This window comes from Pseudosulfitobacter pseudonitzschiae, assembly GCF_002222635.1.
Lineage (GTDB): Bacteria > Pseudomonadota > Alphaproteobacteria > Rhodobacterales > Rhodobacteraceae > Pseudosulfitobacter > Pseudosulfitobacter pseudonitzschiae_A.
Genome location: NZ_CP022419.1, coordinates 56,774 through 113,643, shown reverse-complemented (window position 1 = coordinate 113,643; position 56,870 = coordinate 56,774). Strand labels below are relative to the sequence as shown.

Annotated in this window: 52 protein-coding genes (2 of these 52 running past the window's edge); 34 read left to right on the top strand and 18 right to left on the bottom strand. The window is 57.8% G+C overall.

The features are described 5' to 3' along the window. The 3 genes in view from SULPSESMR1_RS22775 to SULPSESMR1_RS22765 are tightly spaced (at most 46 nt apart) and all read left to right on the top strand, a layout consistent with a single transcriptional unit that may run on beyond the window. Positions 1–657, top strand: the 3' portion of a protein-coding gene (locus SULPSESMR1_RS22775) for an enoyl-CoA hydratase/isomerase family protein (protein WP_089423355.1). The gene continues 126 nt to the left of window position 1, outside the view; only the last 657 of its 783 coding nucleotides appear in the window; its start codon lies off the left edge, out of view; it ends in the stop codon at positions 655–657. A gap of 46 nt (positions 658–703) precedes the next feature. Next, positions 704–1,462, top strand: coding sequence for an electron transfer flavoprotein subunit beta/FixA family protein (locus SULPSESMR1_RS22770; RefSeq protein WP_089423354.1), 759 nt, complete (start codon positions 704–706; stop codon positions 1,460–1,462). Further along, positions 1,462–2,388, top strand: a complete 927-nt coding sequence (locus SULPSESMR1_RS22765) for an electron transfer flavoprotein subunit alpha/FixB family protein (RefSeq protein WP_089423353.1) — start codon at positions 1,462–1,464, stop codon at positions 2,386–2,388. Before SULPSESMR1_RS22770 ends, SULPSESMR1_RS22765 begins: the two co-directional genes overlap by 1 nt. 83 nt (positions 2,389–2,471) lie before the next feature. Here SULPSESMR1_RS22765 and SULPSESMR1_RS22760 read toward each other — a convergent pair whose 3' ends face one another. Continuing rightward, complete coding sequence (locus tag SULPSESMR1_RS22760; protein WP_089423352.1) at positions 2,472–3,638, bottom strand: CaiB/BaiF CoA transferase family protein; 1,167 nt, start codon at positions 3,636–3,638, stop codon at positions 2,472–2,474. Positions 3,639–3,738: 100 nt separating this feature from the next. On the opposite strand from SULPSESMR1_RS22760, the gene SULPSESMR1_RS22755 reads away from it, so the two are divergent. The 10 genes from SULPSESMR1_RS22755 to SULPSESMR1_RS22710 all read left to right on the top strand — a co-directional run bounded on the left by SULPSESMR1_RS22755 (position 3,739) and on the right by SULPSESMR1_RS22710 (position 12,863). Continuing rightward, positions 3,739–4,116, top strand: coding sequence for a Zn-ribbon domain-containing OB-fold protein (locus SULPSESMR1_RS22755; protein ID WP_089423351.1), 378 nt, complete (start codon positions 3,739–3,741; stop codon positions 4,114–4,116). 3 nt (positions 4,117–4,119) lie between these two features. Further along, positions 4,120–5,271 carry a thiolase gene (locus tag SULPSESMR1_RS22750; protein ID WP_089423350.1) on the top strand — a complete coding sequence of 384 codons (1,152 nt, stop codon included), beginning with the start codon at positions 4,120–4,122 and terminating at the stop codon, positions 5,269–5,271. A 22-nt stretch (positions 5,272–5,293) separates the two neighbouring features. Further along, the gene (locus SULPSESMR1_RS22745) at positions 5,294–6,151 is read left to right on the top strand and encodes a MaoC/PaaZ C-terminal domain-containing protein (protein WP_198362924.1); all 858 of its coding nucleotides are present in this window, start codon (positions 5,294–5,296) and stop codon (positions 6,149–6,151) included. A gap of 12 nt (positions 6,152–6,163) precedes the next feature. Continuing rightward, positions 6,164–7,282, top strand: a complete 1,119-nt coding sequence (locus SULPSESMR1_RS22740) for a CaiB/BaiF CoA transferase family protein (RefSeq protein ID WP_089423349.1) — start codon at positions 6,164–6,166, stop codon at positions 7,280–7,282. 102 nt (positions 7,283–7,384) lie between these two features. Further along, entirely contained in the window at positions 7,385–8,107 is a 723-nt protein-coding gene (locus SULPSESMR1_RS22735; protein ID WP_089423348.1) for a transglutaminase-like domain-containing protein, read from the top strand. Further along, on the top strand, positions 8,104–8,553 hold the full coding sequence (locus SULPSESMR1_RS22730) for a MaoC family dehydratase (RefSeq protein ID WP_089423347.1): 450 nt from the start codon (positions 8,104–8,106) through the stop codon (positions 8,551–8,553). Before SULPSESMR1_RS22735 ends, SULPSESMR1_RS22730 begins: the two co-directional genes overlap by 4 nt. Further along, entirely contained in the window at positions 8,550–9,659 is a 1,110-nt protein-coding gene (locus SULPSESMR1_RS22725) for an acyl-CoA dehydrogenase family protein (protein ID WP_089423346.1), read from the top strand. The genes SULPSESMR1_RS22730 and SULPSESMR1_RS22725 overlap by 4 nt, the downstream gene beginning before the upstream one ends. Continuing rightward, positions 9,656–10,801, top strand: coding sequence for an acyl-CoA dehydrogenase family protein (locus SULPSESMR1_RS22720; RefSeq protein ID WP_089423345.1), 1,146 nt, complete (start codon positions 9,656–9,658; stop codon positions 10,799–10,801). The genes SULPSESMR1_RS22725 and SULPSESMR1_RS22720 overlap by 4 nt, the downstream gene beginning before the upstream one ends. Positions 10,802–10,830: 29 nt before the next feature. Next, positions 10,831–11,640: an enoyl-CoA hydratase/isomerase family protein gene (locus SULPSESMR1_RS22715; protein WP_089423344.1), complete on the top strand. Its 810-nt coding sequence runs from the start codon at positions 10,831–10,833 to the stop codon at positions 11,638–11,640. A gap of 26 nt (positions 11,641–11,666) precedes the next feature. Continuing rightward, positions 11,667–12,863 carry a phenylacetate--CoA ligase family protein gene (locus tag SULPSESMR1_RS22710; RefSeq protein WP_198362927.1) on the top strand — a complete coding sequence of 399 codons (1,197 nt, stop codon included), beginning with the start codon at positions 11,667–11,669 and terminating at the stop codon, positions 12,861–12,863. A gap of 28 nt (positions 12,864–12,891) precedes the next feature. Here the strand turns inward: SULPSESMR1_RS22710 and SULPSESMR1_RS22705 are convergent, their stop codons facing one another. The 5 genes from SULPSESMR1_RS22705 to SULPSESMR1_RS22685 all read right to left on the bottom strand — a co-directional run bounded on the left by SULPSESMR1_RS22705 (position 12,892) and on the right by SULPSESMR1_RS22685 (position 18,082). Then, positions 12,892–13,695 carry an IclR family transcriptional regulator gene (locus SULPSESMR1_RS22705; RefSeq protein WP_089423343.1) on the bottom strand — a complete coding sequence of 268 codons (804 nt, stop codon included), beginning with the start codon at positions 13,693–13,695 and terminating at the stop codon, positions 12,892–12,894. An 89-nt stretch (positions 13,696–13,784) separates the two neighbouring features. Then, the gene (locus SULPSESMR1_RS22700; protein ID WP_089423342.1) at positions 13,785–14,948 is read right to left on the bottom strand and encodes an acyl-CoA dehydrogenase family protein; all 1,164 of its coding nucleotides are present in this window, start codon (positions 14,946–14,948) and stop codon (positions 13,785–13,787) included. After that, the gene (locus tag SULPSESMR1_RS22695) at positions 14,945–15,946 is read right to left on the bottom strand and encodes an acyl-CoA dehydrogenase family protein (protein ID WP_162791859.1); all 1,002 of its coding nucleotides are present in this window, start codon (positions 15,944–15,946) and stop codon (positions 14,945–14,947) included. The genes SULPSESMR1_RS22700 and SULPSESMR1_RS22695 overlap by 4 nt, the downstream gene beginning before the upstream one ends. Before the next feature lie 108 nt (positions 15,947–16,054). Next, complete coding sequence (locus tag SULPSESMR1_RS22690) at positions 16,055–16,972, bottom strand: SDR family NAD(P)-dependent oxidoreductase (RefSeq protein ID WP_089423340.1); 918 nt, start codon at positions 16,970–16,972, stop codon at positions 16,055–16,057. A 225-nt stretch (positions 16,973–17,197) separates the two neighbouring features. Then, entirely contained in the window at positions 17,198–18,082 is an 885-nt protein-coding gene (locus SULPSESMR1_RS22685) for a helix-turn-helix domain-containing protein (protein WP_157729104.1), read from the bottom strand. Positions 18,083–18,856: 774 nt separating this feature from the next. Between SULPSESMR1_RS22685 and SULPSESMR1_RS22680 the strand changes: the two genes are divergently transcribed. From SULPSESMR1_RS22680 to SULPSESMR1_RS22640, 9 genes are all read left to right on the top strand, one after another. Beyond that, the gene (locus SULPSESMR1_RS22680) at positions 18,857–19,651 is read left to right on the top strand and encodes a citryl-CoA lyase (RefSeq protein WP_089423338.1); all 795 of its coding nucleotides are present in this window, start codon (positions 18,857–18,859) and stop codon (positions 19,649–19,651) included. After that, positions 19,651–20,406 carry a CoA transferase gene (locus SULPSESMR1_RS22675; RefSeq protein WP_089423337.1) on the top strand — a complete coding sequence of 252 codons (756 nt, stop codon included), beginning with the start codon at positions 19,651–19,653 and terminating at the stop codon, positions 20,404–20,406. Before SULPSESMR1_RS22680 ends, SULPSESMR1_RS22675 begins: the two co-directional genes overlap by 1 nt. A 5-nt stretch (positions 20,407–20,411) precedes the next feature. Then, positions 20,412–21,575: an acyl-CoA dehydrogenase family protein gene (locus SULPSESMR1_RS22670; RefSeq protein ID WP_089423336.1), complete on the top strand. Its 1,164-nt coding sequence runs from the start codon at positions 20,412–20,414 to the stop codon at positions 21,573–21,575. Between the two features lie 9 nt (positions 21,576–21,584). Next, positions 21,585–22,442 carry an FAS1-like dehydratase domain-containing protein gene (locus SULPSESMR1_RS22665; RefSeq protein WP_089423436.1) on the top strand — a complete coding sequence of 286 codons (858 nt, stop codon included), beginning with the start codon at positions 21,585–21,587 and terminating at the stop codon, positions 22,440–22,442. Positions 22,443–22,478: 36 nt separating this feature from the next. Further along, positions 22,479–23,927, top strand: a complete 1,449-nt coding sequence (locus SULPSESMR1_RS22660) for an NAD-dependent succinate-semialdehyde dehydrogenase (RefSeq protein WP_089423335.1) — start codon at positions 22,479–22,481, stop codon at positions 23,925–23,927. Between the two features lie 14 nt (positions 23,928–23,941). After that, positions 23,942–24,994 (top strand): alcohol dehydrogenase, encoded by a 1,053-nt coding sequence (locus SULPSESMR1_RS22655; RefSeq protein WP_089423334.1) that lies wholly within the window; start codon positions 23,942–23,944, stop codon positions 24,992–24,994. Between the two features lie 370 nt (positions 24,995–25,364). Further along, positions 25,365–26,264: an alpha/beta hydrolase gene (locus tag SULPSESMR1_RS22650; protein ID WP_089423333.1), complete on the top strand. Its 900-nt coding sequence runs from the start codon at positions 25,365–25,367 to the stop codon at positions 26,262–26,264. Between the two features lie 136 nt (positions 26,265–26,400). After that, entirely contained in the window at positions 26,401–28,041 is a 1,641-nt protein-coding gene (locus SULPSESMR1_RS22645) for a flavin-containing monooxygenase (protein WP_089423332.1), read from the top strand. 98 nt (positions 28,042–28,139) lie between these two features. Then, positions 28,140–28,892, top strand: a complete 753-nt coding sequence (locus SULPSESMR1_RS22640; RefSeq protein ID WP_089423331.1) for an SDR family NAD(P)-dependent oxidoreductase — start codon at positions 28,140–28,142, stop codon at positions 28,890–28,892. 79 nt (positions 28,893–28,971) lie between these two features. On the opposite strand, the gene SULPSESMR1_RS22635 is transcribed toward SULPSESMR1_RS22640, so the two are convergent. From SULPSESMR1_RS22635 to SULPSESMR1_RS22600, 8 genes are read right to left on the bottom strand one after another with little or no spacing between them, the layout of a single operon-like run. Further along, on the bottom strand, positions 28,972–29,877 hold the full coding sequence (locus SULPSESMR1_RS22635; protein WP_089423435.1) for an SDR family NAD(P)-dependent oxidoreductase: 906 nt from the start codon (positions 29,875–29,877) through the stop codon (positions 28,972–28,974). 19 nt (positions 29,878–29,896) lie between these two features. Next, positions 29,897–30,856 (bottom strand): hydroxymethylglutaryl-CoA lyase, encoded by a 960-nt coding sequence (locus SULPSESMR1_RS22630; RefSeq protein ID WP_089423330.1) that lies wholly within the window; start codon positions 30,854–30,856, stop codon positions 29,897–29,899. Next, positions 30,853–32,874 (bottom strand): acetyl/propionyl/methylcrotonyl-CoA carboxylase subunit alpha, encoded by a 2,022-nt coding sequence (locus SULPSESMR1_RS22625; protein WP_089423329.1) that lies wholly within the window; start codon positions 32,872–32,874, stop codon positions 30,853–30,855. The genes SULPSESMR1_RS22630 and SULPSESMR1_RS22625 overlap by 4 nt, the downstream gene beginning before the upstream one ends. Before the next feature lie 10 nt (positions 32,875–32,884). Next, positions 32,885–34,492, bottom strand: a complete 1,608-nt coding sequence (locus SULPSESMR1_RS22620; RefSeq protein WP_089423328.1) for an acyl-CoA carboxylase subunit beta — start codon at positions 34,490–34,492, stop codon at positions 32,885–32,887. Further along, positions 34,489–35,880: a phenylacetate--CoA ligase family protein gene (locus tag SULPSESMR1_RS22615; RefSeq protein ID WP_089423434.1), complete on the bottom strand. Its 1,392-nt coding sequence runs from the start codon at positions 35,878–35,880 to the stop codon at positions 34,489–34,491. Before SULPSESMR1_RS22615 ends, SULPSESMR1_RS22620 begins: the two co-directional genes overlap by 4 nt. A 30-nt stretch (positions 35,881–35,910) precedes the next feature. Next, positions 35,911–37,071, bottom strand: coding sequence for an acyl-CoA dehydrogenase family protein (locus SULPSESMR1_RS22610; protein WP_089423327.1), 1,161 nt, complete (start codon positions 37,069–37,071; stop codon positions 35,911–35,913). Between the two features lie 16 nt (positions 37,072–37,087). Further along, on the bottom strand, positions 37,088–37,867 hold the full coding sequence (locus SULPSESMR1_RS22605; RefSeq protein WP_089423326.1) for an enoyl-CoA hydratase/isomerase family protein: 780 nt from the start codon (positions 37,865–37,867) through the stop codon (positions 37,088–37,090). After that, the gene (locus tag SULPSESMR1_RS22600; RefSeq protein ID WP_089423325.1) at positions 37,864–39,045 is read right to left on the bottom strand and encodes an acyl-CoA dehydrogenase family protein; all 1,182 of its coding nucleotides are present in this window, start codon (positions 39,043–39,045) and stop codon (positions 37,864–37,866) included. The genes SULPSESMR1_RS22605 and SULPSESMR1_RS22600 overlap by 4 nt, the downstream gene beginning before the upstream one ends. 91 nt (positions 39,046–39,136) lie before the next feature. On the opposite strand from SULPSESMR1_RS22600, the gene SULPSESMR1_RS22595 reads away from it, so the two are divergent. Further along, positions 39,137–41,176, top strand: coding sequence for an NADPH-dependent 2,4-dienoyl-CoA reductase (locus SULPSESMR1_RS22595; RefSeq protein WP_089423324.1), 2,040 nt, complete (start codon positions 39,137–39,139; stop codon positions 41,174–41,176). Between the two features lie 18 nt (positions 41,177–41,194). Here the strand turns inward: SULPSESMR1_RS22595 and SULPSESMR1_RS22590 are convergent, their stop codons facing one another. From SULPSESMR1_RS22590 to SULPSESMR1_RS22580, 3 genes are all read right to left on the bottom strand, one after another. Continuing rightward, complete coding sequence (locus SULPSESMR1_RS22590; RefSeq protein ID WP_089423323.1) at positions 41,195–42,049, bottom strand: SDR family oxidoreductase; 855 nt, start codon at positions 42,047–42,049, stop codon at positions 41,195–41,197. Then, entirely contained in the window at positions 42,046–43,983 is a 1,938-nt protein-coding gene (locus SULPSESMR1_RS22585) for an AMP-binding protein (protein ID WP_089423322.1), read from the bottom strand. The genes SULPSESMR1_RS22590 and SULPSESMR1_RS22585 overlap by 4 nt, the downstream gene beginning before the upstream one ends. Before the next feature lie 98 nt (positions 43,984–44,081). Then, positions 44,082–44,843 carry a glucose 1-dehydrogenase gene (locus SULPSESMR1_RS22580; RefSeq protein ID WP_089423321.1) on the bottom strand — a complete coding sequence of 254 codons (762 nt, stop codon included), beginning with the start codon at positions 44,841–44,843 and terminating at the stop codon, positions 44,082–44,084. Positions 44,844–44,949: 106 nt separating this feature from the next. Here SULPSESMR1_RS22580 and SULPSESMR1_RS22575 point away from each other — a divergent pair, with 106 nt between their 5' ends. The 9 genes from SULPSESMR1_RS22575 (at position 44,950) to SULPSESMR1_RS22535 (ending at position 54,148) form a co-directional block, all read left to right on the top strand. Then, positions 44,950–46,251, top strand: coding sequence for a TetR/AcrR family transcriptional regulator (locus SULPSESMR1_RS22575; RefSeq protein ID WP_240311204.1), 1,302 nt, complete (start codon positions 44,950–44,952; stop codon positions 46,249–46,251). Positions 46,252–46,436: 185 nt separating this feature from the next. Beyond that, positions 46,437–47,000 carry a hypothetical protein gene (locus tag SULPSESMR1_RS22570; protein ID WP_157729103.1) on the top strand — a complete coding sequence of 188 codons (564 nt, stop codon included), beginning with the start codon at positions 46,437–46,439 and terminating at the stop codon, positions 46,998–47,000. Further along, positions 46,997–47,422 (top strand): PaaI family thioesterase, encoded by a 426-nt coding sequence (locus SULPSESMR1_RS22565; protein ID WP_089423432.1) that lies wholly within the window; start codon positions 46,997–46,999, stop codon positions 47,420–47,422. Before SULPSESMR1_RS22570 ends, SULPSESMR1_RS22565 begins: the two co-directional genes overlap by 4 nt. Before the next feature lie 28 nt (positions 47,423–47,450). Then, positions 47,451–47,831, top strand: coding sequence for a Zn-ribbon domain-containing OB-fold protein (locus SULPSESMR1_RS22560; RefSeq protein WP_205387935.1), 381 nt, complete (start codon positions 47,451–47,453; stop codon positions 47,829–47,831). Then, on the top strand, positions 47,828–48,982 hold the full coding sequence (locus SULPSESMR1_RS22555) for a thiolase (protein ID WP_089423319.1): 1,155 nt from the start codon (positions 47,828–47,830) through the stop codon (positions 48,980–48,982). The genes SULPSESMR1_RS22560 and SULPSESMR1_RS22555 overlap by 4 nt, the downstream gene beginning before the upstream one ends. After that, positions 48,979–51,084: an acetate--CoA ligase family protein gene (locus tag SULPSESMR1_RS22550; protein WP_089423318.1), complete on the top strand. Its 2,106-nt coding sequence runs from the start codon at positions 48,979–48,981 to the stop codon at positions 51,082–51,084. Before SULPSESMR1_RS22555 ends, SULPSESMR1_RS22550 begins: the two co-directional genes overlap by 4 nt. Before the next feature lies 1 nt (position 51,085). Further along, a complete protein-coding gene (locus SULPSESMR1_RS22545) occupies positions 51,086–51,946 on the top strand; it encodes a MaoC/PaaZ C-terminal domain-containing protein (protein ID WP_089423317.1) in 861 nt (286 codons plus the stop codon). Further along, the gene (locus SULPSESMR1_RS22540; RefSeq protein WP_089423316.1) at positions 51,946–52,707 is read left to right on the top strand and encodes an enoyl-CoA hydratase/isomerase family protein; all 762 of its coding nucleotides are present in this window, start codon (positions 51,946–51,948) and stop codon (positions 52,705–52,707) included. The genes SULPSESMR1_RS22545 and SULPSESMR1_RS22540 overlap by 1 nt, the downstream gene beginning before the upstream one ends. A 7-nt stretch (positions 52,708–52,714) precedes the next feature. Then, on the top strand, positions 52,715–54,148 hold the full coding sequence (locus tag SULPSESMR1_RS22535; RefSeq protein ID WP_089423315.1) for a hypothetical protein: 1,434 nt from the start codon (positions 52,715–52,717) through the stop codon (positions 54,146–54,148). Positions 54,149–54,226: 78 nt separating this feature from the next. On the opposite strand, the gene SULPSESMR1_RS22530 is transcribed toward SULPSESMR1_RS22535, so the two are convergent. After that, the gene (locus SULPSESMR1_RS22530; protein WP_089423314.1) at positions 54,227–55,147 is read right to left on the bottom strand and encodes a LysR family transcriptional regulator; all 921 of its coding nucleotides are present in this window, start codon (positions 55,145–55,147) and stop codon (positions 54,227–54,229) included. Between the two features lie 198 nt (positions 55,148–55,345). On the opposite strand from SULPSESMR1_RS22530, the gene SULPSESMR1_RS22525 reads away from it, so the two are divergent. Both SULPSESMR1_RS22525 and SULPSESMR1_RS22520 read left to right on the top strand, forming a co-directional pair. After that, positions 55,346–56,473 carry a TAXI family TRAP transporter solute-binding subunit gene (locus SULPSESMR1_RS22525; RefSeq protein ID WP_089423313.1) on the top strand — a complete coding sequence of 376 codons (1,128 nt, stop codon included), beginning with the start codon at positions 55,346–55,348 and terminating at the stop codon, positions 56,471–56,473. 169 nt (positions 56,474–56,642) lie between these two features. Then, on the top strand, positions 56,643–56,870 hold the beginning of the coding sequence (locus tag SULPSESMR1_RS22520; RefSeq protein ID WP_089423430.1) for a TRAP transporter permease. The gene runs 1,626 nt beyond the window's last position; 228 of the gene's 1,854 nt are visible here — the first part of the coding sequence; its start codon is at positions 56,643–56,645; its stop codon lies beyond the right edge, outside the window.

Sequence of the window (56,870 nt, the reverse complement as noted above, 5' to 3'; positions counted from 1 at the left end):
CAAAGGGATGATGCGGTGCGTGCCGTTGTGATGACTGGCGGCGATTATTTTTCAAGTGGTGGCGATCTTGTCGGGTTTCGGTCCGAGATCGCGAAAGGCGCGCGTGCAACCTATGAGATGGTTGACAAGGTGCATAGTGGCGCGCGCGCGGCATACGGGTTCAACAAGCCGCTGATTGCTGCCGTGAATGGCGTCGCCTATGGCGCAGGAATGAGTTTGGCGCTGTGTGCCGACGTGATTGTCGCCGCTGAAGATGCGCGGTTCTGCCAAGTTTTTTCAAAAGTGGGTGGCTGCCCCGACACGGGATCGAGCTGGCTTTTGCAACAGCGCATGGGGTCAGGCGCGGCACGCCTTCTGGTGCTGACCGGGCGTGAGATTTCCGGCAAGACGGCCCATCAGATGCGGGCAGTAGAAGAATGTGTGCCCGCTGACGAAACCGAAGCTGCCGCGATCGCAATCGCGACCGAGATGGCAGCAAACCCGATGTTTGGAATGCATTGCAGCAAACGCGTGATGCGTGAGGCCGCGGAGTGCTCTTTCGAGGAAGCTTTGGACATTGAGTGCCGCGCGCAGACCATTCTGCTTGGCGCGCATGATTTTCCCGAAGCAATGAATGCTTTCACAGAGAAACGAAAGCCGAGATTCCGAGACTGCTGAGTAAAGAGATTCAAAATATACTAACCTCAAGAGGAGATTATCGCCCATGAAGGTACTTGTACCTGTAAAGCGCTTGATTGACTACAACGTGAAAGTGCGCGTCAAAGCGGACGGATCGGGTGTTGATCTTGCTAATGTAAAAATGTCGATGAATCCGTTTGACGAAATTTCCGTCGAACAGGCGATCCGTCTAAAAGAAGCCGGTCAGGTCGAAGAGGTCGTGGTTGTTTCCATCGGCGTCAAGCAGGCTCAGGAAACATTGCGGACGGCTTTGGCAATGGGCGCTGACCGGGCAATTCTGGTTGTCGCCACTGACGATGTTCATAACGACATCGAACCGCTGGCCGTTGCCAAGATCCTCAAAGCGATTGTGGATGAAGAGCAGCCCGGTCTGGTGATGTGCGGCAAGCAGGCCATCGACAATGACATGAACGCGACCGGCCAGATGCTGGCAGCGTTGATGGGGTGGTCGCAGGCGACATTTGCATCCGAAGTGAAAATTGCAGGCGACAAAGCCAAAGTCACACGCGAAGTGGACGGCGGTTTGCAGACCATCGAAGTTTCGATGCCCACGGTCATCACCGTTGATTTGCGCTTGAACGAGCCACGGTATGCGTCCCTGCCCAACATCATGAAGGCAAAGAAAAAGCCGATGGATGAAAAGACACCGGCAGATTACGGCGTTGATGTTTCCAACCGCCTGGAGATCGTGAAAACCGTTGAACCAGCAGAGCGCGCAGCCGGTATCATGGTTGCATCCGTGGATGAACTGGTAGCGAAACTTAAAGAAGCGGGGGCCGTGTAATGGCTGTTCTACTCCTTGCAGAAATAACCGATGGCGAATTGGCGATGGATGCCACGGCCAAGGCCGTGACTGCCGCCAAAGCATTGGGCGATATCACCATACTGGCCTGTGGCGGCTCAGCTGCTGCGGCAGGTGAAGCGGCGTCAAAAATCGACGGGGTTTCCAAGGTGCTTGTCGCCGAGGATGCCACGCTGGGTCACCGCCTCGCGGAATCCACGGCAGCGCTTATCGTGTCGATGGCGGGCGATTACGATCACATCGTTGCCCCTGCCACGACAGACGCAAAGAACGTGATGCCACGGGTTGCGGCACTGCTGGATGTGATGATCATCTCTGACGCCTCCGGCGTGATTGATGCCGATACGTTTGAGCGGCCGATCTATGCGGGCAATGCGGTTCAAACGGTTAAATCTTCTGACGCGAAGAAAGTCATCACTTTCCGCACGTCGACATTTGATGCTGCTGGCGACGGCGGGTCTGCCTCGGTCGAGACGATCTCGGCGGTTGAAGATCCCGGTCTGTCGTCCTGGGTCGAAGACCACGTGGCGGCAAGCGACCGCCCCGAGCTCACATCGGCCGGTGTCGTCGTTTCCGGTGGTCGCGGTGTCGGGTCGGAAGACGACTTTGCGTTGATCGAAAAGCTGGCAGACAAGCTGGGTGCCGCCGTGGGCGCGTCCCGCGCTGCGGTCGATTCAGGCTACGCACCAAATGACTGGCAGGTCGGCCAAACAGGTAAGGTTGTGGCCCCTAGCCTCTATGTAGCAGTCGGTATATCCGGCGCGATCCAGCACCTGGCCGGGATGAAAGACAGCAAGATTATCGTCGCGATCAACAAAGATGAAGAAGCGCCGATCTTTCAGGTTGCCGATTACGGGCTGGTTGCAGATCTGTTCGAGGCCGTGCCCGAGTTGATCGGAAAGCTCTGATACATGGTCGCCAAATTTCCGACCTTACGATACCCTAAAGGCCCGCCGGTTAGGCGGGCCTTTTCCCGGTTTGGGGCGGCTGATCACTTGGGCTTGGGCCGTTTCAGGATGTCAGGGTTGTGCTCACCCAGTGCAGGCGGCGGAGTGATGTCGTGGCGCGCAGGTGTGGCAGAGAATTTGATGGGCGGTTTGGTGGTCCAGACGGCCCCTTCAGTGGGATGGTCGATGGTTTGGAAAAATCCTGTCGCGGCCAGATGGGGGTCTTGCGGCAGATCTGACAGCATCCGCACGGGCATGGCCGGAATGTCGGCTTGTTCGGTCAGTTCAATCCACTGGGCGGTGGTGCGTGTCGTCGCTATTTGCGCCACCATGTCATAGATCCCTCCGATATTCCGGCTGCGTTCGTCCATATTGGTGACCCATGGATGATTAAGCATGTCGTCGCGCCCCACGGCTTTGAAAAACCGTGCCCATTGCGCATTCGAGTAGGGCAGGATGGTAATATAGCCATCTGCGGTCTTTACTGGGCGCCGATGCGGGACCAGCATCCGTTGGTATCCGAAGCTTTGCGGTTCGGATTCAAATGTTGCCTCGGCCATATGTTCGACCAGTAGGAAGGAGGCCAGTGTTTCGAACATCGGAACCTCGACATGTTGGGCCTGCCCGGTCCGTTCGCGGTGATACAGCGCGGCCATGATCGCATAGGCAGCAGTGACCCCGCCAAGCTTGTCGGCGATAATCGTGGGAGCATAGGCAGGTGGGTTGTCGGGGTTACACATCGTGGCCAGTCCGGCCATGCCGGAGACAGACTGGACGCTGTCGTCATAGGCGGGCTTGTTGCGATACGGCCCGTCCGAGCCGAACCCGACTGCGGCCACGGTAATCAGCTTGGGATTGCGTTTGCGCAGGGTCTCGGGGGAAAGGGACAACCGCGCCAGCGCAGCGGGGCGGACGCTGGATACAAATACATCCGCATCATCCAGCAGGTCAAGCAAAGCGGTGCGGTCCTTTTGGGTTTTCAGATCAAGGGTAATGCTGCGCTTGTTGCGATTTGTGCCCAGAAATGCCGCACCCATACCAGGCGTCCGGGCAGGTTGCACCTGACGCAGCATGTCGCCTTCGGGGCTTTCGACCTTGATGACATCGGCACCCAGATCACCAAGCATTTGCGTGGCAAGGGGGCCGAATACAACCGACGTCATGTCGATGACCCTGGCGCCTGCAAGCATGCCGTCTTTACTGATGCTCATGGTTAGAACCCGCTTTTATTGAGGTGGAGAGTTGCATTAAATCTAACAGATGTTAGAATTGAAAACAACTTAGATTCGATCTATCGAAGGAGCAGGCGAAATGCAGGAAAATCAGGGGCCGGATAAAACCTTCCGGGACGGATTGGCAAAGGGCCAGATCAACTTGCAGCAATGTAATGATTGCAAAAAGTTCATTTTTTTCCCGCGCGTTTTGTGCCCACATTGCAAAGGGCAGTCCTTGACATGGCACCCGGCATCCTGCGGCGGTATCGTTCACACCACGACCACCGTGCGGCGAAAGCCTGAGCGTGGGGGTGACTATAACGTTTGCATGGTTGAACTGGCTGAGGGGGTGCGGATGATGAGCCGGGTCGATGAAATCTCTCCTGCCGAGGTGACGATCGGGTTGCCGGTCACGGCCTTTGTCGGTGAAATTGACGGTGTTCCTGCCGTGCTGTGTAAGCCGGTGGAGGAATGAACCATGGTTGATCAATTGCGCGGAAAATCCGCGATCGTCGGCGTGGGGCATGCAGGTTTTGGCGAGGCACCGGGGTTTTCGGCCTATGACATTATGGCGCAATCAGCACTCGCGGCGCTGGACGATGCCGGACTGAAGCTGAGCGATGTCGATGGTCTGTTCTGCACCATGATGGAAGATGCCATGCCGGTCCTCATGGCGGCCGAATATCTGGGGATTCAGCCGCGCTATATCGATGGCACGATGACGGGCGGTTCGTCGTTTGTGAACTATCTGACCTCGGCGACACTGGCGTTGCAGGCTGGGCTTTGTGATGTGGCGCTGATCTGTTACGGATCCAATCAGCGTACGGCGTCAGGGCGGCTTGTGACCGCGTCAAAGCTGCCGCCCTATGAAGGGCTGTATAACCCGCGCTATCCGATCTCGGCATATGCGATGGCTGCGGCGCGGCATATGTATGAATATGGCACGACACGCGAACAACTGGCCGACGTAGCCGTTGCGGCACGCGCCTGGGCCCGGCACAATCCCGAAGCCTTTGAGCGCGGCGCGTTGACCCGCGAAGATGTACTGGGTGCGCGTATGGTGGGCGATCCGCTGACCACGCGCGATTGTTGCCTGGTAACCGATGGCGGTGGTGCAATCGTGATGGTGCGGGCCGATCGGGCGCGGGATTTTCCCAAGGCACCAGTCTATGTCCTGGGGTCTGCGGCGGCCAGCAGCCACCGGCAAATCTCGCAAATGCAGGATTTCACGGTTACGGCGGCGCGCGACTCCGGCAAACGTGCCTTTGCGATGGCCGGGGTGACGCCGGGCGATATCGATGTCGTTGAGCTGTATGATGCGTTTACCATCAACACCATCCTGTTTCTCGAAGATCTCGGGTTCTGCGCCAAGGGCGAAGGCGGCGGATTTGTCGCCGATGGCCGGATCGCGCCGGGCGGAGCGTTGCCAGTCAACACCAATGGCGGTGGGCTGTCATGTGTGCACCCCGGAATGTACGGCATCTTCACGGTGATCGAGGCCGCGCGCCAAATCAGAGGTGATGCGCCGGGGTTGCAACAGGATAACGTGGAGCTGGCGCTGGCGCATGGCAATGGTGGGGTACTGTCTAGCCAAGTTACGGCCATTCTCGGCGCGGCCAGCACCGTTTGATTTAAGCAAGGGGAAACCGGAAATGCCTTTGGATATTGATTCGCTGAACGCTTGGGAATTCAAAGACCTGGAGCACAGCTATACTAAGCGGGACACGATGCTTTATGCCCTTGGTCTGGGGTTCGGAGAGGACCCGAACGATGAAAAAGAACTTGCCTATGTCTATGAAGACGGTCTGCTGGCCGCGCCAAGCATGGCCGTCATTCTGGGATATCCCGGTTTCTGGCTGAGCGACCCGCGCACAGGGGTCGATTGGAAAAAGGTCCTGCACGGTGAACAATGGTTGGATGTGTTCAAGCCCCTGCCTGTCGAGGGTAAGGTGATTGGGCGCACCCGGATTGATCATATTTCTGACAAGGGCGTAGGCAAGGGCGCGGTGCTTTATATCAGCCGCGATATCATTGACGCGGCCAGTAATGAAACGCTGGCGCGGGTTTCGATGTCGACCTTTGCGCGTGGTGATGGCGGCTTCGGTGGTGAGAAGATTGCTGGGCCTATTCCGGCTACGTTGCCGGATCGGGCACCGGACCATATTTGCGAAATGACCACACTGCCGCGCCAAGCGCTGATTTACCGACTGAGCGGTGATCACAACCCACTTCATGCCGACCCGGCGGTTGCGAGATCGGTGGGGTTTGACCGTCCGATCCTTCATGGTCTGGCAACCTATGGTCTGGGCTGCCGAGCGATCTTGAAGACGATCTGCGACTATGATGCAAGCCGCCTGACCGGTTTGGATGTGCGTTTTTCCGCGCCGGTTTACCCCGGTGAAACTGTGCGGTTCGAAATCTGGCGGGACGGCACAGAGGTTCGGTTTCGAGCAGTGGTACCCGAACGTAACGTGGTGGTGCTGAACAATGGCGCTGCAAGGCTTGCCTGAGGAGAGAGACATTTGACACAACCGCTTGACGATATTCTGGTGCTGGATTTCAGCACACTTCTGCCCGGTCCGATGGCCACGCTGATGCTGGCCGAAGCCGGGGCCGAGGTCATCAAACTGGAGCGTCCGGGCTCCGGCGAAGACATGCGCCTGACAGAGCCAATGATCGAGGGCCGCAGTCTGGGCTATGCTATCCTGAACCGGGGCAAGAAAAGCATCGCGCTGGACCTCAAGGCGGAAGGGGCTGTGGCCAGTTTGCGGTCGCTAATCGAAAAGGCCGATGTTATCGTCGAGCAATTCCGTCCTGGCGTCATGGAACGGTTGGGACTGGGGTATGATGCGGTCAGGACGCTTAACTCCAAAATCATCTATTGTTCAATAACAGGGTACGGCCAGAGCGGCCCGAAACGAGACGTTGCCGGGCATGACATGAACTATGTTGGGGATGCGGGTGTCCTGTCGCTTAGTTCAGGTTCGGTTGACAGTCCGACCGCACCGTTTGGTCTGATCGCTGATATCGGCGGGGGAACCTATCCGGCAATCATGAATATCCTGCTTGCGCTGCGCCAGCGCGACAAGACCGAGCAAGGCGTCCATCTGGATATCGCCATGTCCGAGGGCGCGTTTGCCTTCGCCTATTGGGCGCACGCCAAGGGGGTCATCGCGGGCGAGCCTATTGAAAATGGCGGTGACAGGCTGACTGGGGGCAGGGCACGTTACAGGCTCTATTCGGCATCAGACGGCCGACAGGTTGCGGTCGGGGCGCTGGAGCAGAAATTCTGGGACGCATTTTGCAATGTCATCGACCTGCCGCGGCACCTGCGCGATGACCTTGCCGATCCAGCGGCGACAAAGGCCGAGGTCGCGCGCCGGATTGTGGTCAAACCATCTGCTCATTGGGCACCATTGCTGGAAGCGGCGGATTGCTGCTGCACAATTGTCAAGACACCGGCCGAGGCCGCAGCCGATCCGCATTTCACAGCGCGCGACACGTTCGGGCGGGTGGTTTCGGTTGGGGGCGAGCAAGTTCCGGCACTGCCTTTGCCGATTGCACCAGAATTTCGCGGGGCAGTCGCCGACAGTCGCGCCGCGCCCGATCTGGGTGAGCAAAATACCGAGTTTGGGTTGTAAATAGTGGTCGCTGAGGCGTCAGAATAGGTTGACGGCTGACGCTGTTTGGAATAATCTAACAAATGTTAGAAATTTGTTTGAATTCCTTTGGGAGGGGTTACAATGTCTGAGCCGATGTCGGAACGTTCCGCTGAAGCGGAACGATTTGTCTCTCCTGCGCACTATGTCGATAGCGATAGCAGGGAGGTGCAGGCCTTTGTGATGCGGGCGCTGCGCAACATGGCACCGGATGCATCCAAAAAGGACATGGCGGTGCGCCTGTTTCAGGCTGTGCGCGACGATTTGCGGTATGATCCCTATACGTTTTCTCTGACCGCTGAGGATTATAGAGCAAGTGTTATCGCGGACATGGACTCGGCGTTTTGCGTGCCCAAGGCGATCCTCTTGGCTGCATGCCTGCGGGCCGTTGGCATTCCGGCGGCGCTTGGCTTTGCCGATGTTCGCAACCACTTGAATACGCCCAAACTGGCCGAGCTGATGGGCACCGACCTGTTCATCTACCACGGCTATGTTCAGCTTTGGCTGGGTGAATCATCTTTCAAGGTGACCCCGGCCTTCAACATGGAATTGTGCCAGCGTTTTGGCGTCAAGCCGCTGGAATTTGACGGAGAGCAGGACGCGCTGTTTCACGAATTTGACGATACAAACCGCCGCCATATGGAATACGTCAATGATCGGGGCTTGTTTGTGGATGCGCCGATGCAGGAGTTCCTGACCGCATTTGGTGAGACATATCCGAAGCTGAAGGAATTCAACCGGCGCAGGATTTCCGGTGAGTTCTTTGATGCGGGTTTTGCTAGTCCCGAAGGCTCACCTGCAAAATGAAGTATTTGGAAGATTTCAGTGTTGGTCAGGTTTTCGAATTTCGCTCTGCGCCGTTGACCAAACAGCAGATCAAGGAGTTTGCTCAGGAATGGGACCCTCAGCGTCTGCATACGGATGAAGCCTATGCTGAAGGTATCCACGGCGGGTTGATCGCCTCTGGTTTCCAGACACTTCTGACCGTGTTCAAACCTATCATGCAAGACTTGATGGTCGACGTCGCCAACATTGGTGGTATCGGGTTTGACCAGCTGCGCTGGCTGCGACCAGTGCGCCCAGAAGAACCACTGAATATCCGGATCGAAGTTCAGTCTTTGGTCCCATCGCGCAGCAAGCCTGACCGGGGTGTTTTGATTTACACGCTCGAAGCGCGAAACCCCGCCGGTGAGTTGGTTATGAGCGTTGAGACCCCAGTGATGATCCAGCGCCGAAAGGAAGACCTGAAATGACTATGGTACAAGACGAAGACCTACGGCTTTTGCGCGACAGCGTTGGTACGCTGCTGGATCGGGCGGGCGGACTTGGGCGCGCCCGCCGCGTGCGTGATGACGATACGCCCTGGGACGCGGGTATCTGGCAGGAACTGGCTGCTGCCGGTGTACTGGGGGTCGCAGCCCCCGAAGAGGCCGGGGGGCTTGGTATGGGGCTGACGGCGGCTGGTGTCGTGGCCGAAGAGATTGGCCGCGTGACCGCGCCTGAGCCGGTGGTGCCGACAATCGGGCTGGCAATCGGGCTGATGCAGCGGCTGTGCCCGCAGGATCCGATGCTGGAAGCCGCCATCGCTGGCGATGTCGTGTTGGCCGTGGCCTGGCAGGAACGCTGCGCGACGGGCCTATCGGATGATATCGAATGCCGTTTTGATGGAACCACACTGACCGGCAGTAAGGATTGGGTGGTGGGGGCCAGTGGTGCGGACCATATTCTGGTCCTCGCCGAGGGGCCGCGAGGTTCGGTTCTGGTGCGCATCGCGGCGGATGCGTCTGGTCTGCTGATGCAGACCCGGCTGCAATCGGATGCCAGCGAGCTTTGGGGCATAAGCTTTGCGGACACCCCGGCAGAGGTTCTGGCCGAAGGCGCGCAGGTCACTGATGCGCTGACTAATGCCGTTGCGGATACGACCGCATTAGCCGCCGCCGAACTGGTCGGGCTAAGCGGTACAGCGCTGGTACTGACACTGGACTATATCAAAACACGCGAACAATTTGACAAGCCGATTGGTTCGTTTCAGGTGATTCAGCACCGTGCCGTTGATATGCATGTCTCGCAGGAAGTTTCCCAGGCCGCCGTACGCGAGGCGCTGGCCGCGATGGATCAAGCAGGTTCGACGCTAGAACGGGTGCGACAGGCAAGCCGCGCCAAGGCCCGCGCCTGTACCGCCGCGCAAAAAATCACCCGCGAGGCGATCCAGCTGCATGGCGCGGTCGGGTACACGGATGAATTCGATGTCGGCTTGTTGCTGAACCGGGCGCTTGTCCTGTCGGCGTGGCTGGGGGATGCGGCGTTTCATCGCCGCCGCTGGCTGGATGCAAATGAAACAGAGGTGGCCGCGCAATGACCGACTGGAATGGAATAAGCGATGAAGAGTTTCGCCGAGAGGTTAGGGCTTTTTTCGAGGCCGAATATCCCGAAGAACTACGCCACCTGCCGCACCGACCTAAGTTTGCCGAGATTGAGCACTGGCATGTGAAGCTACACGCCAAAGGCTGGGTCGCACCTGCCTGGCCCATCGAATTTGGCGGCATGGGCTTGGAGGCGGCCAAACTGCTGATTTTTTACGAAGAACAGCAACACTATGGCGTCAACCGAGGTCGAGACATGGGGATCCAGATGGTTGGCCCCCTGATTATCAAATTCGGCACCGAGGCACAAAAGGATTATTGGCTGCCGCGCATCCTGAGCTGTGAAGACATCTGGTGTCAGGGTTATTCCGAACCCGGAGCGGGCTCTGATCTGGCAAATCTGCGTACCAGTGCTGTGATTGATGGCGATGATTTCGTCATCAACGGCCAGAAGATCTGGACCACGATGGCGCATGACGCCACCCACATCTTCATGCTCGTGCGTACCGACCCCGATGCGCCTAAAAAACAACAGGGCATCAGTTTTGTTCTGGCCAGCATGGATCAGCCAGGCGTCGACGTGCGCACGATCACCACGCTGGCTGGCGAGACCGAGTTTTGCGAGGTGTTTTTTGACAACGCCCGCACCCCACGTGCCAACCTGGTGGGCGAGATCAACAAGGGTTGGAGCATGGCCAAGGCGCTGCTCAGCTTTGAGCGGATATTCATCGGCTCACCCGGCCTTGCGCAGAATGCACTGGGTCAGCTTGAAACTTTTGCCCGTGGTCGCGGTGCCTTTGACGACCCCGTGTTTCGGGATCGCTACGCCGAGGCGGCGCTGGACGTTGAAGACCACGCAGCCCTATACAGCCGCTTTGCCGATCAGCTTAAGCGCGGAGAGACATTGGGAGCAGATGTCTCGATGTTGAAAATCTGGGTGACCGAGACCTATCAGCGGATATCGGAACTGATGATCGAGGTCGCAGGCCCCGATGGTGGCAGTATAGGGCCGCTGCAGGTGGGCAATGTCGGGGTCGATGTGTTGGCCAGTTTTTACAAAGCACGGCCGACGACAATCTACGGCGGCTCAAACGAAATCCAACGAAATATCTTGTCTAAGGCCGTTTTGGGCCTGTGACGATCATTTGCCAAACAGAGGAAACTAAAATGTTTGACTACGCAACGAAGTACCCAAAATTGTCTTTCGACTACCCGGCAGATCGCGTTTTGCGCATCACTTTTGACCGGCCAGAGACCTATAACTCGGTTGATGCCGAAACCCACACCCAAATGACCGATATCTGGATCGACATTGACCGCGATCAGGACATCAATGCAGTAATCGTTACAGGCCGGGGCAAAGCGTTTTCGGCAGGCGGCGACTTCAGTTTGATCGAAGGCATCACCGGCAATTTCGACACGGTGATGAAGACATGGAAAGAAGCCAAGGATTTGGTTTACAACATCATCAATTGTAACAAGATTATCATCTCGGCGATCAACGGCCCGGCGGCTGGTGCGGGCCTTGTTGTGGGTATCCTTGCCGATATCTCGATCGCGGGAAAACGCGCCAAAATCGTTGATGGCCACCCGCGTTTGGGTGTCGCTGCGGGCGATTGTGCCGCGATCATCTGGCCCCTCCTGTGCGGCATGGCCAAAGCAAAATACTACCTGTTGACCTGCAAGCCGATAAGCGGTGAAGAGGCCGAACGTATTGGCATGGTGTCGATGTGCGTCGAGGATGACGAACTTGAACAGATCTCGATTGATACCGCGACTGAAATGGCCACGGGATCGCAAAGCGCACTTCGCTGGACCAAATACTCACTGAACAACTGGCTGCGTCAGGCCGGGCCTATCTTTGACGCTTCGACCGCCCTGGAGATGCTGGGATTTATGGGCGATGACGTAAAAGAAGGTGTACTTTCACACCGCGAAAAACGCGCGCCAAATTTCCGCAAAGATTGCCCGCTCTAGGTCAACCAACAACAAGGGAGGCCACCATGTCTGACGCTGTCTATACGGAAATTGCCAGAGCCTATGCCAAAGCAGCACAAGTGGCACCGGGACTGAAGGCACGGTTTGACAAAGCGGGTTTTGACCCATCCAAGGTTTCATCACTGGCGGATCTCTCCCGCCTGCCGGTGATGAAAAAAGAGGAGTTGCTTACGCTCCAAAGAGCGAACCCGCCTTTCGGCGGGTTCCTCGTCGCCGATCCCAAAGAGGTATCGCGCATCTATGTGTCTCCGGGCCCTATATTTGAGCCGTCGTTGCCCGGTGTTGGCGGCCATGGGCTTGACCTGTTGTTCAGATCTGCAGGGATCACAAATGCCGATATCATCCTGAACACTTGGGCCTATCATCTTGTCCCCGCGGGCCTACTGTTTGATGAGGCGGCGCAGGTCGTTGGTGCGACCGTGATTCCGGGAGGAACCGGAAACCGTGAATTGCAGGCCCAGATCATTCGCGAAACCGGTGTTACGTCGATCTGCGCCAGCACTGCGTTTTTTCTGGCGTTGGCCGACAAGGTGATCGAAACCTATGGCCGCGAAGCCTGGACCGTGAAATCCGCCTTTCTTGGTGGAGAAATGGGCGACTGGATGGCCAAGCGCCGCCGGATCGAATCCTACTATGGTGTAAAAACCTGGGCGGCCTATGCCACCGCCGATCTGGGGCTTGTCGGCTATGAGGACGGTGGCGAAGGGTATCTGGTTCACCCCGACCGGATCGTGCAGATATGTGACCCCGAAAGCGGCACGCCATTGGCGGATGGCGAAACAGGCGAGATCGTCGTCACCGCGCGCCAAGCCGACTGGCCGATGATCCGGTTTGGCACTGGCGACAGTGCCTATGCGCTGGAAAGTGAGGCGGATGGTCGAGTTACGCGACTTTCGGCGATACAAGGCAGGGTTGGCGCAGCGGTAAAGGTGCGCGAGATTTTCGTCTATCCCCGGGCAATCGAAGAGGTGGTCATCGCGACACCCGGCGTTGCAGCCGCTCAGGCAGTGGTCATGCACGAAAACAACCGCGATATGTTGCGCCTGCTTATTAAGCTGGAAAACAGCGGCGACAAAGAAGCTACCGAGGCCGCGGCAAAAAGGGCCTTTCATATATCGACCCGCGTCCGCGCCGATACGGTCGAGTTTGTTGACGAACTCCCCGAAAGTGCCGAATTGATAGTTAATCTGAAAGACGTTTGAAACCCGTTGGGACATCAGAGGTGTCGATTCAGCTGGCACCCCGTACTGTGATGGGGGCAATTCCGCGAAACAGGGCATTACCAATGCGCAGTGCAGTATTGGCCAGATCAACTCCAAGGTCATCGAGTTGGGTATCAGACAACTGGCCGGTCAGGGTTATTGCGCTAAGCCCATAACGCGGACGATCTAGATGGTCGGTGACGACAGAGGCAACACTATCCACCCCGACATACAATTTGCCCTTATCCAAACCATATCCGCGCTGCCCGGCTTCTGCAACATCACGCAGGTACTCATCTTCGGTTACAGGCGTTTGCCACTGCACTTCGGCAAAGTGCCGACGCAATTCAGAGGCTTTCAGGTCCTGCACCGATGCAATGATGCGCCCAATTGCGCCGGCCATGGCCGGTAGACGTTTGCCAACCGGCAAATCAACACGGACAGATCGCGATTCAAAGCTGCGGTCCAGCAGGACAATCCGACCATCATCAGTGATCTGCCATAGGCAGAACAGTGCGTTGTAACCTTGCGCGAGCCGGTCAAGCTCGGGTTTGAACAGGTCGCTGTGGCTGGTGCCAAGCAGACCAAGGGCCAGCTCGATGACGCCAAAACTTAATTGATAGGTTTTGGCATCCGCGTCGAAAACCACAAGGTTTTCGGCTACCAAAGTGCGCAGGATGTTGAAGCACGTAGAGGTATTGGTTTCTGTTGCGCGGGCCACTTCGGTTACGCCGGCCGGTGATCCATTTTGGGCAAGATGTCGTAGAACGCGCAGCGCCTGCACAACCGCCCCAACGGGGCGGGGCGGTTTTTTTGTTTTTTCGTCCTGCATGGCGGTCTCCGGATTTCGTCCAGCCTACGTTAGCGCGTTTCTGTAATGGATGTTCGGACATATTGCCAGCATTTAGGCCGGTAGCGCGATTAGCCGGGCAACTCCAATACCTGTTTCGCAATGATGTTGCGCTGAATTTCAGCGGTGCCACCATAGATTGTGGTAGGGCGCGCCTGCAGGAATTGACCGGCGGGGTTCAGCGCGCCTTGGGCAAAGATCGGGTCAACCAGCCCGGCGGCCTCGCCCGCGATGTCCATCATGGTGCTGGAAATCCGCTGAAACAGTTCCGATTGGCTGATTTTGAGCAGCGAAATTTCCGATCCAACCGGATTGCCCTGTGCAATCTCGCGCAGGAAAGACGCAAACAACAGCTTGTGATCGGCCAAATCCAGAGCGTATTGCGCGATCTGGTCGGACAGAACAGGATCATCGGCAACGCCCAGTTTTTCGGCGAGCATGACCAGTCGGCTTAGCGCATAACCTGCTTGCCGGGGTGATCCGAGGAACAGACGCTCGAACCCTAACAAAGCCTTGGCCATTGTCCAGCCTTGATTGATCTCGCCAACCAGATTTTCGGCCGGGACACGCACGTTGTCTAGGAACACCTCGCAGAATTCATCATGCATTTCGAGGTTCAGGATCGGGCGCACAGTGACGCCTGGTGCATCCATCGGCACCAAAATGAAACTGATCCCGCGTTGTTTTTTGACGGTCTTATCCGTGCGCACCAGCAGGAAAATCCAGTTGGCGTCATTTGCCAACGTGGTCCAGGTTTTTTGCCCGTTGATCACCCACTCGTCGCCGTCCAGTTCTGCCGAGGTGCGCAGGCTGGCCAAATCTGATCCCGATCCGGGTTCGCTGTAGCCCTGACACCAGATGTCCTGACCGGCCAGAATGCGCGGCAAGAAATGGGCCTTTTGCGCATCGGTGGCATATTTAATCAGCAGCGGTCCCAACAGGGAAATGCCGTGGTCATTCAGCCGTGCGGCGCCGTGGCGTTCAAATTCCTCTGTCAGGATGACATGTTTTTCGGGCGAGAGGCCCATGCCGCCATATTCGCGCGGCCACCCGGGTGCCAGCCAGCCCTTGTCGGACAACAGCTTATACCAGGGCCAGTTTTCTTTCAGATGCAGGCGCAGCGGCGGGTTGCGCAATTCTGGCGGGTAATTGGCCTCAATCCAGGTGCGTACTTCGGTGCGGAACGCGGCGTTATCCAGCGTGTTCATGTCTTTATCAGTCACTGGCGTGTTCATTGGCCGACCCCTTTTTCGTTATAAAACCGGCGACGATGCATTGACTGGCCGCCAAAACTGGCCTGCAATGTCATGCCTTTGCGCAAGAAAAGGCCAATATCGGCTTCGTCGGTATAGCCGATGCCGCCATGCAGCTGTACTGCCTGACGGCAGATCACATCCGCCGCCCGCGAGGCACGGGCACGGGCGCGCGATACCTCGGCGCGACGTGCAGCACCAGTGGCGCCATCATCGATTGCCGCCGTTGCACCGGCGATGGAAACGCGTAGCAGTGACAGCTCCAGATAAAGATCAACCATACGGTGCTGAAGCGCCTGATAGCTGCCAATCGGCTTGCCAAATTGCTGGCGGGTTTTCAGGAAATCCAGCGTCAGCTCATAGCTCGCTTCGGCGACGCCCTGCAGATAGGCGGCGGTGGCCAGTGTCGCGTCTTCCCAGGTGTCAGGGTTATCGTTGCTAACCTGTTCGGCTGCGGCACCATCAAAATGCAGCGTGCCAAGGTGACCGCCGTCATGTGTGTTGGCGCAATCCATGGTCAGCCCGTCTGCGGATGCATCGACCAGCGCATAATCACCGGCATCAAGACGCACCAGAAACGCGTCGGCACCCGCGGCCATCGGCACATGAACAGCTGTTCCATACAGCTTTCCAGCGCGCAATTCGGTGGGGCTGTCCGCACTGCAAGACAGGGCTGGCAATACGATGCGGCGGCCTTCCACAACCTCGGTCAGTACCGCATCAGGCAACATCCCAAGCGCGCCAATTGCGCCGATGAGCGGCTCGGGCACCAATGCCCGACCCAATTGCTGTGCCAGGGCGCAATATTCAGACACCCCCATTCCCAGGCCACCCCGATCTTCGGGCAGACGCAGGGCAAGCCAACCCAGCTCTGCAAATTCGGACCATTGGGCGCGATCAAAACCGGGGCTAGAGAACCGCAGACCGCGCGCTCTTGCGACGCCGTCGGCCAAAGCCGCCGCAGCGCTTTCGCTTATCATGCGCGAATTTTCTTTGCGCTCAGAAATGGAAGTGTCGAGTGTCATGGTGTTTACGCAACTTTCGTAGAATGTATATCAGCCCGGTTTCCGGGCATTGGCAAGGCGACCTTAGACAGGGTCCCAGCTGAGAACATCTGCCGAGACCTCAAGCGGATAAAAGCTGGCCTGCAAGGCGGGCATACCGTGTTCGGCAATGGTTTCGGTGTTCCAGCCGCCATCGCGGTGTACCGTGCGCAAGGGGCGCGACTGGCCCATCAGCATGATCTCGTTATTGCGCGAGGCAAAGATCTGCCCGCTCACGCCCGCCGCCGCGTCCGAGGCCAGATAGATCGCCAGGGCCGCCACTTTCTCGCCCTTCATTTCCTTGAGCTTGGCAACGCGGACTTCCTGTTCAGCGCTGTCGACCTTGATCGACGATGTCATCCGGCTCCAGGCAAAGGGGGCGATGCAATTGGACCGCACACCAAACCGCTGCATGTCCAGCGCAATGGATTTCGACAACCCGACAATGCCCAGTTTGGCCGCCGAATAATTGGCCTGCGCCAGGTTGCCGATCAAGCCGGAGGTCGATGTCATGTGAACGCATGAACCGGAATTTTGCTTGCGAAACTGCTCGGCTGCGGCGCGGCTGACGTTAAAGCTGCCCATTAGGTGAACCCGGATCACCGCCTCGAAATCCTCGGGGGTCATCTTGTGGAAAAAGCCGTCGCGCAAAATGCCTGCGTTGTTGACGATGGCATCAAGCCGCCCGAATTTGGCAATTGCGTCGTCGACCATGTCTTGCGTGGCTTTGGCATCGGCAACATTGGCGCGGCTGGCCATGGCTTGACCGCCTGCAGCTTTAATTTCGTTGACGACGGCCGCCGCGGCATCCGTGGATTCGGATGCCCCGCTCAGCGAGGCGCCGATGTCGTTGACCACAACATTTGCGCCGTGCTCAGCGGCCATCAAGGCGATTGCGCGCCCGATTCCGCCACCCGCTCCGGTGACTAGTACAGTTTTTCCATTCAGAGTTTGGGTTGGCATTTTGGTCGACCTTTCAGGGCGTTAGTTGCTTGCAACATGGGTATTCCAAGCGCCGCAATTTTGATTATCTAAAGCGCAAGTGGAAAGCGATTATTTGCCTTGGATACTGGGCAATCAGCAATTCTGCAAACAAAAAGATATTCTGCATAAAGAAAAATGTAAGTCCCCATGCCCCCCCCCGTTCGCTATCCATGGGGACCGCACCGACACCGCGAATGAATTGGCTTAGAGAAGGCCCCGGCGGTACTGGGAGGGTGTAACGCCGTAGCTGGATTGAAAGGACCGAGTCATATGGCTCTGGTCCGAGAACCCGGTCTGAGCTGCGATAACCTTCAAGGGTTTTTGAGAATGAGACATCAGTTCCGTGGCGTTTTTCAGGCGATCGTTCATCAGGAATTTGTGTGGAGGCGTGCCAAACTCTTCCTTGAATTTTCGGGCAAAATGATAGGGGCTCATATTCAACGCCGCCGCCATCTCCGACAGGGTTATGTTGCGCGAGGTGTTTTCATGGATGAAATCTAGTATTACCCGACGCTCGCAGGCTTTGAAGCTGCCGGAAGCCGGCGGTTCGCTGAATCGAGTTTGGGCATAGTTGCGCAGAAGATGAATGCAGCATTGGATCCGGAGCGATTCGACGAGAAGTGACCCGCCAATTGCACCCTTGAGCAACTCAGCCTTCAACATTTGAGCGATCTGAGGTAGAATGCAATCTTCGGCGCGGACGTGGTCGTTTATCTCAACATCTTCAATGTCACGTTCGAATATTTCTCCGGCGACATCATTGATGGCTTCGTGTGACAGGTAAATATGTGAAACTTTGATTGGTTGATCCCAGGCCCACTGCGACTGCTCTGCGCGCGTCAGTATCGATACCACACCTCGCTCGACGGTCTCCTGCTGGTACTTGCCGCTAGCACGACGGCGCATCAATGCCTTGGAACCTTCATAGGTGACAATCATGTAGTCGCGCATTTGCGGGATTGTGACGTCCAGTTCGGGATAGTCATATCCTCTGATCTCTAGTCCAGAATTTTTGTGGAACCCACTATGAAAGGTCAGGTTTCCAGGAATCCACTCTTGAATCCGGTCCGGTGCAACCAATTCGTTCATATTACCCTCCCTACAGGTGCCGCGTCCCGGGCAACAGAAGCAAGCCGTCTGGGGCCAATTCATCGCCTTTAAGCTACTGTATTATCCAGAAACGCGAGTTGTCCAAGCCACAACATGAGACACATTTATTAGAAATGCAATTCTTGTATTAGAATACCGGTTGTGCAAAAGTCTGTAATACAATGCGGGCGTGGCCTAAATGTTGGTGATCAGTCGCTTGTTATCGTTCCCTAGTTCCGATGTTTTCCGGCTTGCTACCCGTTAGATATTTCTCTACAAAGAATTCAATTCCGTATACGATATAGTCGATGCCATCATCTTTACTTACCAAAATCAAGACGCAAAGGCGCTGCATCTTTGCTTGTCTGGGAAAGAAGAAAACCTCCGTGGGGCAGTCTATTGCTGAGATTAAGCAACCACAGAACGGGCTGGGCGCGTTGTTTTCCCCCGCTTTGGTAACTGCTGTGGGGGCATCATCCGATCCAGCAACACGAGGCGATCACCCGGTTGGGTGCCTTTTGCGGGCCGGGTTCAAAGGGCAAAATTATCGGATCGGTCCGGATCGCGACGCCGCCCGTGCCCCGATTGCACCCGGACGGACCGACCTGATGCCGCCGCCGCCGAGGCTGTCAGCCGTTTATCGGTGCGTGCTGGGCAAAATACATCTACACTCGAAAGCATCAAGATTAACCTGCATTTGGCGCACGAAACCGGGGGCATCGCACCTGTTGCGTTGATCCTTCCGCGCCTGAACCAAACAGAAAGTTTGATCCCATGGGAAAACGCAAAGACAAACTAACCTCCAACATCGGTTGGAGCACCTCTGACACGATCCGCGTGCGCGGGCTGGATCTCCCCAATGAAATTTTAGGCCACATGAACCTGGGTGATGTGGCGTTTTTGCAATTGACCGGACGCCAGGCAACGCCTGAGGAATCTAAGGTCTTCAATGCGATCGTGATTACCCTGGTCGAACACGGGATCACCCCGTCGGCGATTGCCGCGCGGATGACATATATGGGCGCGCCGGAATCGTTGCAGGCGGCCGTTGCTGCTGGGCTTTGCGGGTTGGGCACGGTGTTTGTCGGCTCGATGGAAGGCGCGTCAAAAATGCTCTACGAGGCGTTGCCGCAGGACAAGCTGGGCACCGGCGTTGATCTGGATGCGCTGGCGGTTGAAACCGTGGCCGGTTTCCGTGCCCGCAAGGCCATTGTTCCGGGGTTGGGGCATCCGGTGCACAAACCCGTCGACCCGCGCACGCCACGATTGTTCGAAATTGCTGCCGAAAATGGCAAATCCGGCGAATACATCGCCCTGATGCAGAAAATACAAACCGAGGCCGAGGCGCGATCGGGCAAGATGCTGCCGATCAATGCCACCGGCGCGATTGGTGCGATCTGCTGCGAGTTTGGCTTCCCCTGGAAAATCGTGCGGGGCTTTGGTGTGATGGCCCGCGCTATCGGGCTGGTCGGCCATATCCTTGAGGAAAGCGAGAACCCGATTTCCTATGATATCTGGCAACGTGTGGAAGAAGAAATCCTCGAAACCAGCGGGCCGGGGGCTCGCTAATGACCGCGCCGCAGGGGGATAGTGCCGGGATGCGGCCACTGGACGATATTCTGGTGGTCAGCCTGGAGCAGGCGGTTTCCGCCCCCTATTGCACGCGGCTATTGGGCGACCAGGGTGCGCGGGTGATCAAGGTTGAACGCCCTGATGGCGGCGATTTCGCGCGCAACTATGACACCCGCATTCATGGCGAAAGCAGTTATTTCATCTGGGGCAACCGATCCAAGGAAAGCCGGACGCTGGATCTGAAAACCCCCGAGGCGCTTGCCACAATTTATCCCTATGGCCCATTTAAAACCTCGGATGGCCAGGTGCTGTTCGGGTTCCAGAATGATCGCGAATGGAAGGCATTCTGCGAACAGGTGCTGGAACGCCCCGACATGGCGCTTGATCCCCGGTTTGTTGGCAACTCCGGGCGGGCCGATCATCGCGATGTGATTGCGGTGGTGATTGGTGACGTATTGCCCAAACTTACCACGACCGAGGCGCTGTCCCGGCTGGATAAGGCCGGGATTGGCACCGCCGAGGTGCGCGATATGGCCGGGCTGTGGGCGCATCCGCAACCGGCCGCGCGCGGGCGTTGGCAGCAAATCGACACGCCAGCGGGGGCGTTGCCCGCGCTAACCCCGACCAGCGGACAAGGCTGGCAGCCACAGATGGCCCCGGTGCCAGGTCTTGGCGAACACACCCAACAGATATTGAAAGAATTTGGGCTGGGCGCTGCGCCAAACGCCGCCACCCCGAAAACAGGAGCATAACCACAATGAAGACCTCAGCCCCCGACACCCATGATGACCTGCGCGACGCGCTGCGTGCGCTTTGTGCTGGATTTCCCCCTGAATATCACCGCAAACACGGTGCCGCGGAAACATATCCCGCAGAATTCGTCGATGCGCTGACCGAAGCCGGCTGGCTGGCGGCAATGATCCCCGAAGAATTCGGCGGCTCGGGCCTTGGCCTGACTGAGGCCAGCATCGTGATGGAGGAGATCAACCGATCAGGCGGCAACGCCGGGCATTGTCACGGTCAGATGTACAATATGGGCACCTTGCTGCGCCATGGTTCGGACGTGCAAAAACAGCAATACCTGCCCAGCATCGCCTCGGGCAAACTGCGGTTGCAATCCATGGCGGTGACCGAACCGACAACGGGCACCGATACCACCAAACTGAAAACCACCGCCGTGAAAAAGGGCGACCGCTATGTGATTAACGGCCAAAAGGTCTGGATCAGCCGGTTGCAGCATTCCGACCTTATGATCCTGCTGGCACGCACCACGCCGCTGTCCGAGGTCAAGCGCAAGTCGCAGGGCATGTCGATCTTTATCGTCGACCTGAAGGACGCAATCGGCAACGGTATGGAGATCCAGCCGATCGACAACCTGGTGGGCCACGAAACCAACGAGGTGTTTTTCGACAACCTCGAAATCCCCGCCGAAAACCTTATCGGCGAAGAGGGGCACGGGTTTCACCATATTCTTGATGGGCTAAATGCTGAGCGCACGCTGATTTCCGCAGAATGTATTGGCGATGGATATTGGTTCGTAGAAAAGTCGCGCGATTATGCCTGCGAGCGGGTGGTTTTCGACCGCCCCATTGGCCAAAATCAGGGTGTTCAGTTCCCGATTTCGAAATCCTACGTTGCTATCGAGGCTGCCAATCTGATGCGGTTTGAGGCGTGCAAACGCTTTGACGCAGGTCAGGATTGCGGTGCGCAGGCCAATATGGCCAAACTACTGGCTGCCGATGCGTCATGGGAGGCGGCCAATGCCTGCATCCAGACCTACGGTGGTTTTGGCTTTGCCCGCGAATATGATATCGAACGCAAATTCCGCGAAACTCGGCTCTATCAGGTCGCGCCGATCTCGACCAATCTGATCCTGTCTTATGTCGGCGAGCATATCCTTGGAATGCCGCGGTCATTTTAAGGGCAGATGATGGAAAACAATCTGGATTTAGCGCATTTACAGGGTTGGATCGGGCGATCTAAGACGGCTTCGGAAACGGTCAGCGATGCGCTGGTGTCGCGGTTTCGGGCGACATTGGGCCAGTGGTTGGCCGATCCGGGGCCGGGCAACGTGCCGCTGGGGCTGCATTGGTGTCTGACGCAACCGGTGGCGGCGCAACCGGCGCTTGGGCCTGACGGGCACCCGACGCGGGGCGGGTTTTTGCCGCCTGTGCCGCTGCCTTTGCGGATGTGGGCGGGGGGCGAATTTACCCGTATCGGGCCGATTGGTGTCGGTGCCCATGTCACGCGGCGTTCGAAAATCCGGGATGTGACGCTGAAACAGGGCCGCAGCGGACCCATGGTGCTTGTGTCCGTGGCGCATGACTATTTCACCGATGGCAATACGCCGCAGATTTCCGAGATTCAAAACATCGTGTATCGTGACAGGCCCGGCCCGGCACCCGCCCCACAGGTCGAAACGCAAAAACCGCAAGAAGCGGGCACGACGGGCGCGCAGGTCACACTGACCCCTGATCCTGTTTTGTTGTTTCGCTACTCCGCGCTGACCTTCAATGCGCATCGGATTCACTATGATCTGGAGTATGCCAGGAACGCCGAAAATTACCCAGACCTCGTGGTGCATGGTCCGCTGCAAGCGACTTTGTTGTTAAACTTGGTCGCAAACCAATCTGGCCGCGCCCCGGCGCGGTTTTCCTATCGTGGTGTGGCCCCGTTGTTTTGCGGCCAACCCGTTGGTTTGCACCTTGATACCGCACAGGACGGCGGCACCGTCTGGTTGCGTGATAACGCCGGTCAAACGACCATGAAGGCAAACTATCAGATATGAAAATACTGCCCAAGGGGGCAGGGAGGAGGATTTAAAATGACGACCCAAAACCCGGAATACGGTCGGCCCGCATTGTTTGTGGACGGCAAATGGATCACCGACACGCCCCGCTCTGGCGAGGTCATTAACCCCGCCACCGGAGAGGTGCTGGCATCATTCCCCATCGCCGAGCCGGAACATATTGAGCTGGCTCTTTCCTCGGCGCTGAGCGGATTTGAGGTGTGGTCCAACATGGCCCCTGATGCGCGTGCGCGGATCATGAACAATGCCGCTGCCGCCATTCGGGAAAAGTCCGAAGAATCCGCGCGTCACATGACGCTGGAACTGGGCAAGCCGCTGGCGGATTCGCGGGCTGAGGTCGAAAACTGCGCGGCATTGCTGGAATGGTGTGCCAAGGCCGCCACCGAACAGCAGGATCGTCCGCTTGACGCGCGCCCGGGGTTTGAATCGTTGAAGGTGCGCAAGGAACCGATTGGGCCAGTGGCCGCATTCGCGCCATGGAACTTCCCCGCCTCTCTGGCGGCGCGCAAGATGGCGTCGGCGCTGGCTGTTGGATGTTCCGTCATTGTCAAACCGGCGGAAGAAACGCCGATGTCGTTCATCGCCATCGTCAAGGCGCTGGACTTCGCCGGGCTACCGCGCGGTGTTGTTAATCTGTTGATCGGCGATCCGGCGCAGATCAGCACGCAATTGATTGCCTCGCCGGTGATTCGTAAGGTCGCCTTTACCGGGTCAACCACCGTTGGTCAGAAACTGGCCGCGATGGCCGGTGCCGAGGCCAAACCCAGCGTCATGGAGCTCGGCGGTCACGCGCCGGTGGTGGTTTTTGACGATGCTGATATCGACCGCGCCATCGGGCTTTCCGTTGTGGCCAAGGCCCGCAATGCTGGTCAGGTCTGTGTCGCGCCCACACGCTATTTGGTTCAGGACGATGTTTATGATGCCTTTGCTGACGGGTTTGCCAAAGCCTTTGGCGCCTTAAAGCTGGGCGATGGTCTGCAGCCCGACAGCCAGATGGGTCCGGTGCTTAGCCCGGCCCGGCTGGAGGCGGTTGATGCGCTGGTACAGGACGCTGTGGCCAAGGGCGCGCGGCTGCTGACCGGGGGGCGGCGGCTGAACCGTCCGGGCAATTTCTATGCGCCGACCGTGCTGGCCGATGTGCCGCCCGAAGCGCGTGTTATGCAAGAAGAGCCGTTCGGCCCCATCGCAGTGGTCAACCGGTTTTCAACCTTTGAAGACGCCGTTTCTGTCGCCAACAACACGGATTTCGCACTGGGGGCATACGCCTTTACCGGATCGCAAGAGACCGCAGACCGAATTTCGGATGCACTGGATGCCGGTATGGTCGGGATCAACGGATACAGCGTTGTGTTCCTTGATTCACCCTTGGGTGGGCGTCGCTATTCCGGATTTGGCAGCGAAGGCGGCTATGAAGGGCTGGATGCTTACAGGATCACTAAATTTATCAGTCAAGCTGTTGCTTGAGAAAGGACAAAGCTATGCGTTGTCAAAGTCTTACAAAATTCGGAAACCCGCTGACCGCCGAGGAACGCCCGGACATGACGGTATCCGGCACGGAAGTTCTGCTGAAGGTTACGGCAAATGGGGTCTGTCACTCTGATCTGCATATTCGCGAGGGCAGCTATAATCTGGGCCATGGCCAGCGTATGAATTTCGGCGAGCGTGGCATGAAACTGCCATTGGTGATGGGCCATGAACCCGCCGGCCGTGTTATCGCCGCAGGTCCCGATGCTGGTGATATTGATACCTCGCTGGATTATGTGGTGTATCCTTGGCATGGCTGCGGAAGCTGCCACCAATGCAAAATGGGGCGCGAAAATTACTGCGCCGCCCCGAAATTTTTGGGGATGTTCGCCGATGGCGGGTACGCTGATATGCTGAAAATCCCGCATCCGAAATACCTGTTTGGCATCGGATCGTTGACCCCGGCGCAGGCGGCTCCGCTTGCGTGTTCCGGCCTGACGACGTTTTCGGCCCTCAAAAAGGTCGAAGATACGATCAAGGCCGCACCGGTTGTGATTATTGGTGCTGGCGGTCTGGGATTGATGGCCATCGGACTGGTCAAATCCATGGGCGGTCTCGATCCTGTTGTGGTCGATATCGACCCGGAAAAACGCGAAGCCGCCCTCGCTGCTGGAGCAAGTTGCGCGATTGACGGCGCGGCCGAAGACGCGGTTGCTCAGGTACAGGCCGCAACCGGAGGGCCGTCGCTTGCCGTTATTGATCTGGTTGGCGCCGAGGCAACGGCCTCGCTTGCGTTCAATGCAATCGCCAAGGGTGGCAAGATCGTGATCGTCGGCCTGTTTGGTGGCGCAGCACCTTGGCCATTGCCGTTGATTCCGGTCAAGGCCGTGACGATCATGGGCAGCTATGTCGGCTCGCTTCCGGAATTTGCTGAGTTGATGGACCTGGCGGTACAGGGCAAGGTTCCGATGTTGCCCACTGCGACGCACGCGTTGGAAGAAGCCGAAAACGTGCTGAACCAGCTAGAAGAAGGCAAGGTGATCGGGCGGGCGGTTTTGACCCCCTAACCGTTTTCCAACCACCAAAAATCAGATCAAAGCCCGGCCCACGTGCCGGGCTTTTTCGTGAGTGATTCGTGCATCGTCTTGCGGCAGGCCATAGGTACAACGCAGGGCATAACTAAAAGCGGGTTCACCTTGAAAAACAGCAAGAATATTCAAGTAATTCTGTTTGAATATTCAATACTCATTTTCCATGTTCATCTACCGTCTGTGCAGCGGTGAGGGATATCAACCTCAACAGTCAAACCATCGGCTGCGAGAGTGTAGGTTGAATGCCTGGCCCAACGGAGGAACTGTGCACAAATGTGTGACCGGTCAAAAAACCGGATCGCCGCAGATGGCACGATATACTTATTCTTGGGAGGGATGTTGAACAATGGCTTCAACTGAATCAGATTTTCTAAAAGCGCTCTATCTGGATTGGGGCGACCGCATGGTCGCAAACCCAAATATGACGATCCCCGATTTGCGGGCTCTGTTTGACGAATGGGAAAAACCGACGTTTGAACCCGAAGATGTGACCTACAAGACTGATACCGTCGGGGGTGTCAAAGGGATTTGGGCCTATCCGATCGGCTGCGATAAATCCAAGGTTATGGTCTACACCCATGGTGGCGGATTTGCTGTTGGGTCATCGTCCAGCCACCGCAAGCTGGCAGGCCATGTGGCCAAGGCGCTTGGCGTGTCCATTCTGGTGCTTGACTATCGCCTTGCCCCGGAACACCCGTTTCCGGCACAGGTCGAAGACGCGGTTTCGGTCTATAAGGCGCTGCTGGCTGATGGTATCGCGGCTAAGAACATCGGCACAATCGGCGATTCCGCCGGTGGCAATCTGGCGATCAGTTCGGTTCTGAAATTTCGCGAGCTTGGGCTGGAATTGCCCGGCTGTGTCATCGCATTCTCGCCTTGGCTGGATATGGAATTGACCGGCGGTACGCTGAAAAGCAACGAAGCCACCGATGGGTTGGTATCGACACCGGTTCTTGAGGGCATGCGCGGCATGTTCCTGGGCGAAAACGGTTCGCCGACAGATCCGATTGCCAACCCGCTCAAGTCAGACTTGGCCGGTTTCCCACCGCTTTACGTCAATGCGGGCAGCGTGGAAACCCTGCTGGACGATGCGCTCCGCGTGTCCGATCAGGCAAAAGCGGCGGGCGTGAATGTGACGCTTTCGGTGGCGGACGGTATGCAGCATGTATTCCCGTTCCTGGCAGGTCGAGCACCTGAAGCCGACGCCGAGATCGCCAAGATCGCAAGCTGGTACAAAGCCCTATAAGGGCTGTCGGCGGGCCCCTGCTAAGGGTGCCCGCCATTTTCAAGCAATTTTCTGAGATCAGGCCGGCCCAAATACGGGCTTCGGTCAGCGCAAGACCTGTGCCGATCGTCAGGGAAATCCTTGTGGAGGGGAAAACATGACTACGAAAGTGGAAACAACAAAAACCAAAGGCGCCGATTTTGACGCCGTTGTTATCGGGGCCGGTTTTGGCGGGCTTTATGCGGTGCATAAACTGCGTAACGAGCAAGGCCTGAACGTGTGCGCCATCGACAATGCGTCGGATGTAGGCGGCACTTGGTACTGGAACCGCTATCCCGGCGCGCTGTCGGATACCGAAAGCTATATCTACCGCTATTCCTTTGACAAAGACCTGTTGCAGGAATGGGACTGGACCCATCGCTATATCACCCAGCCCGAGATCCTGAGATATCTGAACCATGTGGCAGATCGGTTTGACCTGCGTCGCAGCTATCAGTTTGACACCAATCTGGAAACCGCCAAGTTCAACGAGGCAACCGGCCTGTGGAGCGTTACCACCGACAAGGGCGAAACCGTAACGGCCCGGCATCTGGTCACCGGTCTGGGGCTTTTGTCGGCGATCAACACGCCCGACATCAAAGGCGTCGACACTTTCAAGGGTCAGACAATCCACACCGGCAACTGGCCTGATGGCGTTGTGCTGGATGGTAAACGCGTCGGGGTTATCGGCACCGGATCAACCGGCCAGCAGGTGATTACGGCCACCGCCCCAATCGCCAAACATCTGACGGTGTTCCAGCGGTCGCCGCAATATTGCGTTCCCGTTGGTCAGGCACCACAATCGGCCGCAGAGATTGCAAAAATCAAATCCAACTTCGATGCGATCTGGAAACAGGTCAAAGGCTCGGCCGTGGCGTTTGGGTTTGAGGAAAGCACCATCCCCGCAATGTCCGTTTCCGACGAAGAGCGTGAGCGCATCTTTCAAGATGCCTGGGACGAAGGCGGCGGGTTCCGGTTCATGTTTGCGACGTTCTCTGACATCGCCACCGACATGGATGCCAACAACGCGGCGGCAGACTTTGTCCGCAATAAAATCCGCGGAATTGTAAAAGATCCGGCAACCGCCAAGATGCTGACACCAACCGATCTTTATGCCAAACGCCCCCTATGCGGCACCAACTATTTCGAGGTTTACAACCGCGATAACGTGTCGTTGGTTGACGTCAAAGCCAATCCGATTTCGGAAATTACCGCCACTGGTGTGAAGACCGAAGATGGCAATGAATACGAACTGGACGTGCTGATTTTCGCCACCGGGTTTGACGCGGTTGACGGCAATTACACCAAGCTTGATATCACCGGGCGCAACGGCGTCACCCTGCGCGACAAGTGGAAGGGCGGCCCCGGCGGCTATCTTGGCATCATGGAAGCCGATTTCCCCAACATGTTCATGATCCTTGGACCAAACGGCCCGTTCACCAACCTGCCGCCCAGCATCGAAACGCAGGTGGAATGGATTTCGGACACGATCAAGTACGCCAACGACAAAGGCATTGCATCACTCGATGTCAAATCTGAAACGCAAGAAGAATGGCTGGCGACCTGCCGTATGATCGCCGACATGACCCTGTTCCCAAAAGCCGATTCCTGGATCTTTGGGGCCAACATCCCAGGCAAGAAGAAGTCGGTCATGTTCTATCTTGGCGGACTGGGAAACTATACTCAGGCTCTGAAAGATATCGTTGCGTCTGATTACGACGGGTTTGTGAAGGAAACGGCACCGGTTGCAGCGGAGTAACCTGCGCGAACACCAAAGAACGGCGCTAACCCGCCCTATGTGGCGGGCTAGCTTCGGTCGCATAATTATCCAATTGCAAACAACTTAGGGAGAGAGAAATGGACAGAGTAAAAGGTAAAGTGGCCCTGGTCACCGGCGGCGCGATGGGCATGGGCAAGACCCACAGTGAAACCCTGGCCGCCGAAGGCGCGATGGTGTTTGTCACCGACCTGAACGAAGAAGGCGGCAAAGCCGTGGTCAAAGGCATTCAGGATGCCGGCGGCAAGGCCGAATTCATCAAACATAACGCGTCAAGCGAGGCCGATTGGGCAAACGTGGCCGCGACGATCAAAGCCAAGGCCGGCAAGCTGGATGTGCTGGTCAACAACGCCGGTATCCTGATCCTGAAACCCGCGCACGAGACCGAGCCGGATGAATGGGACCAAGTGTTCAACGTCAACGTCAAGGGTGTCTATCTGGGCATTCGTGCCTGTGTCCCGCTGATGAAAGACGCGGGCGGTTCGATCGTCAACATCTCGTCGATCTATGGCATTGTCGGCGCGCCGATGGCCGGTGCCTATATCGCCAGCAAAGGTGCGGTTCGCCTGATGACCAAATCCTGCGCGGTGGATCTGATCCAATATGGTATCCGGGTGAATTCCGTTCATCCCGGTGTGATCGACACGCCAATGACCAAGGATCTGCTGCACGGCGACCTCGAAACCCGCACCGCGATCATGGGGGCCACCCTGTTTGATCGCCCCTGTCGCCCCGAAGAGGTTTCGCAGGCGGTATTGTTCTTGGCGTCGGATGATTCATCGTTTGTACATGGAACCGAGATTGTTGTGGATGGCGGATACACTGCAAACTAATCCTGACAAAGAACAGAGACGGGCTCCCAGCGTATAGGGGGCCCGTTTTCGTTTGCAAGCCAGCTAGGTGTTTTCCAGCTCAGACCGGATCCCACGAAAACACATCGGCTGACACTTCAAGCGGCATGAAATCGGCCTTTAAAGCAGGGATCGCATGATTGGCGATTGCCTCGGGTGTCCAGCCATCGCCGGAATGCACAGACCGGATCGGGCGGGGCTGATTAACCAGGAATATCTCGTTGTTACGCACCGCAAAAATCTGGCCAGTGACATCTGCGGCCCTGTCGGACGCAAGATAGACAGCCATCGGCGCGACCTTGGCAGGGGTCATCTGCTTGAGTTTCTCAACCCGCGCTTCCTGCTCGGGAGTGTCCACCTTGATTGACGAAATCATCCGGCTCCAAGCGAAAGGCGCGATGCAGTTTGACCGCACGTTCCATCGTTTCATATCCAGCGCGACGGATTTGGAAAACGCCGTGATGGCCAGTTTGGCCGCAGCATAATTTGCTTGGGCAAGGTTTCCAATCAGGCCTGAGGTTGACGTCATGTGCACCAACGCACCGCTTTCTTGAGTGCGGAAGTGATCCGCGGCAGCCCGGCTGGTATTAAATGCACCGTAAAGATGGACCTTCACCACAGCGTCGAAATCCTCGTAGGTCATCTTGTGAAAAAACCCATCGCGCAGGATGCCGGCGTTGTTGACCACTGCGTCAATACGACCGAACTCCCTGACCGCCAGATCAACCATCTCGCGGGCCGCATCGGGATCGGCCACACTGTCTGCGTTGGCGACGGCAGACCCACCTGCGGCGGTTATTTCATCGACGACTTTTTGCGCGGCCAGCTCGGTCTGTCCCGTGCCCTTCAGCGATGCACCCAAATCGTTGACCACCACCGCAGCCCCGGCGGCAGCAGCAGCCAGCGCAATATCGCGCCCGATGCCGCCCCCAGCCCCGGTCACCAGAACAACCTTGCCATCCATTATCTTTGTCATCTTTTTCCCCTCACTTTGCCTTGCGGTACTTTTCCAGCCCGCCAGTATGCATCACCCGGCCCATCAAAGGAGCCCCGATGATTGTTTCGGCTTTCTGCGCGGCAAGGATCAGTTTATCCAAGTCAATGCCGGTTTCGATCCCCAGTTCGTGACACAGGAATACCATATCTTCGGTGCTGACATTGCCTGCCGCTCGGGCGTGGCCATGACCGGCAAAAGGACATCCCCCAAGTCCCGCAACCGAGCTTTCGAACATGTCCACACCCATGCTGAGTGCGGCATATACATTGGCGATACCAAGCCCGCGCGTGTCATGGATATGCATGCCGAGGCGGGCCTCGGGGGCCATGTCGCGCAGTGCTCCGATCATGCGTTTGACCGCTTCGGGGTTGCCCCAACCCATCGTGTCAGCGATCACAAGAATTGGCACCGGGATGTTTTCATCGGCGCACAGATCAAGGATGAAACGGAAATCGTCTAGCACCCGTTCCTGCGGAATCTCGCCTTCGAAATTGCAGCCAAATGCGGTCATCACATAAGCCGCGTCAACTGTCAGCCCCTCGGCTTTGTAAAGCTTGACCCATTCACGCTGTTTCTCGCGCATTTCCATTGATGAGGCGTTGTTGTTTTTCCGCGAAAACCTATCGGAGGGGTAGAAAAGCAAGCGCGGGTCGATATCGACATCATGCGCGGTCATCGCCTTGCGAAACCCTTTGTCGTTCAGCCAAAGCGCCGTGTAATTGACACCGGGCACGCGTTTGATGCGTTGAAAGAGCTCTCCCGTGTCAGCCATTTGCGGCACGTATTTCGGACTGACAAAGCTACCGACCTGAATACGTTTCAAACCTGTGTCGGACAGCAGATCAATGAGCTCAATACGCTGCTCGATAGGATAAATCGTTTTCTCGATCTGGAAGCCTTCGCGCGGGCCTTCCTCGCGGATTTCGACGAATTTGGGAAAATCGCTCATTTCGGTTCGCTTTCATTTGGGGCAATTTCGGCGATGGTCTGACCGCGGTCGACCATCATGCCTTTGGTTACAGAAATGTTGATGGCGATTCCTGCCGCTGCAGCCTTTATCGATATTTCCATCTTCATGGATTCCATAACGGCGATTACATCGCCTTCGGCGACCAAATCTCCATCAGAAACAACAACATCAACGATCATACCGGTGAGCGGGGATTCCACCATCCGCTCGGCTGCCCCTTCACTGCCCGCAAAAGCCAGGGGCGGGGCGGCGTGAAACAGGCGGCGGGCGTCGGCCGTGGTGATTTCGATAGCATTGCCGGTGACGCGGGCTTCCAGCATCAGGGTTTCGCCGTTATGGGTAACGCGCCAGCGCCCTGTTTCCAGTTCAAGACAGGTCAGGGACAAAGGCACTTCATTCGCATCAAAAACGGTAAAATAACCGCCCGACCCAATCGGGCCTACGCGCAGTTCTTCGTGCTTGGCACCCTTCTCCGATCCCATCAGGGTGACACGCTGGTCCGCCTCGACCAAAGCATCGCCTGCGTTTAGCCGCCAGCCAGTAAAGGTCGAACGATTGCTCCAAGGATTGGTGGTGTCGTCAGTTCGCCCGTTGCTGACAAATAGCACGGCTGCGACAGCGCGCCACAGGTTGGCGGTTGCGTCTGCCGGAGGTGTGGTCAGCGCATCAAGGCGGGTGTCGATCCAGCGGGTATGCACGTTCATCGCGGCAAATTCGGGATCGCGCGCCAGCGCCGTCAGGAAACTACGGTTTGACTGAACGCCCGCGACGATGGTGTGATCTAACGCCTCGGCCAGCCGGGCCAGCGCCGTTTCGCGGTCGACCGCGTGAACAATAAGCTTGGCAATCATCGGATCGTAAAACGGGCTAACCTCGTCGCCGGTTTCGACACCGCTGTCGATGCGGATGCCCTTGGGCAGCGATAGGGTGGTGATCTTGCCGGTTGAAGGCGCAAAGTTATTGGCGGGGTCTTCGGCATACAGCCGCGCCTCGACGGCGTGGCCAGTGCAGGTGATATCACCTTGGGTGATCCCAAGGCCCGCGCCCTGGGCAATGCGCAGATGCATCGCCACCAGATCAAGGCCGGTGATCGCTTCGGTCACCGGGTGTTCGACCTGAATCCGCGGATTAACCTCGAGGAAAAAATAGTTGTCGCCCGCGACCAGAAACTCAACCGTACCCAATCCACGATAGTTCAAGCTCTCTCCCAGTTTCACCGCATCCGTTGCAATCTGGTCAAGCAAGGTACGTGGCAGACCCCATGCCGGAGCTTCCTCGATCACCTTTTGATGACGGCGCTGCAGAGTGCAGTCGCGTTCAAACAGATGCACCACATGGCCCGCGCCGTCGCCCGCAATTTGCACCTCGACGTGTCGCGCGGCAGGCAGGAATCGTTCCAGCAACATGCCCTCGGACCCGAATGTGGACTTCGCCTCACGCAGGGCCCCTTCGATGTCTTGCACCAATGTGTTCTCAGCTTCGACCAGACGCTGACCGCGCCCGCCACCGCCACCAACAGCCTTGAGAAGCACCGGGAAGCCCATCTCGCGCACTGCGGCGGCAATTTCGGCGGGGTCGGATTTGGCACCGCTCGCGCCAGAGACCACCGGAACGCCTGCCGCAATCGCCGCGTCTTTGGCGCTGGCCTTGTCACCGAAACGATCCAGCGTTTCGGCCGTTGGGCCGACAAAGATCATCCCGGCGGCTTCGACAGCATTGGCAAAATCCGGATTCTCGGCCAGAAAGCCATAGCCGGGATGGATCGCATCGGCACCCACTTGGCGCGCGGCGTCAAGCACAGCGTCGATCCTGAGGTAGCTTTCGCTGGCCGGCCCCGCCCCGATCAGGATGGAGCGACCAATTTCGCGCACATGCAGTGCGTTCGCGTCTGCCTCTGAGTGAACGCCCACGGGGGTGATACCCTGCGCGCGCGCGGTGCGGGCAATTCGGCAGGCAATCTCGCCACGGTTGGCAATGAGCAATGTATTGATTTTCATGATACTCTCCTCAGAACCGGAACACGCCAAAATTGGTTTCAACTTTCGGTCGCCGCGAGGCGACATCCAGCAGCAACGCCAGCACATCACGGGTCTCGGAGGGTTCAATCACGTTGTCGGCCCACAGATTTGACGCAAAATTATAGGCACCCTGGAAATCTTCGTATTCCTTGCGAACCGGAGCCTTAAAGACTTCTTCTTCTTCAGGGGTCCATGTCATGTCGTCGCGTGCCAGAATTTGCGCGCGCACCTGTGCCAAAACACTGGCGGCCTGTTCCGGCCCCATGATTGCCGAGCGCCCCGAGGGCCACATGAACATCGCGTCTGGTTGAAATGGACGGCCTAGCATCGCCAGATAGCCGGCACCATAAGACCCACCGGTAATCACCGTATATTTTGGCACCCGGGCCGACGACATGGCGGTGATCATCTTGGCCCCGGCCTTGGCGATGCCGGCCTGTTCGGCCTCGCGGCCGACCATGAACCCATTCACATCCACCAGAAACACCAGCGGAATGTCGCGTTGAACACAAAGGTTGATGAAATGCGTGGCCTTCAGTGCCGCCTCGACGAACAGCACACCAGTGTTGGCAAGGATGCCAACCTCGTGGCCATGAATGCGCGCCCAGCCGGTCATCATGGTGTCGCCATACAGCGGTTTGAATTCGTGAAAATCGCTACCATCCACAAGGCGGGCAACAATCTCGCGGTTGTCGGTGGGCACTTTGGCATCGCGGCTGACGATGCCGTGAATATCCTCAACCGGATAAGCGGGAGGGATGGCCGCGGCAGGGGTTTTTCGGGGGCTCGATATTTCCCCTAAATGCGATACTATCTGGCGAGTGATGGCCAGTGCGTGGGCGTCATCTTCGGCCAGATGGTCGGTAACTCCCGACACCGAGCTGTGCATTTTGCCCCCGCCCAGCGTTTCGGCGTCTACCTTTTCGCCGGTCGCAGCAAAAGTTAGCTCGGGTCCGCCAAGATACATGAAGCCTTGGCCGCGCACGATCACAATCTCGTCGCAAAGCGCCGGAATATAGGCTCCGCCCGCCGTACATGGCCCCATGACCACAGCAATCTGTGGCACGCCGTCCCCCGACATGCCAACCTGCTGGTGAAAGATCGAACCGAACTGGCCCTCGTCGGGAAAGATATTTGCGATTTCGGGCAAGAACGCCCCTCCGCTGTCGACCAGTGTAATCACGGGCAGTCGGTTTTGCCACGCAATACGCTGTGCCCGCACATGTTTCTTGCAGGTCATGCCAAAGTAGGTCCCACCTTTCACAGTCGCATCATTGGCGATAATCATGCACTGGCGACCCTCGATCACCCCGATTCCGGTGATGATGCTGGCCCCCGGTGGCACGTCTTCATATTTCCCAAGCCCTGCCAAATCGCCCAGTTCAAGAAACGGGCTGCCCGGATCAATTAGCCGCTCTACCCGTTCACGGGGCAGCATTTTGCCTTTGGCCACATGACGCTCGCGCGCCTTCTTTGGTCCACCGATGCGTTGCGCGCGGCGCAACTCATGCAACTCGTCCAGTTTCCCGCGATAATGCGCCTCGTTGGCGCGAAACTCTTCCGACCCTGTGTTGATCGTCGTTTTCAGCTGGGTCATGGCAACTCCGGAAATTCACTGAGAGTAAGTGCAACTTTGGCGGCACCCGGCTTTTCAAACGTGTTGGCTGCGACGATTGTGACATCCGCTTTGAAAACCAACGCTTCTCGTAGCCGGGTTTCGATGGTTGATTTCAGGTCGGGATCGTCCTGGGGCGATCTGTCCGGACCGCGCTCCACGATCACTTTCAGGGCACCCTGAGTGGTGTGGCCGTCAAAATCGGCCACCACGCGCATAATCCCGTTGGTGTCGGGCATCATGTCATTGATGATGCTGTGAATTGCGGACGGAAACACATTCGCGCCGCGCACGATCAACATGTCGTCAGTGCGCCCAACACAGCGGATTTTTGGCCCAGTTCGACCGCACGAACAGGAAGTGCCCAGAACTTCGATGAAGTCCCCCGACCGAAAGCGCAATACAGGGCTGGCTTGACGGGTGATGGCAGTATAGATCATCTCGCCTTTTGCGCCCTCGTCAAAGGGGATGATTTCGCCGGTATCCGAGTCCAGAAGTTCGGTAATGATGTGATCCATGCTGACCATATGCATGCCGGATTGATCGTCGCATTCTGCCCAATAGGCCACGCCCAGATCGGTGCCGCCCAGCATTTCGCAACATTTGGCACCCCAGAGTTCCTCAATACGGTTGCGAATGGCAGGAATGCCGCCGCCCGGCTCGCCGCCGACAATAATGCGTTCGACGCCCAGCTCCGAGGCTTTGACCCCAAGAATTTCCTCGGCCTTTTCGCCAAGATGCAACACAAAGTTCGGCGCCCCGACGATACAGCGCGGGCGGGTGTCGGCGCAGGCCCGCAACAGCCGGTCCGCCCCGCCATCAGCGCCGATCGGCACATCAACAGCACCCATGTATTGCAGCGCCTGCATCACCGGAATACCGCCGACAAAGCCTTTGGCCAGCGAAAACCCGTGCAACACCAGGTCACCGGGGCGGATGCCGTTGGCAAAGAAACACCGCGCCGACATTTCGTTCCAGACTTCGACATCTGTTTCAGTCAATGCCACATACGACGGGCTGCCGGTAGTGCCGGACGACGCCTGCATCTGGATGACGTCTTTTGGGTCTGCCGCCAGATGTCGGCCAAAAGGCTTTCGCGACGCAAGGCTTTCGCGGATGTCGGTCTTGAACGTATAGGGCAGCTTTTGCAGGTCTTCGATGGTGCGAATATCGTCAAATGCGACGCCCGCCTGAGCTAGAATATCGCGGTAAAAATCGGAGTTCTCTTTCAGATAAGCCATCTGCGCGATCAGGTTTTCCTCCTGGACGCGGCGCACCGCGTTCGGCGGAGCCATTTCGATGTCATGCCAGCATTCGGCATTTGCCTTTTCCAACGCATCCGCGCGGCGGTACTGCATTGCGAATTTCATATCATCGCCCTCCATTCACATTTGCCCGGCTTAATAGGACCGGGGCAAACCCATGACTTTGTTGCCAATATAGCTAAGGCACAATTCCCTGTTCACCGGGGCGGTGCGCAACAGGCGCATCATCGGATACATCTCGTAGATGCCGGTGTCTTCGGTGAAACCCGACCCGCCATGCGCCTGCAACGCGGCATCCACCGCCTCGATCCCGGCCTCGGCGGCGGCGTATTTCGCCATGTTCGATGATTCCCCCGCGGGCAGTTTGTGGTCAAATTCCCAAGCCGCACGCCGGGTCATCAAGCTGGCCATTTCGACATTGGTATAGGCCTTGGCCAGCGGATGCTGCACACCTTGGTGCGCGCCGATCGGCTGGTCGAACACGTTGCGTTCACTGGCATAAGTCACTGCCTTGTTGAGCGCAAAGCGACCGATACCACAGCACAAGGCACCCAGTACGATCCGTTCGGGGTTGAGCGAATCAAACAGGATATTGAACCCCTCGTCGACGTGACCCACCACATCCTCGGGGCCAAGGTCCACATCGTCAAAGAACAGGGTCCACTGTTCCTCGGGCAACGGGATTGAAATGCGTACCCGTTGCATGTCGACGCCCTTTTTCTTCAGATCGACTGCAAATAGCGTAAAGCCATCGGTCTTGCGGGCCACCTGATCGAGCGGTGTGGTGCGCGCCACAACAAGGCAGTAGTCCGACACATCCGCGCCAGTGATGAAGGTCTTTTCGCCAGACAGAGAAAACCGGTTGCCGTTGCGCTTAGCCATCGTCTTGGTTTTCATTGAGTTCGATCCGGCACCGGGTTCGGTGATTGCAAAACAAAACTGGATGTCACCCTTGCAAGCGGCTGGAAGCAGCTCTTTTTTGTGGAATTCGGTTCCGTGTGTTGCCAGATGCGCCATCGACATCGTCGGCCCAACCACCATCATCAGCAGCGGGATGCCATGGTTAGCTGTGCCCTCCATGAACAATGCCATTTCGGTCATGCCCAGCCCGGCACCACCATATTCCTCGGGCACCATGATGCCCAGAAAGCCGTCATCGGCGATCTGTTGAAACATCTCTTTGGGAAACTCATGGCGGCGCGCGTGTTCCAGCCAATAGGTATTGTCGTAACTTTGCGCCAACTGGCCACCATATTCATAAATCTGGCGCTGTTCGTCGTTCAGGTTGAAATCCATTGTTCAGATCTCCGGTCTATTGTTTGAAATCAGGCGTGCGGCGGCTTTCGAAGGCGTCCAAACCTTCGGCCACATCCGCACTAGGCAGGGCGCGCACTGCAGCGTCACGTTCCAGTCGCATCTGCTGATCAACCGTCATGTCTGCGCCTTCGCGCGCCAGCCGTTTCATTTCGGCTATGCCGGGCCGTGATCGGGTTGCGATGGTCTGGCAATATTCCTGCGCCGCTATGTGCAGATCACTGTCCGGCACGATGTAGTTGATCAGACCCGCGTCTTTCGCGTCACCCGCCCCCAGCCAGCGAGCCGAAAACATCAGGTCCAATGCGCGGCGTTGCCCCATCAACCGGGTCAGCCTCTGGCTGCCGCCCCAACCGGGGATCAGCCCGAACTGGGCGTGCTGGTCGCCGAACTGGGCGGTTTCAGCGGCAAAACAGACATCCGCCGCCAGCATCAATTCGATCCCACCTGCAAGGCACAAACCTTGAACCGCGACGATGACGGGTAGGGGGCATTGCTCCAGCTTGCGCAGGTTGTCCATACCAAAGCCGATGAAATGGTCCAGCGCGACTGGATCGTATAACTTTTCCTTGACCTCGGTCAGATCGGCACCGGTGCAGAAATGCTTGCCCTGTGCGCGAATCAAAATGGCGCGTACCTCGCGGTTGGCCTCGAATTCGGCGCGGGCGGCAGCGATGCCCTCGTGCACCTCCAACGACAGGCAGTTGAACTTTTCCGGACGGCTCAACTCGATGATGCCGACATTTCCTTCGATTCTAGCAGTTACCGGAGTGCTCATTTCGCCGCCCCTTTGGATTTGTTGTCGTATTGCAGCGCAACCCGGCCGACTTTTTCACGCGCGATCACCAGTTTCTGGATCTGCGCGGTGCCGTCGCCGATCTGCAGGCCAAGCACATCGTTGTAGCGCTGGTGATGCGGCAGGTCGGTGGTGTAGCCATAATGCCCGTGCAGGATCAGGCATTGATGGATGATCTCGCAGCAAGTCTTGGGAAGATACCATTTGCACATCGCGGCTTCGGATGTGTGTGGCAGGTTCTGGTCCCGCAGATTCAGCGTATAATAGCAAAGCTGGCGCATCATCGTCAGCTGGGTTTCGGCTTCGGTCAGCGGAAAGCTGACGCCCTGATACTGTACCAGCGGCGCGCCAAAAGCCTCGCGGTCTTGCACGTAGGCCCAAGTTTCATCAACGGATGCCTGCGCCGCACCCAGACATTCCAGTCCAATCAGTGCACGGCTGAAATCAAATCCGGCCATGATCGAGCCAAAGGCGCGGTCTTGTTCGGCCATCATGTTTTCGGCGGGCACATATACATCATCGAAAAACACCGATCCCCGCCCGACAGGTTTGGTTCCGATATCGTCGAAATGGGTACGGCTGATGCCCTTTTCGGTCAGGTCTACGAAGAAGGCACTGACGCCTCTAGATCCGCCCTCGGGGTTGCTAGTGCGGGCAAAAACTACGGCTGCATCGGCCTGATCGGCAAAGCTCATCGAGGTTTTTTCACCGCTCAGACGCCAGCCGTTGCCAAATTTTTCGGCCTTGAGCTGCAGGTTGGCGGCATCCGAACCTCCACGCGGTTCTGTCAGACCCAACCCGATGACCACATCACCCGAGATGACTTTTGGCACCCATTCCGCCGCGATTTCAGACGAGGCATGCTTAGCGACCATGCCGCCCATAAGAGACCCAAGAAGCTGAATGTAGCTGGCGTTGAAATCAGCATAGGCGATCTCTTCGACAATCAGTCCGGCGGTGACGGACTCCAGGCCCAACCCGCCATATTCCTCGGGCAGGTCAGGGGCAATCAGGCCAAGCGCGCCCATTTCACGGATCAGTTCCCGATCAAACGTATGGCCCGAGGCCCGTTTCTGATAGCCAGGGGCCAATTTATCACGCGCAAACCGTGCGGCGAGATCGCGAAAGGTTTTTTGATCTTCTGTTGGCTGAAACTGCATTCCTAAATTTCCTCCCAGAGTGTCGGATTCTATCTTTTCATAAAACCTAACAAATGTTAGAAAGTGAGGCAAGCCGTAAAGGGAGATCTCCATGAATCAGAACCAAAAGAGAACGAGCGCATTCGATAATTTGCTGTCGCCGCTTCGCGTTGGGGCATTTGAATTGCGCAACCGCGTTATCATGGGCTCGATGCACACGCGGCTTGAATCCGGGCCCGATCCAATTACCAGGCAGGCCGCGTTTTACGCCGAACGCGCGCGTGGCGAGGTTGCGCTGGTTATCACTGGAGGGTTCTCCCCAAATAGCGAGGGGTTGCTGGAGCCAGGCGGTCCCCGTATGGACGATGCCGTCGAAACTGCCACGCTGCGGCCCATCTGTGATGCGGTCCACACAGAGGGCGCACTGATCTGCGCCCAACTTCTGCATGCGGGGCGGTACGCCAAGGTCGAAAACTGCGTCGCACCGTCGCCGATCCGCTCCCCGATCAATAAATTTGTTCCCCGTGAACTTACCCATGAAGACATCGTTCGCACGATCAATAATTTTGTCACCGCCGCTGCCAATGCGCAGGCCGCCGGTTTCGACGGGGTCGAGGTGATGGGATCCGAAGGCTATCTGCTGAACGAATTTACGGTGCCCCATACCAACAAGCGCACCGATGACTGGGGTGGCAGTGTCGAAAACCGCCATCGCTTGCCGGTAGAGGTCGTGCGCGCCGTGCGCGATCACTGCGGCCCGGATTTCATGATTATCTACCGGATTTCTGCTGCGGATCTGATTGAAAACGGTGCCCCTGCCGAAGAAATCGCGTTGCTGGCCCAGAAAGTCGAGGCTGCAGGCGCCGATATGCTGAACACCGGTATCGGCTGGCATGAGGCGCGCGTGCCGACCATCGCATATCCTGTGCCCCGCGGAGCGTGGCGTCAGGCAGCTGCGAATGTGAAGCGCGCGGTGTCGATCCCCGTCGTGGCTTCGAACCGGATCAACACGCCTGAACTGGCCGAGGACATTATCGCCAGCGGCGATGCGGATCTGATTTCGATGGCGCGCCCTATGCTCGCCGACCCGCATTTCGTCCGCAAGACTCGACAAGGGCGCACGGATGAGATCAACACCTGCATCGCCTGTAATCAGGCCTGTCTTGACTATATATTTTCGGAACGTGTGGCAGGATGTCTGGTGAACCCGCGCGCCGGGCGCGAAACTGAATTCCACGACAATGTGGCGACCGTGCCCAAAAAGATCGCCGTGGTCGGGGGCGGAGCGGCTGGCTTGGCCAGCGCGGCCGAGGCCGGACGGTTGGGTCACGACGTAACCCTATTTGAGGCCGCCGACACATTGGGTGGGCAACTGAATCTGGCACGCGCCGCCCCCGGCAAAGACGAATTTGACGAAACGCTGCGCTATTTCCTGGCGCAATTGCACAAACACGGTGTGGTCGTGAAACTGGGCACAGCTGCTTCAGCCACGGATCTGGGCGGCTTTGACCATGTGGTGATCGCCACTGGTGTGACGCCGCGATTTCCGGATGTGCCGGGTATCGACCATCCCAAGGTGGCGACTTATGCGCAGATCCTGTCAGGCGAACGCCGCGCGGGTGCGCGGGTTGCGGTGATGGGTGCAGGCGGTATCGGCTTTGACGTGGCAGAGTTCTTGGTCACGGCACCGGCCGAAACAGAACAAAGCGCCGTGTTCTTTAGTGTTTGGGGCGTGGATGGAAAGTTCACCCGGCCCGGGGCGCTGAGTGGCGATCCGCTGGCTCCGGTTCCTGGCACACGTGCAGTGACCGTGCTGCAACGCAAACCCAGTAAACCGGGCAAGGCTTTGGGCGTGTCCACGGGGTGGATATTGCGCAACGCCTTACGCAAACGCGGGGTCAAGATGCTGACCGGTGTCAGCTATGACCGGATTGACGATACCGGACTACACATCACGCTGGATGGCGCGCCAATGAGCGTCGAGGCCGACACGATTGTTCTGTGCACCGGGCAGGAGCCGGTGCGCGCGCTATATCAGGCGCTGACGGATCAGGGCGTTGTTGCCACCATGATTGGCGGCGCGAAAGAGGCCTCCGAGCTGGATGCGCTGCGCGCCATCGACGAAGGGGTCAGGCTGGTGCAGACCTTCTGATCCGCCTGATTGATGAATTCACCGGCCAAACGCGGCTGCGTTCTCGGTGATGAAACCCGCGAACCGGCGGGCAGGGCGGCCCAGAACGTCCTGCACCGTGGTTTCGGTGCCAGACAGATATCCTTTCGGGGCAAGTCCGGCCAGTTCTATCATCGCATCGGCGACCTCTGCGACCATGCCGGATGTTATCATATTGGCGCGCGCCTCGTCGGGGCCAACGGCGCGGCGAGTGATGTCGCGGCCAAGCGTTTGCGTCAGCAGCGCCGCAATATCGTCGCCGCTCAGTGCCTCGTCGCCGGTCAGCCCATAGGCTTTGCCAAGATGCCCCTCGCCGGTCAAAGCTTCGGTTGACACATCGGCGATGTCGCGGGCATCGACCCAGGAAACGGGTCCGCCCACATCGTCGAGGTAAGTGTTTCCATTGGCGATGCTATCGGACTGCCACAGCAGATTCTGCACGAAATAGGTCGGTTGGATCAACGTCCAGCCCATGCCGCTTTCCTTCAGCAACTCCTGGCTGGCCGAATGCCAGATGCCAAAGGTCAGCCGGGCCTTGGGCGAGGCCCCGAGCCCGGTCGACATGACCATATGCTGCACACCTGCGTCTGCTGTGGCGTGGACCACATTGGCCTTCCAGCGCCCCATTTCCTGATGTGCGGGCGTGACAAGGAACGCCTTTTGCGCCCCCTTGCAGGCCCGCGCCAGCGCGGCAGGGTCGTCGAAATCAGCCACCATGGCCTCGCAACCCTGCGCCTTGAGCGCCGCAATCCGCGAGGCATCGCTGGTCACGGCGCGCAGGGCGATGCCTTTGTCCGAAAGCGAAGAAATAAGGTGTGTGCCAATCGTGCCAGTGGCACCGAAAATAACGATCATGTCTGTTTTCCTTGCAATGCTTCGATTGGGGCGATGGTTTCCGGGTTCTGCACGGACGACAGATCGCCCGGATCCTCGCCCAGAAATGCTGCCCGCACGATGCGGCGCATGGTTTTCATCGTCCGGGTCTTTGGCAGGGCTTCGACGAAATGAATTTCGCGCGGGCGGAACGGTTTTGAGACCGCTGTGCCCACTGCGTCTTTTAGAAAGTCGACCAATGCCGCGTCGGGGGTCACGCCGGGGGCTGCGACGCAGACAACGACAACGGCGACACCTTTCAACGCATCTGGCGCAGCGATGGCGGCGGCGTCGATGACTTTGCCGGTCAGGGTCATGGCCGCCTCGATCTCGGGCGGACCGATGCGTTTGCCGGCGATGTTCAGAGTGTCGTCGGATCGGCCCAGAATATACCATGTGCCATCAGCATCATGACGCACCCAGTCGCCGTGGCACCAGACGCCGGGGAAGGTGGACCAGTAGGTTTCCAGATACCGCGCCTTGTCCTGCCAGATTGTCGGCGTCAGCCCCATGGGTGGTTGGGCCACCACCAACTCACCGACCTCGCCCAAATCAGCCTCTGACCCATCCGGGCGCAGAACCTTGGCGCCAACCCCCAACGCTTGCGTCGAGAACCCGCCCGGCGATAGCCGGTGCAACACCGTTGAGGTCAGGATCGCGCCAAACAGTTCGGTGCCGCCGGAAATATTCAGCGGGGCTGCGCGATGGCGGCATATATGCGCCAGTTGCCATAGCCAGGCATCGTCGGTCCAGGGCTCTCCGGTTGATCCGACGATGCGCAGTGGCGACAGATCGTATCCGGCCAACGGGGCAGGGTCCTGTACCATAAACTGACGCACCAGCGTGGGCGCCACGCCCATGTGGGTCACCTTCGTTTCGGCGGCAACGCGCAGCAAGCGAAACGGGTCGTCTGGCGTTGACGGGGCACCTTCGGCAAGCACCAGCGTGGCACCGGCCAGAAGAACCGAAATCAGGGTCAGCGGCCCCATGACCCAGCCCATATCCGTCATCCACAGATGCCGGTCATCGCGCTGAAGGTCGAGACACAGAAGGAAGTCAGTCGTTGCTTTGGCCTGAACTCCCAGATGCGTGTGTACCACACCTTTGGGCCGGCCGGTTGTGCCCGAAGTATAGGCGATCATCAAGGGACCTGCGGCGTCTACGGGAGCGGCGGGGAAGGTCGGATCGGCCGCTGCGATAGTGTCATGCCAGTCCAGATCGCGGGCCGGATCGGCGGATGTTCCCCCGAATCGGCGCAGGCTGATGACCGTTTGCACCAACGGAAGATCGTCTATCGCACTGACCAGTGTCCGCTCCATCGCCACCGGTTTGCCCCGGCGCGGTGACGCATCAACTGTCAGCACAGCCCGGGCGTTGCTGTCGTTCAGCCGTGCGGTGATTGCGGGAGCGGAGAAACCGGAAAACAACGGCACAGCGATGGCTCCCAACCGGGCAATGCCCAGAAACGCGGCCGCAATTTCAGGGATCATCGGCATATAGATGCCAACCGCATCGCCCGCGCCGATGCCCCGGGCGGCCAGAGCGCCGGCGACACGGGCGCTCTGCTCGGCCAGATCGTTGTAGGTCCAGCTGCGGGTGGTCCCGTCTTCTGCCACCCAGTCAATAGCGGTCTTGCCGCCAAGTCCAAGGTCAATTCGCGCGTCGAGACATGTTTGCGTCAGGTTGAGCGTGGCACCGGTGGCCCAGCGGATATTCTCGGGGCCGCCGGTGAAGTCACGCAGTGTATGAAAGGGATGCGAGAACCGGATACCGGCAAGATCAATAATCTTAGACCAAAACCAATCGGGGTCGGCGTTGGACCGTTCAAGCAGGTCTTCGTATGTATCCGTGCCACTATGGGTCAGAAAACCGGCAAGATTGCTGTTTTTACGGATATCATCGGCGGGATCAAACATGTCGGACCTTGTGAAAAAGGCCGCGCCGTAGCGCGGCCAGTTGAGGAGGTAGTTCTTTTATTTACCTTCCAGGGGGCGCACGCGCCCGACTAAAATGCCTAGCCGTGCATGGACAAGCCGCCCGACACGGAAATGACCTGACCTGTGATGAACCCAGCGTCCTCCGACGCTAGGAAGCAGACAATCCCAGGGTAATCTTCGGGCTGGCCAAGTCGCTTCATCGGAATGGCGCGTTTCAAGCCTTCGGCAATCTTTACGCCGGCTTCGCCTTCGGCAAAGCTTGCAAACAACGCTGTGTCAGTCGGCCCTGGAGATACGGTGTTCACCTGCACACCTTTGCGGGCCAGTTCGCGTGCGACTGTTTTCGAAAAAGAGATGATTCCGCCCTTGCAAGCCGAATAAACCGCTTCCCCGGACGATCCGACACGCCCGGCATCCGAAGCAATGTTGACCACGCGACCGCCCCCATTCTTAACCATTCCGGGCAGTACCGCGTGATGCATATGCAGCGGCCCATAAAGGTTTATTGCAATGATCTTGTCCCAGAGCGCGACATCGGTATCGAGGAACGGCTTTGCGACATCCCAGCCCGCATTGTTGACCAGAACATCGATAGGCCCGCCCGCTTCGAATGCAGTTACAGCGCTATCGACTGCGGCGCGATCCGCGATATCAACCGTGTAGGCGCTGGCCTTCCCACCATTTGCCTCAATAAGCGATACGGTTTCGGCCGCGCCGTCCGCATTGAGGTCAAACACCGCAACTTCGGACCCTTCTTCGGCGAAACGTTTGCACACTTCGCGTCCAATCCCACTGCCACCACCTGTGACGATCACTCTTTTACCTTGCAGTCCACGCATCCTGTAACTCCTCTTGGGCCCTTGCTGTTTAGTCGCGCACGGGCTAAAATCTAACATCTGTTTGAATTTATCTGCTTGATATCGGTGTGTCCAGAGGTATTTACCCATGAATATGACGCCCAAACCCCAAAACGCTGTGCTGCATGACGGACAGCCAAGTAAGTCCGAGCAGACGCGAGAGACGATCCTCGCGGCGGCGGCACAGTTTTTCCGCAATGAAGGGTACAATGCCGCGACCATGCGCAAAATCGCCAAAGTTGCAAATATGGAAGCTGGCAGCATCTACTACCACTTTTCGTCCAAAGAAGACATTCTGGGTGAAGTTATGGAGCTTGGGTTGCGCCGCCTTTATGTCGAGGCGTCGCGGGTTCTGGCCGAGGCTAGGGCGCAGGACAAGGATTTCCGACAGGTCCTGTCAGAGATGGTCGATACACACCTGACCTTTCTTTTGTCTGAAAGCGATTTTACATCCGCCAATATTCGCAACTTTCCGACGCTACCCGAAGAGTTACGCCAAAAACACCGGCCGCTGCGACGCGCATATTCCGACCTGTGGAACGGTTTCTTGGTAGAAGCCCAGCAGAATGGCTGTATTCGCACCGATATCGCGATCAGGCCTGTACGCCAGTTCGTGCTCGGCGCGCTCAACTGGACGGTCGAATGGTATGACACGGAGCGTTTTCCCGTCGCAACACTGTCCGAGCGGGTTACAAGGCTATTGCTGGATGGGATGGCCACAAAAGAGCACGCTCTGGTTCTTGTCCCCCGGCATCGCGACCGGCAGATTTTTGAACCGGAAGCCGATACCAACAAGGCAGCACGTACACGTATGCAAGTGCTATCTGCGGCCGCGCGGATCATCCGCGACCGTGGCTACAAAGCGGCAACAATGCGGGCCATTTCGACCGAGGCTGGGATCGAGGCCGGCAGCATCTACTACCATTTCGGGTCAAAAGATGACATTTTAGATGAAGTGCTGGATTTGGGGCTGCGCGATCTATTGAAGGGTGTGACTAGGACCGTTTCTGATTGGGAAAAGTTTCCTGATGACCTGAGCAGAATGTCTGCAGCGATCAAGACACATATGGAGTGTCTGTTTCAGGCCAGTGAATTCACTTCGGCAAATATTCGAATCTATGGTCAACTGCCCAGTAATGTGCGCGCTCGCCATTGGCCAGTGCGCCATGAATATGCGCAGCTTTGGGACCGCATTCTGAAAGATGCGCAAGACTCCGGTTGCTTGCGTTCCGATATCAGGATCGTCCCTTTGCGGCAGGTCATGTTGGGTGCATTGAACTGGACCGTTGAATGGTTTGACCCAAAAAAGGCGGGGCAGGAGGGAAATATCTCGTTGCCCGAACTTGTCGAAATTCTGCAAAAACTGCTTCTTGGCGGACTGTCAAAGTAAGGTCACGTGGTCGATCGCACGCCGGAAAGCCTGCTCAGGGGGCAGTTAACCTGTTTGATGCCGGACTTTTTTTGACGTCTCTCACTACAGGTGCCATTCGCTATAACAAATTGACTTCGGCATAGCGAATGCTGTACTGGACGCAAACGGTGTAGAGATGCGCATCCCGAAATCAGGCTAGAAACATGACTGTAGGTATCGAAGTAGGTATTTTTAAACTATTCATAAGGGCTGTTGAGCAATTCGTCCGAGGTCGATTAATACCGCCAGAACGACAGCACGAAACTGTCCGGATTGAGACGCTCTGCTATGGCGCGTTGAACTTCCAGTTGATGATCGGCACGAATGTGAAAATCGGCTCGCGGTGCCCGATTATGGACGACGGAATCAAAGAGCGGAAGGAACGGGGGCTGCCGGGGATCGCCAATTGCGATACGCCGAGTATCACGGCGGCGAAGCCGGACCGCAAGATGGATGAGCGCGTCTCGAAAATATTCGATGCGCTTATTGTCAACGCACACGGGTCGGATCCGGTGACCCTGGGCGGGACCGATCGCTTAAAAAAAGGCTTTCGCACGGCGATGGGAGTATTGGATAGCGGCCGTACCCGTTCCGGTGCGGGATATACGCCAGAAGACAACATCGAACTCCTATACCGCAATGCGCAGTTGCTGCGCTTCGATAGGGTCATCCGCCAGATCCAGCAGACAATCACTGGGCGGCGCAATCTGACCGGGTGGGCAGCATGACAACAGGGGGCGATGCAACGCGAAAGCTGGACCAGATGCCGCCGCAGTCGAATTATGCCGAGCTGACCGGAATCGATATCGTGTCGGTCGCGCTTGATTGCGCCGTGTGCAGCATGAAAGTGACCGATGCCCTGGCCAACCGCAACGGGGTGCTGCACGGCGGAGCTTTGATGACGCTTGCCGATAATGTGGCAGGGACGTTGGCATTCATCAATCTGCCTGCGGACAAAACGAACACCACCATTGAAAGCAAGACTAATTTTATGCGCGGCGTGCATGTCGGAGACACAGTGACCGCGCGTTGCGAGGCGTTGCAGATCGGCCGTACGTTAATGGTTCTTCAGGTCACCACGACACGCGGCGACGGAAAAATTGCGGCGGTCACAACCCAGACACATATGATTCTCAACTGGTCCAAGTGACCAGACGTAAAGAAAAAAAGGAAAATCCGTGACACACACCAATGCAATAAAAGTGGGTCCGCAGGCGACCTATGAACATTATCTGGCACAAGGAAAGTTCATGATCCAGCGGGCAAAAAACACAGGAGAGTACGTGTTCTTTCCTCGCGCCATTACGCCGACGGGTGCGACAGATCTGGAATGGGTGCAACCCGCAGGGACAGGAACCGTCTATGCGATTACCGTCAACCGCGGACGATCGGGGTCCACAAATGTGGCCCTGATCGAGCTGGATGAAGGGGTACGGATGATGTCCACGCTGCCCGATGTTGAAACCGCCCCGATTGGAGCACGTGTTGTTGCGCGGATTGAAGAGGCCGAAGCCGGCAATCGCGTGGTTTTTGATATGGCTGAAGGAGAGGCGGCATGAGCGCGCAAGATATTCGCGGAAAATCCGCAATCGTGGGCATGGCAACCGCCGGTATAGGTGAGGCACATGGCTTTTCGGCGATGGAATTGCTGGGTCAGGCGGCCGTTGCGGCCGTTGCGGATGCTGGCCTGCGAATGCAGGATATTGACGGCGTTTTTGCCGCCACCAGCGCACACGCTTTTCCAACAATGAGCGTGGTGGAGCATCTAGGCCTAAGGCCTCGCTATTTCGACAGCACCAATGTGGGCGGGTCCAGCTTCGAGTTGCACTTGCTTCAGGCAACCCTCGCGCTTGAGGCGGGGCTGTGTGATGCGGCGCTGGTCTGCTACGGATCGAACCAGCGGACGGCGGGTGGGCGACTTGTCTCGATGAGCGAACCGCAGTGGCACGAAACGCCCTACAACCCGCGCCACCCGATCACCGCTTATGGCCTTGCGGCCAGCCGGCACATGCATACCTATGGCACGACCCGCGAACAGTTGGCCGACGTGGCGCTGGCGGCGCGGAGTTGGGCAAACCTCAATCCCGACGCTTTTGCGCGCGGCCCTTTGACAAAAGACGAAATTCTGTCGTCGCGCATGATTTCAGATCCGCTGACTAAGGCGGATTGCTGCCTGGTGACGGACGGTGCTGCGGCCTGTGTGCTGACCCGTGCTCATCGCGCGAAGGACCTCCATGCCAAGCCGGTTTATTTCCTGGGTGCCGGGGCGGCGAACTATCACCGCTCTATCGTTGCCATGCCTGATCTGACGACCACGGCGGCAGCCGATAGCGGCCCCAGAGCATTGGAGATGGCCGGCGTCACGCGCAAGGATCTTGATCTGGTGATGCTTTATGATGCGTTCACGATCAACACGATCCTGTTCCTCGAAGATCTTGGGTTCTGTGCCAAAGGCGAGGGCGGCGCGTTTGTCGAGGACGGGCGCATCGCACCAGGCGGAGATCTGGCGGTCAACACCAATGGCGGTGGGCTGTCCTGCGTGCATCCGGGCATGTACGGCCTGTTCCTGATTGCGGAGGCCGTGGCGCAAATCCGTGGCGAGACCGGCGAGCGACAAGTTGAGAATTGCAACCTTGCGTTATGTCACGGCAATGGGGGCACCCTGTCCAGCCAGTGCACGGCGATACTTGGATCGGAGGCGACATTATGAAAGACCTGAGTCATATTGATGGATTGCTGGCACCGCGTTCGATCGCGGTGATCGGGGCATCTGAAGACGTTACGCGGATTGGTGGGCGTCCGATCGCCGCAATGCTGAAGGCCGGGTACACAGGGCGCATCCTTCCGGTGAACCCCAAGCGCGAGACCGTGCAGGGATTGAAATGCTATGCTAGCATCGACGACTTGCCCGAAGCGCCTGACGCGGCTCTGATTGCGGTGCCGGCCCGTCTGGTGCCCGAAACAATCGAGGCCCTGGGCCGCAAGGGATGCAAGGCAGCTACCTTGTTTTCGGCAGGGTTCGCCGAAGTCGGAGAGGAAGGCGTTGCCGCGCAAACAGAGCTGGTAGCGCTGGCGCATAAACATGGCATTCGCCTGCTGGGGCCGAATACACTTGGTGTCTACAACGTCGATATTGGCTATTACGGGACGTTCTCGTCTTCGCTTGATACCGGCCATCCGCGGCCCGGCAACATTGGTATTGCCAGCCAGTCGGGCGCGTTCGGCGCACACCTGGGGGCACTGGCGCGCGACCGTGCGCTTGGGGCGTCAGTGCTTATCACGACGGGCAATGAGGCCGACATCACCGTTGCGGATGCGATTCACTGGATGGCGCAGCGTGACGGTATCGACGTCATTTGTGCCTATATGGAGGCGGTGACCGATCCGGTCAGCTTGCTTGCTGCGCTGGAGGCTGCGCGCGATGCGGGCAAGCCGGTCATTGCACTGAAGGCGGGCCGTTCGGCCGTGGGTGCGCAGGCTGCGGCCTCGCATACCGCATCGTTGACCGGTGATGCCGTTGTCGCCGACGCGGTGCTTCACGATCATGGCGTCATCATCGTGCGTGATCCTGAATCCATGATGGACATCGCCTATGCCGCCTCGAAAAAGGTGCTCCCTTCGGTGCATTCACTGGGTGTCATTACTGTCAGTGGCGGCGCAGGCATTGTGATCAGCGACGAGGCCGAGCGCATCGGCCTGCCCATGCCCGCGATGCCGGATGCGGCGCAGGCGCGGCTCAAGGCACTTCTTCCTTATGCCTCGCCGGTCAATCCGCTGGACTGCACGGCACAGGCGCTAAACGATCCGTCCTTGCTTGAATCCTTCACGCGCGCCGCGCTAGAGGATGGCGGCTATGGCGCGGTTTTGTGTTTCTTGACCTATGTCGCAGGCAGCCCCGCAGTCTCGGATACAATCCTGGCGGCAATGAAACCGCTGCGCGCGGCCTACCCGGATCGGATTATTGCGTTCTGCGCGCTTGGTGCGCCAGAGGTGCTCGAGCGCTATGACGACGAAGGCATATTGGTGTTCAATGACCCGTGCCGGGCAACGCGGGCCATCCACGCAATCTGTAATGCGGGCGCGACGCTGGCAGGGGACCGACCAGCAAAGATGCCCGTACCCGACAAGATTGCTCTGCCGGACTGCGCACCGGATGAGGCGGAGGCCAAGAATATCCTGACAAAAGCGGGCATTGCCTGCGCGCCCGAGACCAGAACCAAGGACGTAGAAGAGGCCGTCACGGCGGCAGAGGCGTTGGGCTTTCCTGTCGTCATGAAAATCCTGTCGCCCGATATTATCCACAAATCCGATATTGGCGCGGTAAAGCTGAACATCGGCTCAGCTGAAGATGTGCGAATGGCCTTTGACGAAATCATGCAGGCGGCCAAAACCCACGTTCCTGACGCTGCAATCGGCGGGATTTTGGTGGCCAAGCAACTATCGGGCGGGGTCGAGTGCCTGATGGGGATTAACCGCGACCCGACATTCGGTCCGGTGGCTGTCTTTGGTCTGGGTGGCATTTTCGTAGAGCTTCTGGATGACGTGGCCCTGCGGACCTGTCCGTTTGACGTGGCGACGGCGCGGGACATGATCCTGTCCATTCGTGGTGCGCCCATCCTCAAAGGTGCCAGAGGACAGGAGGCCTCCGATATAGATGCGTTGGCGCAAATGCTGTCGAAGCTGTCGATTTTTGCAGCAGCGGCAGGAGCGCGTTTGCTCTCAATTGATCTGAACCCGGTTTTGGCTCTGCCGCAGGGGCAGGGGGCCTATGCCCTTGATGCTGTGATCGAACTGAACGAAGAGGCAAGCTGATATGGCAATTGACCGCAATCATCTTATGAATTTCAACATTCCCGAAGTCCGCCAAAGCTATGGGCCGCGGGATGTTGCGCAATATGCGCTGTCTATCGGCATGGGGCAGGACCCGATGGATATGCCCCAACTGTCGTATGTTGGGGGGCTGCAAGATGATATCCGTGTGATGCCCGCAATTGCGAATGTTCTTGGTCACCCCGGATTTTGGCTGTCCGATCCGGCAACGGGCGTTGATGCCCTGCGTCTGGTCCATGGCGAACAGGGAATGACGGTTCATGCGCCCATTCCGGTTGCGGCGACGATCCGTGCCAAAACGCGCGTAACCGGGCTGATTGACAAGGGCGAAGGGCGGGGCGCGTTGCTTTACTCGGAGAAAGAAATCTTTGACGACGCGACGGGCGCGCATCTTGCGACCTGCCGCGGAACGACGTTCTTGCGCGGGGACGGCGGGTTCGGGGGACCATCGGACACGGCCAAGCCGGTTCACCAGCTTCCCGAAACCGCGCCGGACCATGTCTTTGAAACCAGCACCCGCCCCGAGCAGGCGCTGATCTATCGCTGGAACGGCGACACCAATCCGCTGCACCTTGATCCGCGCGTGGCAGAAGGGGCCGGCTTTGAGCGACCGATCCTGCACGGTCTTTGCACCTTCGGTTGCGCCGCACATGCGTTGCTTGCGACGCTGTGTGATTACGACGCTGCGCGCTTTGGTGCGATGGATGCACGGTTTACCGCCCATGTATTTCCCGGCGAGACGCTGCGCACGGAGGTCTGGAAGGACGGGTCGTTCCGGACTTGCGCGGTGGAGCGGGACAAGGTTGTGATTGGGAACGGCAAGTTCCAATACAGTGAGGCCTGATGCCTATTGATCTCGAAACACGCGATGGCGGTCTGCTGGTGATCAGCCTGAACGAGCCGGTTCGCCGTAACCCGGTGGGTCATCCGGTGCGTCAGGAACTGGTTCAGATCCTGTCACAAGCCGAGAGAGATGTTGACGTGCGCGCCGTGGTTTTGACGGGCAAGGGCGGCCATTTTTCGTCCGGGGGTGATATCCGCGACCAGGGTATGTGTAGCATTGCCCAGCAGCGGGAACGCTTTGCCACGGTGAAGGACACGATCGGACGAATGGTTCGGTTTCCCAAACCTCTGGTGGTGGCGGTCGAAGGTTGGGCGGCGGGGGCCGGATTTGGGCTGGCGATGGCTTGCCCGATGGTTGTTGCCTCGCGGGGCGCGATGTTTGTGGCGGGTTTCACCAGGGTCGGTGTGATCCCCGACATGGGTTTACTTGCCACGTTACCCGCACGGGTTGGACCGGCAAAAGCCCGCAGGATCATCATGAGCAATCGCAAGATCACGGCTGATGAAGCGCTTGCCAGCGGTCTTGTTGACGCGCTTGCTGACGAAGGGCAGGCGGTGGAAATGGCCTGTGCACTGGCGTTGGAAGAAGCAGAAGTAGCCCCTTTGCCACGACAGTACATCGCCGACTGGTTCGCCCGCGACGTGGATGCCGCGCTTGAATATGAACGCCAGCTTCAGCCGATATTGCTTAACAGTGCTGATGCTGCCGAAGGAAGATCCGCGTTTTTCGAGAAACGCACGCCCCATTTCAAAGGGTGCTGAGAACCGGATGCCAGGTGCCTCAACCCCAGTCAATGGCGGTGTCCGCCGGTTGCGCAGTGGTCTTCTGACGTTTGTTTTGGCCGCTGCCGTCGGGCTGATTTTTGTGGATGCACCGTGGCTTATTCTCACGGCGGGGATGGCGCTGGGCCTATTTCTGGCGCTTGGCTGGCGCCTGTTCAGCATCGCCACTTGGGTTGCCGTGCTGTTGTCCGGCGGCGCGCTGATTGTCGCGCTCTGGCGTGATGTTCCCTCAGAGGTCTTGATGGATGCAATCGGGCGCTCATTGTTCTTGGGGGCCCTGATCATTCTTCTGGGCACGCTGCGATCCGCCGCGATGATGGCACCAGAAGTCGGCGAGGCAGGTGTCTATTTGACAGGGCAACCGCCCTCACGGCGCTATTTGGCGCTGTCGTTTGGTGGGCATTTATTCGGGGTCCTGATCAACTTTGGCGGCTTGGTCATTCTGCTTGATCTGGCCAAACGCGCGCTTGCGGAGCCGTCAACGATGCAGTTGCCCCCTGATTTGCAGGAGGCAAGGTTACGCCGGATGACGCTTGCCATTATCCGGGGGTTCAGTCTGATCTCGTTATGGTCGCCATTTGGGTTTGCCGCAAATGTTGTGCTCATTACATTGCCCAGCCTGTCCTATTTTGACTTCGGACCATTCGGGTTTGCCATAAGTTTTGTCTTCATTGCGATTGGTTGGAGCCTTGATCGTGTGCAGAACCGGCGGCTGTCGCAGCGAGCCGTGACAGGGCGGCGGCCACAGGTGACCAGCTGGAGAGGGGCGGCGCTATTGGTGGGGCATGTGGTGATATTGGGTTTGTCGATTGTTACCATGCACGAAGTGTCATCACTGACATTTCAGGAATCCCTGCTGCTGCTAGCGCCTTGCTACGCGATCTTCTGGTCAGCGCTCTCGTCGCGAAAATTAACGGGCGGGCCATGGAAGACAATCAATGCGACACTCCTGGACAGCTGGCGCCGGATGCCTGCCACGGCGGGTGAAGTGGGCGTGTTTGCGGCCGCAGGGTTCCTGTCCGTGGTTTTGATCGCCGTCATTCCTGTGGATGGATTGCGGGACTTTTTCGCGGATTTATCCCTTGGGCCGGTTACATTGGCGCTGGGGCTTATGATGTCCGTCGTGGTTTTGGCCTTTGTCGGCGTGAACCCGATCGTGACCGCATCGGTGTTCGGTGCCATTGCCTCGCAATTGGCGTTGCCTGGCCTGAACGACCTGACCATCGCGCTCGCAATTATTGGCGGCTGGACGGCGGTCATCGGTCTGTCGCCTTTCATCACGACGATCGCACTGTGCGCGTCGATCATTGATCGACCGGCAGGGTTGATTGGGCCAGTTTGGAATGGCACCTATTGCGCAGTATTGCTGTTGTTCTGGGGTGCTTTACTGATGGGATTGATGCTTAGCGGTGCGATCTGAGACGTGCCACGCGACCGCGGCGCCTAATTCATTTGAACCTAACCCAGTTTTGTCCGGGCTTGTGTTGCTCTGCGGAGCCTATAGCGTCGTGCCGGACCACTCGCCCGAGCTCACGAGATGATGGACTTCTGAAATCATAAACTCTGAAAATTTTTCTGGCAACCGGGAGATCGGACGATTGAGGGGGGTCATCAGAACCAGCGTTCGGTCGATGGGGCGCTGCACAATCGGGCGGGCGACTAATTGTCCCGAACGGATATGGTGAATGACGCTGACCAAAGGCAGGATGGTACTCCCCAATCCGCGCTCGACGCATGACAGCATTGTCGGCAGAATGTCGACTTCAAGAACGACGTTCAGGTCGATCTTGGCAGTTTGGGCGATGTGTTCAACCCTGCTGCGCAGGCCATGTTCCGAATTTGGCAAGATCAGCGGCTGACGCAGGGCGTCTTGGGCGGTGATCGGCGTGTCGTCACAGTTGGGCTGGGCGGGCTGGATCAGGAAGAGATTTTCAAGAAGAATTGGCCGCGACTTAATGAATTTTGATTTCTGCCCTTCATACGCAACGCCCAGATCAATTTTGTCACGGGTCAGCCAATCCTGCACATGGCCGCTGAAGCCGGAGACGATCCGCAGGTTGACGTCCGGAAATTTCTCCATGGTGCGTATAATGAGATGGGTGGCCAAAACGTCGGCAACAGTAGGCGGCAGTCCGAGCGTGAGCGTGCCATACAGCGATTTGGGGTCGCCCTTCACCTCGGTCTGAAGGTTTTTCATATCCTCCAGGATCAGCTTTGCGCGGGAAACAAGCCGTGAGCCCTCCTCTGTCGGCGTGACACCCCGCCCATGTCGATGCAGCAGCGGAACACCAAAATTTTGTTCCAGGATTTTAACCTGACGGCTTAGTGCGGGTTGGGCAATGCCAAGGCGCTCCGCCGCGGCTGTTATACTGCTCAGTTCGACGATCACGCTAAAATTACGGAGAAGGCGGAATTCCATCTATACCCATTTTCTATTTCTGGAATGTCCATAATGCATTTGTGCTATGTGAACAAGTATCCCATTGTCATTCGAATGGAGGCGCGCCTGCTTGTCGTATTGATAGGCTTCAGCACTGGTCAATCTGCAGTATTGGGGAAAACCCGGACGGCAGGAGTGGTGCAAAGGTCCGGGTCTTCGCATTTTGGGAGGAAAATGATGAAATATTTTAACTTGCGGTCTGCACTGAGCGTGTTGGCAACCTGCGTTGCATTGCCGGCAATCAGTCAGGAACTGCCAGAAACGATGGTTTGGACTTCGTATGATGTCGGCTCGGCTGGCTATGCGGAAGCGTCGGCCATCGCGGACGCCTTTGGGAAGTCGTTTGGCACGCGCGTTCGGATTCAGCCTTCGGGCAGCGGCATTGGTCGTTTGCAACCGTTGCTGCAAGGGCGTGCAGATTATGCGTTTCTGGCGACCGAAGCCTTCTTTCTTGGCGAAGGCGCGTATGATTTCGCCACAGCAGATTGGGGCCCGCGCCAGTTGCGCGCTGTTGCCGGGCGTCCTGCGGGCATCACGCTGGTCGCTGCGGGTGACGCAGGGATCAAAACCGTTGCGGATGCGAGGGGAAAGCGGATCGCTTTTGTGGCGGGCAACCCGTCGGTGAATGTAAAATGCGAAGCGATCCTCGCGTTTGGTGGTCTGACTCTTGATGATGTTGAGGTCGTCATGTTCCCGACCTATGGCTCGGCGATGTCTTCGATGACGCGCAACGAGTCTGACGCGACCTGCACAACACCAACAACAAGCCACCTCTATGAGCTGGCCGAAAGCCCGCGCGGCATTTTTTATGCGCCGCTTGAGCCAGACAACAAAGAGGGCTGGGACAAGCTGCTCGAGGTGTTGCCTATCATGAGCCCCTCGAATGAAGATGTGGCCGCAGGCTTGCCCGAAGGTGAAACCGCAAAGATGGCCGCCTATCGCTATCCCGTGATCACGACGACGAACGAAAAATCCGCCGACGAGGTCTATGCTTTCATCAAGGCTTTGGATGAAACCTATGACCTCTATAAAAATGGCACGGCGACAATGACCCGCTGGTCGTTGGACCGGTCGGGCCGTCCGGCGATTGATGTGCCGTTCCATGAGGGTGCCGTGCGTTATCTGCGCGAGATCGGCATCTGGACTGATGAGGATGAAGCGTGGAACGTGAAACGCACCGCGCGCATGGATGCGCTGGTAAGCGCGTGGGCCGAGTTTCTCGACGCAAACGCCGGACTGGCCGAGGAAGACTTTTCCAAAGCGTGGATGGCGCGTCGCGCTGAGGTCGTCGCCGCACTTAATTGATCTGTCGAAGGCAGCTTTCGCCCCCTGGCGCCATGCGCGCCGGGGGGCTTTTACACATGCATTTTAGGACGGATCTATGACCGACAAAGGCACACTGGACGTGGCCAAATACGCGTTAGGCGAAGCTGATGCCGCGGCAGGGCCATCAGGCCCGCTGCGCTGGCTTATCATGTTGTTGGGCGCGTCCGGCGTTCTACTGGCAGTAAATCAACAGTTTTTGCTGAATGTTTTCGGGTTCCAGCCGCTTGGGAACGCATACCTGTATTACCTGATCGGGATTTTTCTGGCGGTTGCTTTTCTGTCGGTCCCTATGAAGGCTGGCCCATCAATGGGTCCGATCTGGCTGAACTCCGGGCTGGCTGTGCTTGCGCTTGTCAGCGCGGGGTGGCTTGGCAAT

Bases quoted from the DNA above. Each gene is read 5' to 3' on its own strand.
- SULPSESMR1_RS22770 (WP_089423354.1), top strand. From the start codon at position 704: ATGAAGGTACTTGTACCTGTAAAGCGCTTGATTGACTACAACGTGAAA.
- SULPSESMR1_RS22765 (WP_089423353.1), top strand. From the start codon at position 1,462: ATGGCTGTTCTACTCCTTGCAGAAATAACCGATGGCGAATTGGCGATG.
- SULPSESMR1_RS22760 (WP_089423352.1), bottom strand. From the start codon at position 3,638: ATGAGCATCAGTAAAGACGGCATGCTTGCAGGCGCCAGGGTCATCGAC.
- SULPSESMR1_RS22755 (WP_089423351.1), top strand. From the start codon at position 3,739: ATGCAGGAAAATCAGGGGCCGGATAAAACCTTCCGGGACGGATTGGCA.
- SULPSESMR1_RS22750 (WP_089423350.1), top strand. From the start codon at position 4,120: ATGGTTGATCAATTGCGCGGAAAATCCGCGATCGTCGGCGTGGGGCAT.
- SULPSESMR1_RS22745 (WP_198362924.1), top strand. From the start codon at position 5,294: ATGCCTTTGGATATTGATTCGCTGAACGCTTGGGAATTCAAAGACCTG.
- SULPSESMR1_RS22735 (WP_089423348.1), top strand. From the start codon at position 7,385: ATGTCTGAGCCGATGTCGGAACGTTCCGCTGAAGCGGAACGATTTGTC.
- SULPSESMR1_RS22730 (WP_089423347.1), top strand. From the start codon at position 8,104: ATGAAGTATTTGGAAGATTTCAGTGTTGGTCAGGTTTTCGAATTTCGC.
- SULPSESMR1_RS22725 (WP_089423346.1), top strand. From the start codon at position 8,550: ATGACTATGGTACAAGACGAAGACCTACGGCTTTTGCGCGACAGCGTT.
- SULPSESMR1_RS22720 (WP_089423345.1), top strand. From the start codon at position 9,656: ATGACCGACTGGAATGGAATAAGCGATGAAGAGTTTCGCCGAGAGGTT.
- SULPSESMR1_RS22715 (WP_089423344.1), top strand. From the start codon at position 10,831: ATGTTTGACTACGCAACGAAGTACCCAAAATTGTCTTTCGACTACCCG.
- SULPSESMR1_RS22710 (WP_198362927.1), top strand. From the start codon at position 11,667: ATGTCTGACGCTGTCTATACGGAAATTGCCAGAGCCTATGCCAAAGCA.
- SULPSESMR1_RS22705 (WP_089423343.1), bottom strand. From the start codon at position 13,695: ATGCAGGACGAAAAAACAAAAAAACCGCCCCGCCCCGTTGGGGCGGTT.
- SULPSESMR1_RS22700 (WP_089423342.1), bottom strand. From the start codon at position 14,948: ATGAACACGCCAGTGACTGATAAAGACATGAACACGCTGGATAACGCC.
- SULPSESMR1_RS22695 (WP_162791859.1), bottom strand. From the start codon at position 15,946: ATGATAAGCGAAAGCGCTGCGGCGGCTTTGGCCGACGGCGTCGCAAGA.
- SULPSESMR1_RS22690 (WP_089423340.1), bottom strand. From the start codon at position 16,972: ATGCCAACCCAAACTCTGAATGGAAAAACTGTACTAGTCACCGGAGCG.
- SULPSESMR1_RS22685 (WP_157729104.1), bottom strand. From the start codon at position 18,082: ATGAACGAATTGGTTGCACCGGACCGGATTCAAGAGTGGATTCCTGGA.
- SULPSESMR1_RS22680 (WP_089423338.1), top strand. From the start codon at position 18,857: ATGGGAAAACGCAAAGACAAACTAACCTCCAACATCGGTTGGAGCACC.
- SULPSESMR1_RS22675 (WP_089423337.1), top strand. From the start codon at position 19,651: ATGACCGCGCCGCAGGGGGATAGTGCCGGGATGCGGCCACTGGACGAT.
- SULPSESMR1_RS22670 (WP_089423336.1), top strand. From the start codon at position 20,412: ATGAAGACCTCAGCCCCCGACACCCATGATGACCTGCGCGACGCGCTG.
- SULPSESMR1_RS22665 (WP_089423436.1), top strand. From the start codon at position 21,585: ATGGAAAACAATCTGGATTTAGCGCATTTACAGGGTTGGATCGGGCGA.
- SULPSESMR1_RS22660 (WP_089423335.1), top strand. From the start codon at position 22,479: ATGACGACCCAAAACCCGGAATACGGTCGGCCCGCATTGTTTGTGGAC.
- SULPSESMR1_RS22655 (WP_089423334.1), top strand. From the start codon at position 23,942: ATGCGTTGTCAAAGTCTTACAAAATTCGGAAACCCGCTGACCGCCGAG.
- SULPSESMR1_RS22650 (WP_089423333.1), top strand. From the start codon at position 25,365: ATGGCTTCAACTGAATCAGATTTTCTAAAAGCGCTCTATCTGGATTGG.
- SULPSESMR1_RS22645 (WP_089423332.1), top strand. From the start codon at position 26,401: ATGACTACGAAAGTGGAAACAACAAAAACCAAAGGCGCCGATTTTGAC.
- SULPSESMR1_RS22640 (WP_089423331.1), top strand. From the start codon at position 28,140: ATGGACAGAGTAAAAGGTAAAGTGGCCCTGGTCACCGGCGGCGCGATG.
- SULPSESMR1_RS22630 (WP_089423330.1), bottom strand. From the start codon at position 30,856: ATGAGCGATTTTCCCAAATTCGTCGAAATCCGCGAGGAAGGCCCGCGC.
- SULPSESMR1_RS22625 (WP_089423329.1), bottom strand. From the start codon at position 32,874: ATGAAAATCAATACATTGCTCATTGCCAACCGTGGCGAGATTGCCTGC.
- SULPSESMR1_RS22620 (WP_089423328.1), bottom strand. From the start codon at position 34,492: ATGACCCAGCTGAAAACGACGATCAACACAGGGTCGGAAGAGTTTCGC.
- SULPSESMR1_RS22615 (WP_089423434.1), bottom strand. From the start codon at position 35,880: ATGAAATTCGCAATGCAGTACCGCCGCGCGGATGCGTTGGAAAAGGCA.
- SULPSESMR1_RS22610 (WP_089423327.1), bottom strand. From the start codon at position 37,071: ATGGATTTCAACCTGAACGACGAACAGCGCCAGATTTATGAATATGGT.
- SULPSESMR1_RS22605 (WP_089423326.1), bottom strand. From the start codon at position 37,867: ATGAGCACTCCGGTAACTGCTAGAATCGAAGGAAATGTCGGCATCATC.
- SULPSESMR1_RS22600 (WP_089423325.1), bottom strand. From the start codon at position 39,045: ATGCAGTTTCAGCCAACAGAAGATCAAAAAACCTTTCGCGATCTCGCC.
- SULPSESMR1_RS22595 (WP_089423324.1), top strand. From the start codon at position 39,137: ATGAATCAGAACCAAAAGAGAACGAGCGCATTCGATAATTTGCTGTCG.
- SULPSESMR1_RS22590 (WP_089423323.1), bottom strand. From the start codon at position 42,049: ATGATCGTTATTTTCGGTGCCACTGGCACGATTGGCACACACCTTATT.
- SULPSESMR1_RS22585 (WP_089423322.1), bottom strand. From the start codon at position 43,983: ATGTTTGATCCCGCCGATGATATCCGTAAAAACAGCAATCTTGCCGGT.
- SULPSESMR1_RS22580 (WP_089423321.1), bottom strand. From the start codon at position 44,843: ATGCGTGGACTGCAAGGTAAAAGAGTGATCGTCACAGGTGGTGGCAGT.
- SULPSESMR1_RS22575 (WP_240311204.1), top strand. From the start codon at position 44,950: ATGAATATGACGCCCAAACCCCAAAACGCTGTGCTGCATGACGGACAG.
- SULPSESMR1_RS22570 (WP_157729103.1), top strand. From the start codon at position 46,437: ATGACTGTAGGTATCGAAGTAGGTATTTTTAAACTATTCATAAGGGCT.
- SULPSESMR1_RS22565 (WP_089423432.1), top strand. From the start codon at position 46,997: ATGACAACAGGGGGCGATGCAACGCGAAAGCTGGACCAGATGCCGCCG.
- SULPSESMR1_RS22555 (WP_089423319.1), top strand. From the start codon at position 47,828: ATGAGCGCGCAAGATATTCGCGGAAAATCCGCAATCGTGGGCATGGCA.
- SULPSESMR1_RS22550 (WP_089423318.1), top strand. From the start codon at position 48,979: ATGAAAGACCTGAGTCATATTGATGGATTGCTGGCACCGCGTTCGATC.
- SULPSESMR1_RS22545 (WP_089423317.1), top strand. From the start codon at position 51,086: ATGGCAATTGACCGCAATCATCTTATGAATTTCAACATTCCCGAAGTC.
- SULPSESMR1_RS22540 (WP_089423316.1), top strand. From the start codon at position 51,946: ATGCCTATTGATCTCGAAACACGCGATGGCGGTCTGCTGGTGATCAGC.
- SULPSESMR1_RS22535 (WP_089423315.1), top strand. From the start codon at position 52,715: ATGCCAGGTGCCTCAACCCCAGTCAATGGCGGTGTCCGCCGGTTGCGC.
- SULPSESMR1_RS22530 (WP_089423314.1), bottom strand. From the start codon at position 55,147: ATGGAATTCCGCCTTCTCCGTAATTTTAGCGTGATCGTCGAACTGAGC.
- SULPSESMR1_RS22525 (WP_089423313.1), top strand. From the start codon at position 55,346: ATGAAATATTTTAACTTGCGGTCTGCACTGAGCGTGTTGGCAACCTGC.